The 54616-nt window shown below is 47.0% G+C and carries 72 protein-coding genes and 1 other annotated feature (1 of these 73 cut by a window edge); of the genes, 68 read left to right on the top strand and 4 right to left on the bottom strand.

Translation table 11 applies throughout. The annotated features are described in order from the left end of the window. The 24 genes from ispD to tuf form a co-directional block, all read left to right on the top strand. Positions 1–368: the 3' portion of a 2-C-methyl-D-erythritol 4-phosphate cytidylyltransferase gene (ispD, locus tag AC3Y23_RS27700; RefSeq protein ID WP_379205234.1), read on the top strand. It extends 331 nt beyond the left edge of the window; 368 of the gene's 699 nt are visible here — the last part of the coding sequence; its start codon lies beyond the left edge, outside the window; its stop codon occupies positions 366–368. Beyond that, a complete protein-coding gene (gene ispF / locus AC3Y23_RS27695; RefSeq protein ID WP_379205231.1) occupies positions 365–853 on the top strand; it encodes a 2-C-methyl-D-erythritol 2,4-cyclodiphosphate synthase in 489 nt (162 codons plus the stop codon). Before ispD ends, ispF begins: the two co-directional genes overlap by 4 nt. A gap of 51 nt (positions 854–904) precedes the next feature. Then, a complete protein-coding gene (gene gltX / locus AC3Y23_RS27690; protein WP_379205259.1) occupies positions 905–2368 on the top strand; it encodes a glutamate--tRNA ligase in 1464 nt (487 codons plus the stop codon). A gap of 600 nt (positions 2369–2968) precedes the next feature. After that, on the top strand, positions 2969–3664 hold the full coding sequence (gene cysE / locus AC3Y23_RS27685) for a serine O-acetyltransferase (RefSeq protein ID WP_066367735.1): 696 nt from the start codon (positions 2969–2971) through the stop codon (positions 3662–3664). Positions 3665–3717: 53 nt separating this feature from the next. After that, the gene (cysS, locus tag AC3Y23_RS27680) at positions 3718–5124 is read left to right on the top strand and encodes a cysteine--tRNA ligase (protein WP_379205228.1); all 1407 of its coding nucleotides are present in this window, start codon (positions 3718–3720) and stop codon (positions 5122–5124) included. Continuing rightward, positions 5121–5558: a Mini-ribonuclease 3 gene (locus tag AC3Y23_RS27675; protein ID WP_379205226.1), complete on the top strand. Its 438-nt coding sequence runs from the start codon at positions 5121–5123 to the stop codon at positions 5556–5558. Before cysS ends, AC3Y23_RS27675 begins: the two co-directional genes overlap by 4 nt. 37 nt (positions 5559–5595) lie before the next feature. Continuing rightward, positions 5596–6357: a 23S rRNA (guanosine(2251)-2'-O)-methyltransferase RlmB gene (gene rlmB, locus AC3Y23_RS27670; protein ID WP_379205224.1), complete on the top strand. Its 762-nt coding sequence runs from the start codon at positions 5596–5598 to the stop codon at positions 6355–6357. 3 nt (positions 6358–6360) lie between these two features. Beyond that, on the top strand, positions 6361–6882 hold the full coding sequence (locus AC3Y23_RS27665) for an NYN domain-containing protein (protein WP_379205222.1): 522 nt from the start codon (positions 6361–6363) through the stop codon (positions 6880–6882). A 166-nt stretch (positions 6883–7048) separates the two neighbouring features. Further along, positions 7049–7693 carry an RNA polymerase sporulation sigma factor SigH gene (sigH, locus tag AC3Y23_RS27660; protein ID WP_066367714.1) on the top strand — a complete coding sequence of 215 codons (645 nt, stop codon included), beginning with the start codon at positions 7049–7051 and terminating at the stop codon, positions 7691–7693. A 400-nt stretch (positions 7694–8093) separates the two neighbouring features. Then, positions 8094–8243: a 50S ribosomal protein L33 gene (gene rpmG, locus AC3Y23_RS27655; RefSeq protein ID WP_076099620.1), complete on the top strand. Its 150-nt coding sequence runs from the start codon at positions 8094–8096 to the stop codon at positions 8241–8243. Between the two features lie 21 nt (positions 8244–8264). Beyond that, the gene (gene secE / locus AC3Y23_RS27650) at positions 8265–8456 is read left to right on the top strand and encodes a preprotein translocase subunit SecE (protein WP_379205219.1); all 192 of its coding nucleotides are present in this window, start codon (positions 8265–8267) and stop codon (positions 8454–8456) included. Between the two features lie 21 nt (positions 8457–8477). Next, a complete protein-coding gene (gene nusG, locus AC3Y23_RS27645) occupies positions 8478–9011 on the top strand; it encodes a transcription termination/antitermination protein NusG (RefSeq protein ID WP_379205217.1) in 534 nt (177 codons plus the stop codon). 75 nt (positions 9012–9086) lie between these two features. After that, the gene (rplK, locus tag AC3Y23_RS27640) at positions 9087–9512 is read left to right on the top strand and encodes a 50S ribosomal protein L11 (protein WP_379205215.1); all 426 of its coding nucleotides are present in this window, start codon (positions 9087–9089) and stop codon (positions 9510–9512) included. Positions 9513–9592: 80 nt separating this feature from the next. Beyond that, positions 9593–10285 (top strand): 50S ribosomal protein L1, encoded by a 693-nt coding sequence (gene rplA / locus AC3Y23_RS27635; protein WP_175370355.1) that lies wholly within the window; start codon positions 9593–9595, stop codon positions 10283–10285. 68 nt (positions 10286–10353) lie between these two features. Further along, positions 10354–10506, top strand: a sequence feature (ribosomal protein L10 leader region). A gap of 63 nt (positions 10507–10569) precedes the next feature. After that, a complete protein-coding gene (gene rplJ, locus AC3Y23_RS27630; protein WP_379205212.1) occupies positions 10570–11073 on the top strand; it encodes a 50S ribosomal protein L10 in 504 nt (167 codons plus the stop codon). Between the two features lie 66 nt (positions 11074–11139). Beyond that, the gene (rplL, locus tag AC3Y23_RS27625) at positions 11140–11499 is read left to right on the top strand and encodes a 50S ribosomal protein L7/L12 (protein WP_379205210.1); all 360 of its coding nucleotides are present in this window, start codon (positions 11140–11142) and stop codon (positions 11497–11499) included. Between the two features lie 143 nt (positions 11500–11642). Further along, a complete protein-coding gene (locus AC3Y23_RS27620) occupies positions 11643–12239 on the top strand; it encodes a class I SAM-dependent methyltransferase (protein ID WP_379205207.1) in 597 nt (198 codons plus the stop codon). Positions 12240–12661: 422 nt separating this feature from the next. Beyond that, on the top strand, positions 12662–16207 hold the full coding sequence (gene rpoB, locus AC3Y23_RS27615; protein ID WP_379205205.1) for a DNA-directed RNA polymerase subunit beta: 3546 nt from the start codon (positions 12662–12664) through the stop codon (positions 16205–16207). Positions 16208–16321: 114 nt separating this feature from the next. Then, positions 16322–19933, top strand: coding sequence for a DNA-directed RNA polymerase subunit beta' (rpoC, locus tag AC3Y23_RS27610; RefSeq protein WP_379205203.1), 3612 nt, complete (start codon positions 16322–16324; stop codon positions 19931–19933). Between the two features lie 181 nt (positions 19934–20114). Continuing rightward, the gene (locus AC3Y23_RS27605) at positions 20115–20366 is read left to right on the top strand and encodes a ribosomal L7Ae/L30e/S12e/Gadd45 family protein (protein WP_066367675.1); all 252 of its coding nucleotides are present in this window, start codon (positions 20115–20117) and stop codon (positions 20364–20366) included. Positions 20367–20502: 136 nt separating this feature from the next. Then, complete coding sequence (rpsL, locus tag AC3Y23_RS27600; RefSeq protein WP_066367672.1) at positions 20503–20922, top strand: 30S ribosomal protein S12; 420 nt, start codon at positions 20503–20505, stop codon at positions 20920–20922. 42 nt (positions 20923–20964) lie between these two features. Next, positions 20965–21435, top strand: coding sequence for a 30S ribosomal protein S7 (gene rpsG / locus AC3Y23_RS27595; protein WP_019908219.1), 471 nt, complete (start codon positions 20965–20967; stop codon positions 21433–21435). A gap of 47 nt (positions 21436–21482) precedes the next feature. After that, entirely contained in the window at positions 21483–23561 is a 2079-nt protein-coding gene (fusA, locus tag AC3Y23_RS27590; RefSeq protein WP_379205199.1) for an elongation factor G, read from the top strand. Positions 23562–23663: 102 nt separating this feature from the next. Next, positions 23664–24854: an elongation factor Tu gene (tuf, locus tag AC3Y23_RS27585; RefSeq protein ID WP_379205197.1), complete on the top strand. Its 1191-nt coding sequence runs from the start codon at positions 23664–23666 to the stop codon at positions 24852–24854. Positions 24855–25022: 168 nt separating this feature from the next. Here tuf and AC3Y23_RS27580 read toward each other — a convergent pair whose 3' ends face one another. Both AC3Y23_RS27580 and AC3Y23_RS27575 read right to left on the bottom strand, forming a co-directional pair. Next, positions 25023–25196 (bottom strand): cupin domain-containing protein, encoded by a 174-nt coding sequence (locus tag AC3Y23_RS27580; protein ID WP_379205195.1) that lies wholly within the window; start codon positions 25194–25196, stop codon positions 25023–25025. A gap of 200 nt (positions 25197–25396) precedes the next feature. Then, complete coding sequence (locus tag AC3Y23_RS27575) at positions 25397–25699, bottom strand: V4R domain-containing protein (protein WP_379205192.1); 303 nt, start codon at positions 25697–25699, stop codon at positions 25397–25399. A 30-nt stretch (positions 25700–25729) separates the two neighbouring features. On the opposite strand from AC3Y23_RS27575, the gene AC3Y23_RS27570 reads away from it, so the two are divergent. The 40 genes from AC3Y23_RS27570 (at position 25730) to AC3Y23_RS27375 (ending at position 49801) form a co-directional block, all read left to right on the top strand. Beyond that, the gene (locus AC3Y23_RS27570; protein WP_379205256.1) at positions 25730–26599 is read left to right on the top strand and encodes a Crp/Fnr family transcriptional regulator; all 870 of its coding nucleotides are present in this window, start codon (positions 25730–25732) and stop codon (positions 26597–26599) included. 277 nt (positions 26600–26876) lie between these two features. Then, on the top strand, positions 26877–28226 hold the full coding sequence (locus AC3Y23_RS27565; protein ID WP_379205190.1) for a protoglobin domain-containing protein: 1350 nt from the start codon (positions 26877–26879) through the stop codon (positions 28224–28226). A gap of 245 nt (positions 28227–28471) precedes the next feature. Next, on the top strand, positions 28472–28780 hold the full coding sequence (gene rpsJ, locus AC3Y23_RS27560; protein WP_017692074.1) for a 30S ribosomal protein S10: 309 nt from the start codon (positions 28472–28474) through the stop codon (positions 28778–28780). Between the two features lie 41 nt (positions 28781–28821). Further along, complete coding sequence (gene rplC / locus AC3Y23_RS27555; RefSeq protein ID WP_066367635.1) at positions 28822–29445, top strand: 50S ribosomal protein L3; 624 nt, start codon at positions 28822–28824, stop codon at positions 29443–29445. A gap of 25 nt (positions 29446–29470) precedes the next feature. Then, a complete protein-coding gene (gene rplD / locus AC3Y23_RS27550; protein ID WP_379205187.1) occupies positions 29471–30094 on the top strand; it encodes a 50S ribosomal protein L4 in 624 nt (207 codons plus the stop codon). After that, positions 30094–30387 carry a 50S ribosomal protein L23 gene (rplW, locus tag AC3Y23_RS27545; RefSeq protein WP_019908225.1) on the top strand — a complete coding sequence of 98 codons (294 nt, stop codon included), beginning with the start codon at positions 30094–30096 and terminating at the stop codon, positions 30385–30387. The genes rplD and rplW overlap by 1 nt, the downstream gene beginning before the upstream one ends. A 27-nt stretch (positions 30388–30414) precedes the next feature. Then, positions 30415–31245 (top strand): 50S ribosomal protein L2, encoded by an 831-nt coding sequence (gene rplB, locus AC3Y23_RS27540; RefSeq protein WP_066367631.1) that lies wholly within the window; start codon positions 30415–30417, stop codon positions 31243–31245. 76 nt (positions 31246–31321) lie between these two features. Beyond that, positions 31322–31600 (top strand): 30S ribosomal protein S19, encoded by a 279-nt coding sequence (gene rpsS / locus AC3Y23_RS27535; RefSeq protein ID WP_019908227.1) that lies wholly within the window; start codon positions 31322–31324, stop codon positions 31598–31600. Positions 31601–31631: 31 nt separating this feature from the next. Then, a complete protein-coding gene (gene rplV, locus AC3Y23_RS27530) occupies positions 31632–31964 on the top strand; it encodes a 50S ribosomal protein L22 (RefSeq protein WP_019908228.1) in 333 nt (110 codons plus the stop codon). A gap of 14 nt (positions 31965–31978) precedes the next feature. Continuing rightward, positions 31979–32644 (top strand): 30S ribosomal protein S3, encoded by a 666-nt coding sequence (rpsC, locus tag AC3Y23_RS27525; protein ID WP_175370343.1) that lies wholly within the window; start codon positions 31979–31981, stop codon positions 32642–32644. A 2-nt stretch (positions 32645–32646) separates the two neighbouring features. Beyond that, complete coding sequence (rplP, locus tag AC3Y23_RS27520; protein ID WP_379205183.1) at positions 32647–33081, top strand: 50S ribosomal protein L16; 435 nt, start codon at positions 32647–32649, stop codon at positions 33079–33081. Further along, positions 33071–33268 (top strand): 50S ribosomal protein L29, encoded by a 198-nt coding sequence (rpmC, locus tag AC3Y23_RS27515; protein WP_066367623.1) that lies wholly within the window; start codon positions 33071–33073, stop codon positions 33266–33268. The genes rplP and rpmC overlap by 11 nt, the downstream gene beginning before the upstream one ends. Before the next feature lie 43 nt (positions 33269–33311). Next, on the top strand, positions 33312–33578 hold the full coding sequence (gene rpsQ, locus AC3Y23_RS27510) for a 30S ribosomal protein S17 (RefSeq protein WP_066367620.1): 267 nt from the start codon (positions 33312–33314) through the stop codon (positions 33576–33578). 38 nt (positions 33579–33616) lie between these two features. After that, positions 33617–33985, top strand: a complete 369-nt coding sequence (rplN, locus tag AC3Y23_RS27505; RefSeq protein WP_066367616.1) for a 50S ribosomal protein L14 — start codon at positions 33617–33619, stop codon at positions 33983–33985. A 48-nt stretch (positions 33986–34033) separates the two neighbouring features. After that, positions 34034–34387, top strand: a complete 354-nt coding sequence (gene rplX / locus AC3Y23_RS27500; RefSeq protein WP_379205180.1) for a 50S ribosomal protein L24 — start codon at positions 34034–34036, stop codon at positions 34385–34387. A gap of 29 nt (positions 34388–34416) precedes the next feature. Next, positions 34417–34959: a 50S ribosomal protein L5 gene (rplE, locus tag AC3Y23_RS27495; RefSeq protein WP_379205178.1), complete on the top strand. Its 543-nt coding sequence runs from the start codon at positions 34417–34419 to the stop codon at positions 34957–34959. A 48-nt stretch (positions 34960–35007) separates the two neighbouring features. Then, the gene (locus AC3Y23_RS27490) at positions 35008–35193 is read left to right on the top strand and encodes a type Z 30S ribosomal protein S14 (protein ID WP_036589425.1); all 186 of its coding nucleotides are present in this window, start codon (positions 35008–35010) and stop codon (positions 35191–35193) included. Between the two features lie 32 nt (positions 35194–35225). After that, a complete protein-coding gene (rpsH, locus tag AC3Y23_RS27485; RefSeq protein ID WP_039877390.1) occupies positions 35226–35624 on the top strand; it encodes a 30S ribosomal protein S8 in 399 nt (132 codons plus the stop codon). Between the two features lie 30 nt (positions 35625–35654). After that, positions 35655–36197, top strand: coding sequence for a 50S ribosomal protein L6 (gene rplF, locus AC3Y23_RS27480; protein WP_379205175.1), 543 nt, complete (start codon positions 35655–35657; stop codon positions 36195–36197). Positions 36198–36280: 83 nt separating this feature from the next. Further along, on the top strand, positions 36281–36649 hold the full coding sequence (gene rplR, locus AC3Y23_RS27475; protein WP_379205173.1) for a 50S ribosomal protein L18: 369 nt from the start codon (positions 36281–36283) through the stop codon (positions 36647–36649). 27 nt (positions 36650–36676) lie between these two features. Continuing rightward, positions 36677–37174 (top strand): 30S ribosomal protein S5, encoded by a 498-nt coding sequence (gene rpsE, locus AC3Y23_RS27470; protein ID WP_066367590.1) that lies wholly within the window; start codon positions 36677–36679, stop codon positions 37172–37174. A gap of 14 nt (positions 37175–37188) precedes the next feature. After that, entirely contained in the window at positions 37189–37374 is a 186-nt protein-coding gene (rpmD, locus tag AC3Y23_RS27465; protein WP_175370341.1) for a 50S ribosomal protein L30, read from the top strand. A 41-nt stretch (positions 37375–37415) separates the two neighbouring features. Next, complete coding sequence (gene rplO / locus AC3Y23_RS27460; RefSeq protein WP_066367583.1) at positions 37416–37856, top strand: 50S ribosomal protein L15; 441 nt, start codon at positions 37416–37418, stop codon at positions 37854–37856. After that, on the top strand, positions 37856–39154 hold the full coding sequence (secY, locus tag AC3Y23_RS27455; RefSeq protein ID WP_379205169.1) for a preprotein translocase subunit SecY: 1299 nt from the start codon (positions 37856–37858) through the stop codon (positions 39152–39154). Before rplO ends, secY begins: the two co-directional genes overlap by 1 nt. Positions 39155–39250: 96 nt before the next feature. Beyond that, entirely contained in the window at positions 39251–39895 is a 645-nt protein-coding gene (locus AC3Y23_RS27450; protein ID WP_379205167.1) for an adenylate kinase, read from the top strand. 4 nt (positions 39896–39899) lie between these two features. Next, positions 39900–40652, top strand: coding sequence for a type I methionyl aminopeptidase (map, locus tag AC3Y23_RS27445; RefSeq protein WP_379205165.1), 753 nt, complete (start codon positions 39900–39902; stop codon positions 40650–40652). Between the two features lie 11 nt (positions 40653–40663). Next, a complete protein-coding gene (locus AC3Y23_RS27440; RefSeq protein WP_379205163.1) occupies positions 40664–40972 on the top strand; it encodes a hypothetical protein in 309 nt (102 codons plus the stop codon). Positions 40973–40974: 2 nt separating this feature from the next. Further along, positions 40975–41190 carry a translation initiation factor IF-1 gene (gene infA / locus AC3Y23_RS27435; RefSeq protein ID WP_006212898.1) on the top strand — a complete coding sequence of 72 codons (216 nt, stop codon included), beginning with the start codon at positions 40975–40977 and terminating at the stop codon, positions 41188–41190. 93 nt (positions 41191–41283) lie between these two features. Further along, positions 41284–41397: a 50S ribosomal protein L36 gene (gene rpmJ / locus AC3Y23_RS27430; protein WP_003322638.1), complete on the top strand. Its 114-nt coding sequence runs from the start codon at positions 41284–41286 to the stop codon at positions 41395–41397. A gap of 19 nt (positions 41398–41416) precedes the next feature. Next, positions 41417–41785 carry a 30S ribosomal protein S13 gene (gene rpsM, locus AC3Y23_RS27425; protein WP_379205160.1) on the top strand — a complete coding sequence of 123 codons (369 nt, stop codon included), beginning with the start codon at positions 41417–41419 and terminating at the stop codon, positions 41783–41785. A gap of 19 nt (positions 41786–41804) precedes the next feature. Further along, positions 41805–42200, top strand: a complete 396-nt coding sequence (gene rpsK / locus AC3Y23_RS27420; RefSeq protein WP_066367554.1) for a 30S ribosomal protein S11 — start codon at positions 41805–41807, stop codon at positions 42198–42200. Positions 42201–42330: 130 nt separating this feature from the next. Beyond that, positions 42331–43275, top strand: coding sequence for a DNA-directed RNA polymerase subunit alpha (locus AC3Y23_RS27415; protein WP_066367546.1), 945 nt, complete (start codon positions 42331–42333; stop codon positions 43273–43275). A 33-nt stretch (positions 43276–43308) separates the two neighbouring features. Beyond that, positions 43309–43674 (top strand): 50S ribosomal protein L17, encoded by a 366-nt coding sequence (rplQ, locus tag AC3Y23_RS27410; protein ID WP_066367544.1) that lies wholly within the window; start codon positions 43309–43311, stop codon positions 43672–43674. A gap of 184 nt (positions 43675–43858) precedes the next feature. Beyond that, complete coding sequence (gene truA / locus AC3Y23_RS27405; RefSeq protein ID WP_379205156.1) at positions 43859–44650, top strand: tRNA pseudouridine(38-40) synthase TruA; 792 nt, start codon at positions 43859–43861, stop codon at positions 44648–44650. Between the two features lie 193 nt (positions 44651–44843). Beyond that, on the top strand, positions 44844–45281 hold the full coding sequence (gene rplM / locus AC3Y23_RS27400; protein WP_066367540.1) for a 50S ribosomal protein L13: 438 nt from the start codon (positions 44844–44846) through the stop codon (positions 45279–45281). A gap of 20 nt (positions 45282–45301) precedes the next feature. After that, entirely contained in the window at positions 45302–45694 is a 393-nt protein-coding gene (gene rpsI / locus AC3Y23_RS27395) for a 30S ribosomal protein S9 (RefSeq protein WP_175370335.1), read from the top strand. A 180-nt stretch (positions 45695–45874) separates the two neighbouring features. Then, positions 45875–46567 (top strand): phosphoadenylyl-sulfate reductase, encoded by a 693-nt coding sequence (locus AC3Y23_RS27390; protein ID WP_379205153.1) that lies wholly within the window; start codon positions 45875–45877, stop codon positions 46565–46567. 38 nt (positions 46568–46605) lie between these two features. Next, the gene (sat, locus tag AC3Y23_RS27385; protein WP_379205151.1) at positions 46606–47778 is read left to right on the top strand and encodes a sulfate adenylyltransferase; all 1173 of its coding nucleotides are present in this window, start codon (positions 46606–46608) and stop codon (positions 47776–47778) included. A 75-nt stretch (positions 47779–47853) separates the two neighbouring features. After that, positions 47854–48627 carry an N-acetylmuramoyl-L-alanine amidase CwlD gene (gene cwlD / locus AC3Y23_RS27380; RefSeq protein ID WP_379205149.1) on the top strand — a complete coding sequence of 258 codons (774 nt, stop codon included), beginning with the start codon at positions 47854–47856 and terminating at the stop codon, positions 48625–48627. Positions 48628–48688: 61 nt separating this feature from the next. After that, positions 48689–49801, top strand: coding sequence for an Mrp/NBP35 family ATP-binding protein (locus tag AC3Y23_RS27375; RefSeq protein WP_379205147.1), 1113 nt, complete (start codon positions 48689–48691; stop codon positions 49799–49801). 75 nt (positions 49802–49876) lie between these two features. Here AC3Y23_RS27375 and gerD read toward each other — a convergent pair whose 3' ends face one another. After that, positions 49877–50566 carry a spore germination lipoprotein GerD gene (gene gerD / locus AC3Y23_RS27370; RefSeq protein ID WP_379205145.1) on the bottom strand — a complete coding sequence of 230 codons (690 nt, stop codon included), beginning with the start codon at positions 50564–50566 and terminating at the stop codon, positions 49877–49879. A gap of 129 nt (positions 50567–50695) precedes the next feature. On the opposite strand from gerD, the gene AC3Y23_RS27365 reads away from it, so the two are divergent. Then, positions 50696–51286, top strand: coding sequence for a KinB-signaling pathway activation protein (locus tag AC3Y23_RS27365; RefSeq protein ID WP_379205253.1), 591 nt, complete (start codon positions 50696–50698; stop codon positions 51284–51286). Between the two features lie 168 nt (positions 51287–51454). Further along, positions 51455–52258, top strand: a complete 804-nt coding sequence (locus AC3Y23_RS27360; protein ID WP_379205143.1) for a PPK2 family polyphosphate kinase — start codon at positions 51455–51457, stop codon at positions 52256–52258. A gap of 59 nt (positions 52259–52317) precedes the next feature. On the opposite strand, the gene pdaB is transcribed toward AC3Y23_RS27360, so the two are convergent. Then, a complete protein-coding gene (pdaB, locus tag AC3Y23_RS27355; protein ID WP_379205140.1) occupies positions 52318–53124 on the bottom strand; it encodes a polysaccharide deacetylase family sporulation protein PdaB in 807 nt (268 codons plus the stop codon). Between the two features lie 110 nt (positions 53125–53234). Here pdaB and AC3Y23_RS27350 point away from each other — a divergent pair, with 110 nt between their 5' ends. Together AC3Y23_RS27350 and AC3Y23_RS27345 are read left to right on the top strand one after the other, a co-directional pair. Further along, complete coding sequence (locus AC3Y23_RS27350) at positions 53235–53846, top strand: stage II sporulation protein M (protein ID WP_379205138.1); 612 nt, start codon at positions 53235–53237, stop codon at positions 53844–53846. A 172-nt stretch (positions 53847–54018) separates the two neighbouring features. Then, positions 54019–54249, top strand: a complete 231-nt coding sequence (locus tag AC3Y23_RS27345) for a hypothetical protein (protein WP_066367494.1) — start codon at positions 54019–54021, stop codon at positions 54247–54249. The last annotated feature ends 367 nt before the right edge of the window (positions 54250–54616 follow it).

Genomic DNA, 54616 nt, shown 5'->3' with positions numbered 1-54616 from the left:
TGCATCCTCGCGAGATTGAGGCCTGTTACCAGCAAGCACTTCAGAGCGGAGCCGCTGTGCTGGCTGTTCCGGTCAAGGATACGATCAAGCAGGTGGACAGCGGAGGGACCGTGGTGTCTACGCCGGATCGGCGAAGTCTGTGGGCGATTCAGACCCCGCAGACTTTTCGTCTGTCTGATTTGCTGATGGCCTATGAAACGGCGGAGCAGGATGGGTTTCTCGGTACGGATGATTCCAGTCTGGCCGAACGCGCCGGTATTGCCGTGTCTGTAGTAGAGGGTAGCTACAGGAATATTAAGATTACCACGCCTGAAGATCTTGATTTTGCGGAATTCACAGAAAGAACCAGGGGAGAGGGAGACAAATGATTGCTGTAGGACAAGGGTTTGACGTGCATCAGTTGGTGGAAGGAAGGCCATGCATTATCGGTGGAGTAACCATTCCATATGAAAAGGGGCTGCTGGGTCACTCTGATGCCGACGTGCTGCTGCACGCGGTCAGCGACGCTATCTTGGGCGCACTGGGACTTGGAGATATCGGCCGCCATTTTCCGGATACCGATCCGGCTTTCAAAGACGCTGATAGCTTGAAACTGTTGGAGCAGGTGTGGGCGCTTGCACGGGAGCGGGGATACAAGCTTGGGAACATCGATTCCACTATTATTGCCCAAAAACCGAAGATGGCACCGTATATTCCACAAATGACGGAAATTATCGCGCGTGTACTGGGTGCAGAGAGCACTCAGGTCAACGTTAAAGCAACCACCACGGAGCAGCTCGGCTTTGCCGGACGCGGTGAGGGGATAGCAGCGCAATCTATTGTCTGTCTGCTTAAAGATGTGATATCATCATGAGATGGCTGAACCAGGAATTTTATTTTTAACAACATGAGCGGAGGGATTGAAATGGCGGATGAAATCCGGGTGCGTTACGCACCGAGCCCTACGGGACATTTACATATCGGAAACGCCAGAACGGCGTTATTTAATTATTTGTACGCCCGCAACAAGGGTGGGAAATTCATTATCCGGATCGAAGATACGGACGTAAAGCGCAATATCGCCGGTGGCGAAGAAAGCCAGCTGAAATACTTGAAGTGGCTCGGTATTGAGTGGGATGAAAGTATTGATGTAGGCGGCGAATACGGCCCTTACCGCCAGACGGAGCGGCTGGATCTGTACCGTGTTCACTGGCAGGACTTGCTGGACCGTGGATTGGCTTATCACTGCTATTGCACGGAAGAGGAGCTGGAGGCAGAACGCGAAGAGCAGACAGCTCGAGGCGAGACTCCGCGCTATTCCGGCAAGCATCGTGATCTGACCGAGGAGCAACGCCTTGCGTTTGAAGCCGAGGGACGTGTAGCCAGCATCCGCTTCCGGGTGCCGGAAGACCGGACGTACACTTTTGATGATATCGTTAAAGGCAGTATTTCTTTCAATACGAAGGAAATGGGCGACTTTGTTATTGTGAAAAAAGATGGGATTCCAACTTACAACTTCGCGGTTACCGTGGACGACTATCTGATGAAAATCTCGCATGTGCTGCGCGGGGAAGACCATATCTCCAACACGCCGCGCCAGCTGATGATTTATGAAGCACTGGGCTGGGAAGCGCCGCTATTCGGACATATGACGCTGATTGTGGGCGAGAACCACAAGAAGCTCAGCAAGCGTGATGAATCGGTTATCCAGTTCATTGAGCAGTATGATAAGCTCGGATATCTGCCGGAAGCGCTGTTCAATTTTATTTCTCTCCTCGGCTGGTCGCCGGAAGGGGAAGAGGAAATCTACAGCAAGGATGAACTCATCCGCATCTTTACGTCGGACAGATTGTCCAAGAGCCCTGCTGTGTTCGATACAAACAAGTTGGCCCACTTGAACAACCATTATATTAAAAATGCTGATCCGAAGCGGATTGCCGCGCTGGCTATTCCTCATCTGCAGCAAGCGGGAAGACTTCCTGCTGAACTTAACGAAGAAGAGCAAGCCTGGGCGGAAAGCCTTGTTGCCCTCTATCAGGAGCAACTGGTGTCCGCTTCCGATATCGTAGGCCTGTCAGAGCTGTTCTTCCGTAGCCACCTGGAGCTGGAAAGTGAAGCCGTGCAGGTACTGGCGGAAGATACAGTCCCTGTAGTGCTATCTGCATTCCTGGCAAAGGTCGAAAACACCTCCGAATTTAATGCAGCTCATATCGCTGCCTTAATCAAGGAAGTGCAGAAGGAGACCGGGCATAAGGGCAAAGCGCTATTCATGCCGATTCGTGTCGCATTGACTGGACAAACTCATGGCCGTGATCTCAATGCTACCATTGCCCTGCTGGGTCAAAATCGGGTTATTGAACGCTTGAAATCGCAGATTAAAGGCGCCTAAGCGTTGCTGGGTGATTGCGGACTGCCCCTTGTCAGTCCTTCATCTTTTCGCTAAGATAGAAGAATACTATTAATAGCTATGATCAGGAAAAGTACGTGCAATAAGGCAATTGCCAGAGAGAATAACCGCGAAGAGTTCAATCTTTTCAGGCTGAGAGTTATTCATTTGTCTGCCACGGAACATGCGCCTGTGAGCTGCACGGCTGAGCGTCCTTTTGCAAGGGTCCGTTAGGCTGCGCCGGTACGTCCCCGTTATGGACGTCAAGGGGGACGAAGAACCGCTGCTATTGATATTCACGGCAGCCTGGAATCCGTCCAAGCAGAGTGGAACCGCGTTTTAACGTCTCTGCAGCGTTATGCTGCAGGGACGTTTTTTATTTGATTTTTCCATTAGGGTGTACAAATGATTGTTCGTGTACGGACAGTCAAATCAGTGAATGCGGCATATGCTGGAGCAGAGAGTTAGTGAAGGAATTGGAACATTTGCCGGATAGGTCTTATAGAAGCTTTTTATAGAGAGACCGGGTGTTGTTCCAGAAGACATTATCTTCCGCGCAGACCTGTAAGCAGGAGGCAAGGAAGTCAAGAGAAGGGGAGCGCGATGTTTAAGCATATCAAGTCGGACATTCGGGCCGTTTTTGACAATGATCCCGCAGCCCGAAGCTGGTTTGAGGTTGTCTTCACCTATGCAGGTCTGCACGCTATTTGGGGTCATCGGCTCGCTCATTATTTTTTCAAGCGTCATTTTTATACACTCGCGCGCATCGTGTCGCAATTCAGCAGATTTATGACCGGCGTGGAAATTCACCCTGGGGCTGTCATCGGCAACAGGTTGTTTATTGACCATGGCATGGGCATTGTCATCGGGGAGACCTGCGAGATTGGTGATGATGTCATCATCTATCAAGGGGTCACGCTGGGGGGAACAGGTAAGGAAAAGGGCAAACGCCATCCTACAATAGGTAATAATGTAGTCATTGGTTCCGGTGCGAAGGTATTAGGATCCTTCCGAATCGGCGACAATTCCAATATAGGCTCCAATGCGGTCGTCCTGCGCGAAGTGCCGAACAATAGCACAGTTGTAGGGAATCCGGGCCGTGTGGTCAAACGCAACGGGGAACGGGTATCTGATCGGCTCGATCATACGAAGATGCCAGACCCGCTTGTCGATTCACTTCGCTTCTTGCAGAAGGAGATTGAAGAAATACGGGAGCAGCTGGGCGGTACAGAAGACAAACAGAAGGCCGAGCAGCGGCGTCTCGAAAGCCAGCAGTACATTGGCGATTATGAAATTTAAGTTTACCGGTATTCAAAAGGGGATCCGGCGATAACAGAAGGGATTGGAATGAGATGGCTTTGCAAATTTACAACACTATGACGCGCAGCAAGGAACAGTTTGTGCCTCAGGAACCGGGCAAGATAAAAATGTACGTATGCGGTCCTACCGTATACGGGTATATGCACATCGGCAATGCCCGGCCGGTTATCGTATTCGACACGGTTCGCAATTATCTGGAGCAGCTCGGCAACGATGTTCAGTATGTTACGAACTTCACAGATGTCGATGACAAGATGATCCGCAAGGCGGAAGATATGAACATTACGGTGGCTGAAGTGGCGGAGATGTTCATAGCCGCTTATTACGAGGATCTTAAGGGACTGGATGTCAAGCCGGCCACACTGAATCCACGTGTAACGGATAGTATGGGGATTATCATCGGATTCATTAAGGATCTTGAAGATAAGGGCTTTGCGTATGAAAGTGGCGGGGACGTGTTCTACCGGACGGCCAAGTTCAAAGATTACGGTAAGCTGTCGCGTCAGAACCTGGAGGAACTGCAGTTTGGGATTCGGGTGGAAGTGGACGCCCGCAAGGAGAAACCCGAGGATTTTGTACTCTGGAAAGCGGCGAAGCCAGGAGAAGTATCTTGGGAGAGCCCATGGGGAGCGGGTCGTCCAGGCTGGCACATTGAGTGCTCGGCTATGGCACGCGAGTTCCTTGGTGACACTATGGATATCCACGGTGGTGGACAGGATTTGCAGTTCCCGCACCATGAATGCGAATGCGCACAGACTGAGGCCCTGACTGACAAGCCGTTGTCTAACTACTGGATGCATAATGGTTTCGTCAATATCGGAGACGAGAAAATGTCGAAATCACTCGGAAACGGCCTGCTGGTAAAGGATATCCGTGAGCGCTTCAAGGCGGGAGCGATCCGTTACTTCATGCTTTCCACACACTATCGCAATCCGCTAAATTTCACGATGGATGCGCTGGCCTCAGCGGAGAAAAGTGTGGAGCGGATTTCGGTTGCGGTAAGCAATGTGAAGCATCGTTTGGAACTAGCTGGAACTGTGAACGGCGCTACGGCTAGCAAGGAAATCAACGACAAGTTGGACGGTATTCTGGCGGTGTTCCATGCTAAAATGCAGGATGACTTCAATACGCCGGATGCCATTACGGCTGTATTCGATTGGGTGAGCTTGGCGAACCTGACCTTGGCGGATAATAACGCTGCTGCTGCCGATCTGGCTGCGCTGCTGAAGGCCTTTGATGAGATGAATACAGTATTGATCCTGACGTCTGAAGTGGAAGAAGAAGTAGCGGGCGAGGAAGTGGAGCGGCTGATTGCTGAACGGGCAGAGGCGCGCAAGAACAAGAATTGGGCTCGTTCCGATGAAATCCGCGATGAACTGAGCGCTATGGGAATCCTCCTTGAAGACACTCCGCAGGGAATGCGGTGGCGGCGTAAATGAGTGATGAAGAAACATTGAACATAGAAGGATGGTTTCCGTATGATCCATCCAAGCCGGTGCGGCTCCTCTCACCTATCGTACTAGCGTACGTAGGTGATGCTATTTATGAGGTTGCCGTCCGGCAATACCTTGTATCCCTGCCGAATCTGCGGCCGAATCATTTGCATCGTACGGCAACGGGACTGGTGTCGGCCAAGGCGCAGTGTGCCATTCTTGCACATCTGGAGCCGGTGTTGACTGAAGAAGAGCAGGATATTGCCCGCCAAGGACGGAATGCAAAGTCGGGATCGATCCCGAAAAATGCGAATGTGTTGGAATACCGCCATGCTACGGCTTTTGAATGTTTGATCGGGTATTTATACTATACGGGACAGCAGGCAAGATTACAGGAAATTGTGCACATCGGCATAGAGTTTATGCAGAACCGGCCATGATCTAGTAAGGAATGACCACAAACAGGAGGCAATAAAAATGGAAGAATTGAAAACAGAAGAAGAAATATTGGCCGGAAAGCATTCTGTGCTGGAGGCGCTGCGTGCAGGACGTACTCTGAATAAAATATGGATTGCCGAAACTGCGCAAAAGCATCTGACCGCGCCAATCGTGGCTGAAGCCCGCAAAGCGGGGATTGTGATTCAGCATGTGGACAAGCGTAAGCTGGACCAATTAGCTCCAGGTGTGCAGCACCAGGGTGTAGTAGCACAAGCGGCGCCGTTTGCGTATGTAGAGGTTGATGACTTGCTGGCCGCGGCTGCGGCTAAAGGTGAAGCTCCTTTTCTCATTTTGCTAGACGAGATCGAAGATCCTCATAACCTCGGTTCCATTCTGCGTACTGCGGATTGCACCGGCGTTCATGGTGTGATTGTACCGAAGCGCCGCTCTGCGCAAATTACGGCGACGGTGTCCAAAACTTCGGCTGGTGCGGTGGAATATGTTCCGGTAGCGCGCGTGACTAATCTTGGACAAACTATCGATCGCTTGAAAGAACAGGGAATATGGGTTGTGGGTACCGACGTCGATACCGATCAGGATCTGTATGCTTCGGATATTTTCACAGGACCGGTAGCTGTAGTAATCGGTAATGAGAACAAGGGAATGGGTCGTCTGATTCGGGAAAAATGCGATGTGCTGCTCAAGCTGCCAATGTCCGGGAAAATCAATTCCCTTAACGCTTCCGTTGCTGCGGGCGTAGTGATGTACGAAGTGCTGCGCCGCCGCCGTCAGCAGGGATAGCCTATGGCCGACTGGCGCGATGTGCTGCTTGTAGACGGATATAACATGATTGGCGGCTGGCCGGAGCTTGCGGCATTGTCGATGAAGGGGATGCAGGAAGCGCGCGATCGACTTCTGGATCTGCTCGCGGATTATCAGGCATATTCGGGCCGCCGGGTTATCGCCGTTTTTGATGCTTACCGGGTTCCGGGACTGGGGCGTTCGTTCGTGCAGGGCAAGGTACAGGTCTACTTCACGAAGGAAAAAGAAACAGCTGATGAATGCATAGAGCGGTTGGTCGGTGAATTCAGTCACCGTCGCCGGCAGATCTATGTAGCCACCAGCGACTTTGTGGAACAGCATGTTATTTTTGCACAAGGAGCACTTCGGGTTTCGGCAAGGGAATTACGGCTTGAAGTGGAAGAGAATCAGAAGGAAGTCAAGAAAGCCATAGAACCGGGGAGCACAGGTTCAACCCGTCATTCCCTGGAGGATAAATTGCCACCCGATGTACGCAGCAGGCTGGAAAATTGGCGGCGGCAATGAAATAATACGGAAATTGACCCGGATATGTCATTGTAAACCCATATTATGCTATTCATGATTGATTTTGGGGAAACTTCGGTTGACGTTTTTAGGTAACATAATATATACTGTTCGTATATTTCGCGAAGTAACGATGTGTCTTGCGTTGCAGCCGGGGGGATTCTTGGTGAGTGTCGACCTCAAGGAAATAATGCTGTCTGAGTATGATTTCATAAGCGATGAAGATATTGTCGAGGCTTTCCGTGGTGGCGACAGTGGCGCATTGGAGCATTTGATTAACAAATACCGTAATTTTGTACGTGCCAAAGCGCGTTCCTACTTTTTGATCGGGGCTGACCGCGAAGATATTGTCCAGGAAGGCATGATCGGTCTGTACAAGGCCATTCGTGATTTCAAGGGAGACAAGCTTTCTTCTTTCAAGGCTTTTGCAGAGCTGTGCATCACTAGACAGATTATTACTGCGATCAAGACGGCAACTCGTCAGAAGCATATTCCGCTCAATTCTTACGTATCTTTGGACAAGCCCATTTATGATGAAGACTCCGACCGGACACTGATGGATGTGATCTGTGGGTCTCAGGTGCTTGATCCCGAAGAGCTGATTATTAATCAGGAGGAATTCATCGGGCTGGAAGACAAGATGGCGGAGATCCTTAGTGATCTGGAGCGTAAAGTGCTGATGCTCTATCTGGATGGCCGCTCCTATCAGGAAATTGCCGAGGACTTGAAGCGACATGTGAAGTCGATCGATAATGCTTTACAGCGAGTGAAGCGTAAATTGGAAAGATATCTGGAAGTGCGTGACAATTGATGATATAATGGACAGGAGAGACTCGGGTAAACGAGTCTTTTTTTAGTGGGATTTTAATTTCCGGTTGATTATTTTGTTATAGTTACCGGAACGGAAGATTCTTAACTTTTGCAGCAAAATGCTAGAATGCCGTGCAGACAGGTTTATTCGCAGTCGGAATGCTCCATAATGATAAGGATGACAGCGATAACCAGTGGAAAAGACAAGACCAAAGGCAGGGTACAACACGTGACGATAACACCCGGAAATACCCAGTGCAGAAGGGCAATTCTTTCGTTGACACAGGCCTTGACATTATGCTAAAGTGTTTTAGGTAGGCCTAAATTCGCGGCATTTTTTAGGATCAATTTTGCGTCTTCTAATTTTACCGTTAGAAGGACGTCTTCGGGAGGTGCACATCATGCGGGTAATTATCACTTTGGCTTGTACAAGTTGCAAACAAAGAAACTATGCGACAACCAAAAACAAGCGAAATCACCCCGACCGCATGGAGATGAAGAAATTTTGCAAGTATTGTAACTCGCAAACTCCTCATCGCGAAACCAGATAGTCTTTGGGAGGTGTAGTCGGCGTGAAACGTAGTTTCAAGTCTATGTTTTCCTTTTTCACTGAAAGCTGGAGTGAACTCAAAAAAGTTCGCTGGCCTAGTCGTAAGGAATTGAAGAACTATACATTGATCGTTGTTGGTACAATTATAGTTGTCGCTATTTACTTCTGGGTTCTGGACATCGGTATTTCCGCTGTGATTGAAGCGATTATTTAGAGAGGTTCCAGGTGGCTTGGTATGGAAAAAAGATGGTATGTCGTTCATACCTATTCTGGGTATGAGAATAAGGTCAAAGCCAATTTGGAAAAGCGCGTTGAGTCCATGGGCATGGAAGACAAAATATTCCGTGTTCTTGTTCCTATGGAAGAAGAACTGGTAAACAAGGATGGCAAGAAAAAAACTGTCATGCGTAAAGTTTACCCTGGTTATGTTTTGGTGGAAATGATTCAGACTGATGATTCCTGGTATGTTGTTCGCAATACACCGGGCGTTACTGGATTTGTTGGTTCGACAGGCTCGGGTTCCAAACCTACACCGCTGCTTCCAGAAGAGGTAGAACAAATTCTGAAGCATATGGGTATGGTTGAACCTAAAGCGAAGATTGATTTCGAAATCAAGGAATCCGTACGTATTATGGTTGGTCCATTTGCGAATTTTGTGGGCTCCGTGGAAGAAATTTTGGCTGACAAGAGTAAAGTTAAGGTACACGTTAACATGTTTGGACGGGAAACCCCGCTGGAGTTGGATTTCACTCAAGTGGAGAAAATATAACAAAACGCAAGGGTTTCTTGTGGGAGAGCGCTAAATGCGTTCGAAGACCACTATTGACGCAAGGAGGTGTCACTCATGGCTAAAAAAGTTATTAAAATGGTGAAACTGCAAATTCCTGCAGGGAAAGCGAACCCAGCCCCACCAGTAGGTCCGGCGCTTGGTCAAGCGGGTGTCAACATCATGGCATTCTGTAAGGAATTCAACGCTCGTACTGCTGACCAGGCTGGCCTGATCATCCCGGTTGAAATTTCAGTATTTGAAGACCGTTCCTTTACATTCATCACCAAAACTCCTCCGGCTGCCGTTCTGCTTCGCATCGCTGCTAAAGTAGAAAAAGGATCCGGTGAACCAAACAAGAAAAAAGTTGCTAAGCTGGGCCGCGCAGCGGTTCGTGAAATTGCTGAGCAAAAAATGCCCGACCTTAACGCTGCTTCCGTAGAAGCTGCTATGCGTATGGTTGAAGGTACTGCCCGCAGTATGGGTATCACAATCGAAGACTAATAAGTATTCGATGCATTGGTCAATTATGACCGCAATACGTGGGAGGAAATTCCGCTATTACCACAAAGGAGGAACATTTCATGGCTAAACACGGTAAGAAATACCAAGAAGCTGCTAAGCTGATTAACAGCGAAGCGACTTACGAGCCTTCAGAAGCTGTAGAGCTTGTGAAAAAGGCTGCGACTGCAAAATTCGACGAAACCGTTGAAGCAGCAGTTCGTCTGGGCGTAGACCCTCGTAAACAAGACCAAGCTGTTCGTGGTGTTGTTGTCCTGCCTCACGGCACAGGTAAAACACAACGCGTGCTTGTATTTGCAAAAGGTGAAAAAGCGAAGGAAGCGGAAGCTGCTGGTGCTGATTTTGTAGGCGATCAAGATATGATCAACAAAATCCAACAAGGCTGGTTTGAATTCGATGTCTGCGTAGCTACACCTGACATGATGAGTGAAGTCGGTAAACTGGGACGTCTGCTCGGTGGTAAAGGCCTTATGCCTAACCCTAAAGCAGGTACAGTTACATTCGATGTTACTAAGGCTGTGCAAGAAATCAAAGCCGGTAAAATCGAATACCGTCTCGATAAAGCTGGTCAAATTCACGCGCCTATCGGCAAAGTGTCCTTTGACGAAGCAAAATTGAATGACAACCTTAAAGCTCTGATCGACGCTTTGAACCGTGCGAAACCGGCTGCTGCTAAAGGTGTATACCTTAAAGGTATCTCGATTTCTTCCACTATGGGACCAAGCGCTCGTGTAAACACTACTGCATTCAGATAATTAGGGATTGACTCTTGCAGTCATCTTTGATAATCTATAACAGTTGTGACGAACTAAGGTATCATTCTTGAACTTGAATATGCTTACCGTAGACAGTAGGTGCCCTAAGGCTTAATTTCCTACCGAGGTGTTGTGATAGAAACAAGAGGTTGCCCGGCTTGCCGTGTAGCTATCGTTTTATCAAGCCTTCGTGATTCTGCGGAGGCTTTTCTAATGCCTGCGTAGGAACGGCGCGGATTCCTCGGATGGAACGCCGTCACATAAATTTTCAGGAGGTGTATACATTGGCAAATGCAAAAGTAATTCAAGCTAAACAAGATGCAGTAGATGTGATTACTGCTAAGTTTAAAGGTAGCGTAACTACTGTTGTTGCGGACTACCGCGGTTTGAACGTTTCCCAAGTGACTGAACTGCGTAAGCAGCTTCGTGAAGCTGGCGTTGACTTTCAAGTCCTGAAGAACACATTGCTTCGCCGTGCAACTGCAGCGGCTGAATTGACTGAGTTGGACGAAGTTCTGACTGGTCCTACAGCGATCGCATTCAGTGAAACTGATGCAGTAGCTCCGGCTAAGATCTTGAACGAGTTCGCCAAGAAAAACGACGCTTTGAAATTGAAAGGCGGCGTAGTAGAAGGCCGTGTCATCGACGCGGACCAAATTAAGGCACTGGCAGAGCTTCCTTCCCGCGAAGGTTTGCTGTCCATGCTGCTTAGCGTGCTTCAAGCTCCTGTGCGTAACTTCGCACTTGCAGTTAAAGCTGTTGCTGAGAAAGAAGAACAAAGCGCGTAAGCCTTTGCTCTTTGCAGTGTAATTCATTAACACAAACAAATTTAAATATAAAATGGAGGTTCAATCATGAGTAAAGAAGCAATCTTGGAAGCAATTAAAGGCATGAGCGTATTGGAACTGAACGACCTGGTTAAAGCAATTGAAGAAGAATTCGGCGTAACTGCAGCAGCTCCAGTTGTTGTAGGTGGCGCAGCAGCAGCTGTTGTTGAAGAGCAAAGCGAATTCGACGTAATCCTGACTAGCGCTGGTGCTTCCAAAATCAACGTTATCAAGATCGTTCGTGAAATCACTGGCCTTGGCTTGAAAGAAGCTAAAGACCTCGTAGACAACGCACCAAAACCAATCAAAGAAAAAGTAAGCAAAGAAGACGCAGAAGCTACCAAAGCAAAATTGGAAGAAGCTGGCGCAGTAGTAGAAGTAAAATAGTTTTAAAGCAACAGGTACAGCGTTCGGAAGCGAAGTCATTCCTTCCGGCTTACAAAAGACCCCTTGAACATGTTCAAGGGGTTTGCTGTATGAAAAGGGAATGCTTGTACATTCAATGGGTTTAAGGAAAAGGGAGGAGCTACATGTCGCAGCATTATTATTCGCAGCAGCCCGAAGTGCGTCATAACAGACGCACGATTAATACCGTTCTCAGAGGGAAGAATCTCAGCTTTACGAGCGATGCCGGTGTTTTCTCAAAAGGCGATATTGATTATGGTAGCCGTGTACTGATAGAAATGATGGAGATCCCGGATGGTTCGGCTGTGCTTGATGTCGGCTGTGGGTATGGACCTATTGGAATCAGCGCAGCTCATCTTGTCCCTGGGGGACATGTAACGATGGTTGATATCAATAGCCGTGCGGTTGAACTGGCGCGCGAGAATGCACAGCAGAACGGGATAAGGAATGTTACGGTAATGGAAAGCGACGTGCTCAGCGTATTGAAGGACCAGAAATTCGATGTGATCCTTACCAATCCCCCGATTCGGGCGGGAAAAGCAGTCGTTCATCAAATTTTTGAAGAAGCTTATGAGCACCTGGAAGTAGGCGGAAGCCTGTGGGTAGTCATTCAGAAGAAACAAGGTGCACCGTCGGCAGTGACCAAGCTGGAGAGTTTATTCTCGGAAGTTGAAGAAGTGGGGAAAGACAAGGGCTACCGAATTCTGCGGGCTCAAAAATAAAAGGCATTTGGTCGTTGACATGAGATACTGATAGTGGTATTATTATAAAATGTCAGTATTAAGATAGGCTCCATGTCTTTAGTTTGCTGAAATGTCAAGTGATATATTGTCGGCGGCAAGCGCATGCCGTACGGCATGTTTTTGCGGAAGTGTGCTTCATGTCTGTGGTGGTATTACGAAGCCGAGAGCGTGAGGACAAATGCATAAACTGTTGCTTGCTGACGTATAATATGTACGTTTTGGGCAAATCTACTGGATAAGGAGTATTTTCGCCGTAAATAAATGCGCTCTTTTTTCGAAGATTTTCGATAAGGGCCTTTCTTTATTTAGGGCTGAATCCTGCTGTTATGGTTCCATTATACGGTTCCAAACAAGGGTTCGCAATCAATTTTTAAGTGAGTAGACATGAGGGGTGAGTAAAGTTGGCAGGACATCTTGTTCAGTATGGTCGACGCACTCGGCGAAGCTATGCGAGAATTAACGAAGTTCTCGAGGTTCCGAATCTGATCGAGATCCAACAAAAATCGTATGATTGGTTTTTGGAAGAGGGATTACGGGAAATGTTTCAGGACATCTCGCCGATCCAGGATTTCACAGGCAATTTGGTACTCGAGTTCATTGATTACAGCCTGGGTGAACCGAAATATACGGTTGATGACGCTAAAGAGCGGGACGTAACATATGCGGCTCCTCTTCGGGTAAAGGTGCGTCTCATCAATAAGGAAACCGGTGAGGTCAAAGAGCAGGAAGTGTTCATGGGGGATTTCCCGCTGATGACGGAGACCGGCACGTTTATTATCAATGGTGCGGAACGGGTTATTGTCAGCCAGTTGGTTCGCTCTCCAAGCGTCTATTTCAGCACAAAAGTAGATAAGAACGCCAAGAAAACCTACACCGCTACAGTAATTCCTAACCGCGGCGCATGGCTAGAGCTTGAAACCGACGCGAAGGACATCATGTATGTTCGGATTGACCGGACCCGTAAAATTCCGGTTACCGTGCTTCTGCGTGCACTAGGTTTCGGCAGTGATGCTGAGATTTTGGAATTGCTTGGTAATGATGAATATATTCGCAATACGCTGGATAAAGACAATACGGATTCTACGGAAAAAGCGCTTATCGAAATTTATGAGCGTCTTCGTCCGGGCGAGCCGCCAACTCTTGATAATGCTAAGAGCTTGCTGGTTGCACGTTTCTTTGATCCAAAACGTTATGACCTAGCTAACGTAGGTCGTTACAAAATCAACAAAAAGCTGCACATTAAGAACCGTCTGTTCAATCAGCGTCTGGCTCAGCCTTTGGTAGATGAAGCCACTGGCGAAATCCTGGCTGAAGCAGGACAAATGGTAGACCGTCGTTTGCTTGATGAGCTGATTCCGCATTTTGAGAAAGATGTTGCTCACAAGAACTACCGCGTAACTGGCGGAGTGCTTGACAGTGAAGATATTCCGCTTCAGACGATCGACGTTTATTCGCCGATTGAAGATGGACGGGTGATCAAGCTGATTGCCAATGGCAATATCGATAAAGCGGTCAAGCATATTACTCCGGCTGATATTATTTCCTCAATCAGCTATTTTATTAATTTGCTGCACGGTATCGGCAACACGGATGATATCGACCACTTGGGTAACCGTCGTCTGCGTTCTGTCGGCGAACTCTTGCAGAATCAGTTCCGTATCGGCTTGTCCCGTATGGAACGCGTAGTACGTGAGAGAATGTCCATTCAGGATGCCAATGCGATTACACCACAGGCGCTTATCAACATTCGTCCGGTTATCGCATCGATTAAAGAGTTCTTCGGTAGCTCTCAGTTGTCCCAGTTTATGGACCAGACTAACCCGCTTGCAGAGTTGACACACAAACGTCGTCTCTCCGCACTCGGACCCGGAGGTCTTACGCGGGAACGCGCGGGCTTTGAAGTTCGCGACGTCCATCACAGTCACTATGGCCGGATGTGTCCAATTGAAACGCCGGAAGGTCCGAACATCGGTTTGATCAACTCCTTGTCCACCTTCGCTCGCATCAACGAATACGGATTTATTGAAGCTCCGTACCGTTGGGTTGATCCGAAGACAGGTAAGGTCACTGAGCAAATTGATTACCTGACTGCGGATGAAGAGGACAACTACGTTGTCGCACAGGCCAACGTTCTTTTGGAAGAAGACGGTTCTTTCAAAGAAGACATGGTTATCGTTCGTTACAACAAAGATTCGGATAACATTACATCCATGCCGAGTAATCGCGTCGATTACATGGACGTATCGCCTAAACAGGTTGTATCGGTCGCTACGGCGCTCATTCCGTTCCTGGAGAACGATGACTCCAACCGCGCACTGATGGGATCCAACATGCAACGTCAGGCAGTTCCATTGCTTATTCCTAAGGCTCCACTAGTGGGTACAGGAATGGAGCATAAATCTGCTAAAGATTCCGGCGTATGTATCGTTTCCAAATATGACGGTGTTATCGAGCGTTCCTCTGCCAACGAAATTTGGCTGCGTCGTGTCGAGACTGTCGAAGGCAAAGAAGTTAAAGGCGATATCGTTAAATATAAATTACACAAATTCATGCGTTCGAACCAAGGTACCTGTATTAACCAACGCCCACTCGCTAAGAGAGGCGACGTAGTTAAGAAAGGTGATATCCTGGCAGACGGACCTTCCACAGAAATGGGCGAATTGGCTCTTGGTCGTAACGTAGTCGTTGCGTTCATGACTTGGGAAGGTTACAACTACGAGGATGCGATCTTGCTGAGTGAGAAATTGGTTAAAGAGGATGTATACACTTCGATCCATATCGAAGAATACGAATCTGAAGCCCGTGACACGAAGCTCGGACCTGAGGAAATTACTCGTGATATTCCTAACGTTGGGGAAGAAGCTTTGCGCAATCTTGACGAGCGCGGCATCATCCGCATCGGTGCGGAAATCAGCGCTGGCGATATTCTTGTAGGTAAAGTAACGCCTAAGGGTGTAACGGAACTTACGGCTGAAGAACGCCTGCTACATGCCATCTTCGGTGAGAAGGCGCGTGAAGTACGTGATACAAGCTTGCGTGTTCCTCACGGTAGTGATGGTATTATCGTTGACGTTAAAGTATTTACACGCGAGAACGGCGATGAGCTGCCACCGGGTGTGAATCAATTGGTTCGTGTGTACATCGCTCAGAAGCGTAAGATTTCTGAAGGTGACAAGATGGCCGGACGTCACGGTAACAAGGGTGTCGTTGCCCGTATCCTGCCAGAAGAAGACATGCCGTTCCTGCCGGACGGTACACCAGTACAGGTTGTCCTCAACCCGCTGGGTGTCCCTTCCCGTATGAATATTGGACAGGTGCTTGAAGTGCATATCGGTATGGCTGCTTTGCGTCTGGGTATTCATATCGCAACGCCGGTATTCGACGGTGCACGTGAGAACGACGTATTCGACACGATGGAAGAAGCAGGCATGCAGCGCAACGGTAAGACCGTGCTATACGACGGCCGGACAGGTGAACGCTTCGAGCGTGAGGTTACCGTTGGCGTCATGCACATGATCAAGCTGGCGCACATGGTTGATGATAAGATTCATGCTCGTTCTACTGGACCATACTCTCTCGTTACGCAACAGCCGCTGGGTGGTAAAGCTCAGTTCGGTGGTCAGCGCTTCGGGGAGATGGAAGTGTGGGCGCTTGAAGCTTACGGTGCTGCTTATACCTTGCAAGAAATTCTGACTGTGAAATCCGATGACGTGGTTGGTCGTGTGAAAACGTACGAATCCATCGTCAAAGGCGAGAACGTACCTGAACCGGGCGTTCCTGAGTCGTTCAAAGTATTGATCAAGGAACTGCAGTCACTGGGTATGGATGTTAAAATCCTGAGCGGTGATGAGCAGGAGATCGAGATGAAAGAACTGGATGATGAGGACGATACGTCAGGCGACAAGCTCAGCCTCAACTTGGAAGGCTCAGAAGTCGGAGTAGATTAATAGATCCCGAAACGTTGGAATTCCATTACAAAAGGACCGCGCCCTCTTTTGATTGTCATGATCAAGGGAGGGCCAGCGGCACTAAATCAGGATTAGGTTAAGGAGGGTTGCTCCTTGTTGGACGTTAACAATTTTGAATTTATGAAAATCGGACTCGCATCTCCGGAGAAAATTCGTTCTTGGTCCCGCGGAGAAGTTAAAAAACCGGAAACCATTAACTATCGTACATTGAAACCGGAAAAAGAGGGTCTTTTTTGCGAGCGTATCTTTGGACCCCAAAAAGACTGGGAATGTCATTGCGGTAAGTACAAACGCGTCCGTTATAAGGGTGTTGTCTGTGACCGTTGTGGCGTAGAAGTTACACGTGCGAAAGTTCGTCGCGAACGTATGGGGCATATCGAATTAGCAGCTCCTGTATCGCATATCTGGTACTTCAAAGGTATTCCTAGCCGGATGGGGCTGGCACTGGATATGTCGCCAAGATCCCTGGAAGAGATTATCTATTTCGCTTCCTATGTTGTAACTGACCCAGGTGAAACTCCGCTTGAGAAGAAGCAATTGCTGTCTGAAAAAGAATACCGCAGCTACCGTGAGAAATACGGCTACGGATTCCAAGCCGGTATGGGTGCTGAAGCTGTCAAAAAGCTTCTTCAAGATATCGACATCGACAAGGAATTGGAATTCCTTAAAGAAGAGCTGCGTACGGCTCAAGGCCAACGCCGCAACCGGGCTATCAAACGCCTGGAAGTTATCGAGGCTTTCCGCAACTCCGGCAACAAACCTGATTGGATGATCATGGATGTGCTCCCGGTTATTCCACCGGAGCTTCGCCCAATGGTTCAATTGGATGGTGGCCGTTTTGCTACGTCTGACTTGAATGATTTGTACCGTCGTGTAATCAACCGGAACAACCGTCTGAAGAGACTGCTTGATCTTGGTGCCCCTGATATTATCGTGCAAAACGAAAAACGGATGCTTCAGGAAGCAGTTGACGCCCTGATCGACAATGGTCGTCGTGGCCGTCCAGTAACCGGTCCTGGTAACCGTCCGCTCAAATCCCTCAGCCACATGCTGAAAGGTAAACAAGGACGTTTCCGTCAGAACTTGCTCGGTAAACGGGTTGACTACTCCGGACGTTCCGTTATCGTCGTAGGTCCGTACCTCAAGATGTACCAATGCGGCCTGCCTAAGAAAATGGCGCTGGAACTGTTCAAGCCATTTGTAATGAAAGAATTGGTTAATAAAGGGCTTGCCCACAACATAAAGAGCGCAAAACGTAAAGTTGAGCGCGTTAGTCCTGAAGTATGGGATGTGCTTGAAGAAGTAATCAGAGAGCACCCGGTTCTGCTTAACCGTGCCCCTACGCTTCACCGTCTCGGTATCCAGGCGTTTGAACCGATTCTGGTAGAAGGTCATGCTATCCGTCTTCACCCGCTCGTATGTACGGCTTACAACGCCGACTTCGACGGTGACCAAATGGCGGTACACGTACCTCTGTCAGCAGAAGCTCAAGCTGAAGCTCGCATTCTTATGCTGGCATCTGGTAACATTCTTAACCCTAAAGACGGTAAACCAGTTGTTACACCTTCCCAGGATATGGTCCTTGGTACGTACTACCTGACCATGGACAACAAGGAAGAAAAGGGCAGCGGTATGATTCTGCGCACCGTAAACGAAGCTGTTTCGGCTTACCAACGCGGAACTGCAGGTCTGCATGCTCGTGTTGCTATTCCAGTTAAGGCGCTTAACAAAACATCCTTTACTGAAGAGCAACAAAATGCGTTGATGATCACAACTGTCGGAAAGATTATCTTTAATGAAATCTATCCGAGCAGCTTCCCTTATATTAACGAAGCAACCAAAACAAACCTGCTTCATGGTACGCCTGATAAGTACTTCATCTATGAAAAAGGTGCCGATATCCACGAGCGCATCATGAATGCTTCAGATGCTGGTGCTGTAGGTAAGGAATATCTTGGGCTTATCATCGCTCGTTGTTTTGAGACTTATCATACGACCAAAACATCTGTGATTTTGGATAAAATCAAGCAACTGGGCTTCACTTACTCCACTCGTTCCGGTGTAACGGTTGCCGTATCAGACGTTGTTGTACCTGAAGAAAAAGCACAAATTCTGAAGGATTCCGACGCGAAGGTTGATGTAGTTGCTAACCAATATCGCCGTGGTTTGATCACCAATGACGAACGGTATGACCGTGTCATTGAGATTTGGTCGAAAACCAAAGACGAGCTTACGAATATCCTCTTGAAATCAATGGACCGTTACAACTCCATTATGCTCATGGTTGATTCGAAGGCACGGGGTAACAAATCGCAGATCACCCAGCTTGGTGGTATGCGCGGACTGATGGCAACACCATCCGGACGAATTTTCGAACTCCCAATCAAAGCGAACTTCCGTGAAGGTCTTACCGTCTTGGAGTACTTTATCTCCACGCACGGAGCGCGTAAAGGTCTGGCCGATACAGCGTTGCGTACAGCGGACTCCGGTTACTTGACTCGTCGTCTCGTTGACGTAGCACAGGATGTTATCGTTCGCGAAGAAGATTGCGGTACGGATAAAGGGTTCACTGTTAGCCGTATTCAGGATGGTAAAGAAGTTATCGAGGATCTGTATGACCGTATTGAAGGTCGTTACTGCTTCGAGACCGTTCGTCATCCGGAAACTAAGGAAATTATTGTACACCGCAATGACCTGATCGATTCTGACAAAGCGGAAGCAATCGTCAATGCTGGTGTAACCAAACTGCAAATTCGTTCCGTACTTAGCTGCCGTGCCCGTCACGGTGTCTGCAAGAAGTGCTACGGACGTAACCTGGCAACAGGCAAGCACGTGGAAATCGGTGAAGCAGTTGGTATCATCGCTGCCCAATCCATCGGGGAACCAGGAACACAGCTTACCATGCGTACGTTCCATACCGGGGGCGTTGCGGGAGACGATATCACACAAGGTTTGCCGCGTATCCAGGAGTTGTTTGAAGCCCGTAACCCTAAAGGTCAGGCGACAATCAGTGAGATTGATGGCGTAATCAAGGAAATCCGTGAAACCAAAGACCGTCGTGAAATCGAAGTTCAAGGTGAAGCTGAATCCAAAACTTACTCCATTACTTACGGATCACGGCTGCGCGTTAGTGAAGGCCAGGAAATTGAAGCTGGCGATGAGCTGACCGACGGTTCGATTGACCCTAAAGAAATGCTGCGTATCAAAGGTATCCGTGGGGTACAGAACTACATTCTGCAAGAAGTACAGCGTGTATATCGTAACCAAGGCGTAGAAATCAATGATAAGCACATTGAAGTTATGATCAAACAAATGTTGCGCAAAATCCGCATCATCGATGCCGGGGATACCAATCTCCTGCCAGGTGCGTTTGCAGACATTCATGAATACGAAGCAGCGAACAAAGAAGCTATCCTGTCGGGTAATGAGCCTGCAGTTGCCAAGCCGGTACTGCTCGGTATTACCAAGGCTTCCCTTGAGACGGACTCCTTCCTGTCTGCCGCGTCTTTCCAAGAGACAACACGCGTGCTTACAGATGCAGCCATCAAAGGAAAAGTGGATAAACTTCTCGGCCTGAAAGAAAATGTTATCATCGGTAAGCTGATTCCTGCCGGTACAGGTATGAATCGTTACCGCAACGTTAAACTTTCTGATCCGAATGCAGAAGAAGAACTGGAATCTTTAGAGACAGTTCCTGCTGAGTAATAGAACAACCATTGTCAGTGTATTCGCGTCATTTCTACATGGTTAGACGTGACGCGATTGCCTGATATGGATTTTATAAATTTATTGCTGTTTTTCTTGACAGGGCCTTCTGATAATGCTAATATGTCTAAGGTGCGTGAGTAGTCTTGTTATTCTTGTTCATTGGAGGTAATGATTTTTCATGACTGAAGATAGAGGATTACAGGATGCTCAGGTCAAGATCGGTACCAAGCAAACCGTCAAAGCGGTGGAGATGGGCCAAGCCGCAGAAGTATATGTGGCAGAGGACGGAGATCAACGGCTTACTTCCAGGATTGTTATGCTTTGTAACAAACAAGGTGTCAAGGTCACTTATGTAGATACGATGCTGAATTTGGGCAAGGCCTGCGGAATAGAAGTGGGCGCTGCGATGGCAGCCGTCTTAAAACAATAGCAAGCATCTAGAAATGTTTTTGTACCGGGGTGTACTTCGGCAGCAAGGACTTTTCATTTGTCTTTTTATGAACCACCTGGGTCTGTGGACTTAAGTTCGTAAGAAGGTTATCAATTCAGGAAGGGGGTGGCACAACATGCCAACAATTAATCAATTGGTTCGTAAAGGCCGTCAAGCCAAAATCGACAAATCCAAATCTCCTGCTCTTCAAAAAGGGTATAACGCCCTGAAGCGTGAGACTACAAATTTGAGCGCCCCGCAAAAACGCGGTGTGTGCACTCGTGTAGGCACAATGACTCCACGTAAACCAAACTCCGCACTTCGTAAGTATGCCCGTGTTCGTTTGACGAACCGTCTTGAGGTGACTGCTTACATCCCAGGTATCGGACACAACCTTCAAGAGCACAGCGTTGTATTGCTGCGCGGAGGTAAAGTTAAAGACCTTGCGGGAGTTCGTTATCACATCGTTCGTGGTGCACTGGATACAGCTGGCGTAGCTAACCGTATGCAAGCTCGCTCCAAGTATGGTGCAAAACGTCCTAAAGTGAAGAAATAAGATTAAAACTAAGTAAGAACCATTTAAGAAAGGGGGATATCCATGCCACGCAAAGGTCCAGTTACTAAGAGAGACGTACTGCCAGATCCATTGTATAATAGCAAGTTGGTTACTCGTTTGATCAACCGCATTATGCTGGATGGTAAAAGAGGTGTCGCTCAAAGCATTCTGTACAATTCGTTCAAGCTGATTCAAGAACGTACGGGTAAAGAGCCGATGGAAGTTTTCGAAGCTGCCATCAAGAATATCATGCCGGTATTGGAAGTTAAGGCTCGTCGTGTCGGCGGTGCGAACTACCAAGTACCTATCGAGGTTAAGCCTGAAAGACGTACTGCTTTGGGATTACGTTGGCTCGTGAACTATTCACGTAACCGCGGTGAGAAGACTATGGAAGAGCGTTTGGCGGCTGAGATCATCGACGCTTCCAACAACACTGGTGCTTCCGTTAAGAAACGTGAAGACACGCACAAAATGGCTGAAGCGAACAAAGCGTTTGCTCACTACCGTTGGTAGGATTCTAGTCATTAAAATAACTTCTATTTTGAAAGGAGCTCCATTCAATGGCAAGAGAGTTCTCCTTAAAAAATACACGTAATATCGGGATCATGGCGCATATTGATGCTGGTAAGACGACTACTACTGAGCGGATTCTTTTCTACACAGGCCGTACGCACAAAATCGGTGAAGTTCACGAGGGTGCAGCTACAATGGACTGGATGGAACAAGAACAAGAGCGCGGAATCACGATTACGTCCGCTGCTACAACTGCTGCGTGGAAAGGTCACCGCATCAATATCATTGATACCCCAGGGCACGTTGACTTCACTGTTGAAGTTGAACGTTCCCTGCGTGTATTGGATGGGGCAGTAGGCGTATTTAGTGCGAAAGAGGGCGTTGAACCTCAGTCTGAAACCGTATGGAGACAGGCTGACCGTTATAACGTTCCACGTATCGCATATGTTAACAAAATGGACATTATCGGTGCGGATTTCCTTAACGTAATCGAAACTATGCGCGATCGTCTTCAAGCCAATGCAGTTGCTATTCAACTGCCAATTGGTGCAGAAAGTGATTTCGCGGGTATTATCGACCTAGTTGAGCAAAAAGCACACATCTTTAAAGATGATCTTGGCCAAAACATCGAAGTAACGGATATTCCGGAAGAATATTTGGCCCAAGTTGAGGAACTGCGTACCGAGTTGATCGAGAAAGTTGCTGAACTTGATGAAGATCTGACTATGAAGTATCTGGAAGGCGAAGAACTTACAATTCCGGAAATCAAAGCTGCAATTCGCAAAGGCGTAGTTGAAGTTAAGATCTTCCCAGTAATTTGTGGATCTTCCTACCGTAACAAAGGTATTCAGCTGATGCTGGATGCTGTTGTTGATTACTTGCCATCTCCTGTGGACGTACCTGCGATTCAAGGTCACCTTGAAGACGGTACAGAAACTGTTCGTCATTCTTCGGATGAAGAGCCGTTTGCTGCATTGGCATTTAAAATCATGACAGACCCTTATGTTGGTAAACTTACGTTCTTCCGCGTATACTCCGGTATTCTGGAGTCCGGTTCTTACGTAGTTAACGCTACTAAGAACAAACGCGAGCGTATCGGCCGTATCCTGCAGATGCATGCGAACAGCCGCCAAGAAATCTCCGTAGTATACTCCGGTGATATCGCGGCAGCCGTTGGTTTGAAAGATACAGGTACAGGTGATACACTATGTGATGAGAAACATCCGGTTATTCTGGAGTCCATGAACTTCCCTGATCCGGTTATCGAAATCGCAGTTGAACCAAAAACCAAAGCTGACCAAGACAAATTGGGTGTTGCTCTCGGTAAGTTGACAGAAGAGGATCCTACTCTTCGCGCTCACACTGACGAAGAAACAGGCCAAACAATCCTGGCAGGTATGGGTGAGCTTCACCTGGATATTATCATCGACCGTATGCGCCGCGAATTTAAGGTAGAAACCAACGTGGGTAAACCACAGGTTGCTTACCGTGAAACATTCAAAGCTCCAGCACGCGTTGAAGGTAAATTCGTTCGTCAATCCGGAGGTCGCGGTCAGTACGGTCACGTGTGGGTTGAGTTTGAACCTCTCGAGCCGGGTACTGGCAGCCAATTCGAAAGCAAGATCGTCGGTGGTTCTGTACCAAGAGAATACATCGCCCCTGCACTTGCTGGTATTGAAGAGCAAATGAAAAACGGCGTACTTGCAGGCTTCCCGCTTGTAGACGTTAAGGCAACCATCGTAGATGGTTCTTACCATGATGTTGACTCCAACGAAATGGCATTTAAAATTGCTGGTTCGATGGCGCTTAAAGCAGCAAAAGATAAGTGTAAACCTATCTTGCTTGAGCCAATCATGAAAGTGGAAGTAACTGTTCCTGAGGAATACATGGGCGACGTAATGGGTATGTTGAACTCCCGCCGTGGACGGATCGAAGGTATGGATTCCCGTGGTGGTGCTCAAATTATTCGTGCGAAGGTACCTCTTTCCGAAATGTTCGGATACTCCACAACCCTGCGTTCCGGTACACAAGGACGCGGCGTATTCTCAATGGAGCTTTCTCACTATGAAGAAGTTCCTAAGAACATCGCTGAAGAAATCGTGTCCAAGAACAAAGGCGGAGAGTAAGACAACGTTTTGACTTGCCGTTCCGATTAACAGTCATCTTTGAATCTACTAGACGGACGGCTCTAAAATACAAGGAAACCATATTAAGGAGGAACTGTTCAAATGGCAAAGGCAAAGTTTGAACGTACTAAACCACACGTTAACATTGGTACTATCGGTCACGTCGACCATGGTAAAACAACTCTGACTGCTGCAATCACAACTGTATTGTCCAAAACTTACGGTGGTGCTGCTGTAGCATTCGACCAAATCGATAAAGCTCCAGAAGAGCGCGAGCGCGGTATCACTATCTCCACAGCTCACGTTGAATATGAAACTCCTGCTCGTCACTACGCACACGTAGACTGCCCTGGTCACGCCGACTATGTTAAAAACATGATCACTGGCGCAGCGCAAATGGACGGAGCGATCCTGGTTGTATCCGCAGCTGACGGCCCAATGCCACAAACTCGCGAACACATCCTGTTGTCCCGCCAAGTAGGTGTTCCTTACATCGTTGTCTTCTTGAACAAGTGTGATATGGTTGAAGACGAAGAGTTGTTGGAACTGGTTGAAATGGAAGTTCGCGACTTGCTGAGCGAGTATGACTTCCCAGGCGACGACACTCCAATCACTCGTGGATCCGCTCGTGAAGCTCTGCAAAACCCAGACGGCGAGTGGGCTCAAAAGATCGTTGAAATGTTCAACATCATCGATGAGTACATTCCACTTCCAGAGCGTCAAACTGACAAGCCTTTCTTGATGCCTGTCGAGGACGTATTCTCCATCACTGGCCGCGGTACTGTGGCAACTGGTCGCGTAGAACGCGGAACCATTAAAGTGGGCGAAGAAATCGAAATCGTTGGTATTCACGAAGAAACTAAGAAATCCGTAGTTACGGGCGTTGAAATGTTCCGTAAATTGCTGGATTCCGCTCAAGCGGGCGACAACATCGGAGCTTTGCTTCGTGGTGTAGACCGTAACAACATCGAGCGCGGTCAAGTATTGGCTAAACCAGCTTCCGTTAAGCCACACACTGAATTCAGTGCTCAAATCTACGTTCTGACTAAAGAAGAAGGTGGCCGTCACAAGCCTTTCTTCACTGGTTACCGTCCACAGTTCTACTTCCGTACAACTGACGTAACTGGTATCATCAACCTGCCAGAAGGTACTGAAATGGTTATGCCTGGTGATAACATCACTGTAACGGTTGCCCTGATCTCCCCAATCGCGATTGAAGAAGGTACTAAGTTCTCCATTCGTGAAGGTGGACGTACAGTTGGCGCCGGCGCTGTAGCAACCATCACTAAATAATTTGGCTCTATCCATTAGGATAGTTGCTTAATAAGGACAGAGGGTCTTCTCTTGAAGATCCTCTGTTTTTTTGTACATTCATAGATACATAGATGTATACATAAACACATAAAAAACTCTGCACCACTAAATGCGGCAACAGAGCTTTTTTAAGGAGAACAAATTCATCTAAACGTTACGGGTGTAGGCTGCATCTGGGATTTTGCATAATACGACATATAGACTTGCCGGGATTTCCCCACTGTTATGAAAAGCAAATGCTTCCTCTCCACCGATGTGGATAACCTCTCCCTTATTGCTCTCCTTATCTACTCCGTCCACAGTAATTTGTGCCCTTGCCATCAAGCATCAGAATGTAGACATCAGTTCCTGGATGTGTATGTGTGGGTAGTTGCTGACCGGGCAGGAAATTTAGTACGAATACGACGCTTTCGCCTTCTTGAAAGAGAACTCTTTTTGTAAAACGGCTTTCTTTGTATTGGATAGCTTCGGATAAAATCAATTTCTGCATGAAAATCTACCTTTCCTTATAGGTTGTTTAGTTAAAGTCTGATCTCATACTCACAGTGCTTGTGACCAGGGGCATCGCACTTGATCTCTCTTACCGGTATTATTCGACCCATAATTTTGGATATTGCCCCTTCTAGAATTGCGCCTTCTAGATCACAGATCATTTTTTCCTCCTGTACAGGCAGCCCTTTGCAAAAGCAGTCATCCTTTCCCCCCATAGGAAGACCTTGGTTCAGTCCGATCAGGCGTATCGTGCGAAAAAGCTCTAGTGGAACCATATTGCCTAGCTGAGCCCGGTCCATTCTCTTCATATCCTCAAAGCTGTATTGCAGCATGAGCATTTCCTCCTGATAATCTTTTTCTATATGCCTATTGTGACAGTCTTAAAGAGTTACGTCCTTGATATAGATCAATTATTCAAAATTACGGTGATGGTAATCACAAGGATGAAGGTAGCGCTTTGCTATGGTAAGAGTATCACTATAAAGAAGGGAGATAACATGTCCTGTTCTAGTTGTTGTTTATCTTCCTGTGTTCAGCGTGTGCCGGTATTTAAAGGTCTAACGGATGCAGAAGTAGCACTTATAGAGGGGATTATTGAGTCGAAGCGCTATAGCAAGGGGGATCTGGTATGCGTTGAAGGTGAACCATCGGATTCTTTATTTGTATTGCATTCGGGCATGATTAAACTTACACAGAGCAGTCGGGATGGAAAGGAGCATATTTTGCGGTTTCTGTTCCCAGGGGATTATTGTGGTCAGTTCTCCATGCTGAAGAACACAGAGAGTTATGTTAATGCTGAGATGCTGGAAGAGGGTACAGTATGCTGCTTGCACAGAGAGCAGTTCCTCCCTTTATTGGCGGGTAATGCGACGCTTGCGTATAACTTCCTACTGTCGATGAGTGAGCAGCTCCATTATGCAGAGGAGTGGGCTGGTGCGATGCATATGCTAGAGGTGGAACAGCGGCTGGCCAAAATTCTCATCTACTTCTATTCAAAGGATGCAGCAGTTCGGGCATATGGAGAGCATTCGAGAGAGATCCTTTTGCCAGCACCCAAAAAAGAAATCGCAGCAATGATCGGAACAACTGCAGAAACGCTAAGCCGAAAGCTCAACCAATTTGTTAAGTGGAAATGGATTGCGGTGCGTAAACGAGTGATCAATATTTTAGACTTGGATGCCCTAATAGGTATGAGCGAGATCCGTACGAGTAGAAAAATATTGTGTACCTAAGATTTACCTTACCAATGGTGACCTTTATTTAAGGAGTTTTAGCAAGATACCTTCTGGTATCAATGTGAGACTTCTTTTTAATATTCAAGAGAGCAAGTAAGAAATAAGACATTAAAATACAAAATGCGACATGAAAAAAGATAGATACAGCTTTTATCTGATTTATTTCAACAAATTCCTACAAAAAACAACTTAAAATTCTTTACACTTAACAGATGGATAGGATAATATGAGAATATATTCATTGTAAAAAGATAGGGATTTGGGGAGTGTTATTATGGGGAAATGTCCGTTTTCTTTTATGCACACTTTAGCTTTACGAAGGAACACTGTGAAACCTCCCGATATAGATTCCTCTCATGAGGCTACTTCCTTAACGTTAGTTAATGGGGTCTTTCATAGTCTTGACGGGCATGAGGAGCTTAATGAGCAGATGAAAATGATTGATCTTACGAAAGAAGATTTATCTCAGCTACGTAAGATCAAGCCGATTCTCGAACGCAATATTGATTACATCATTGATCAGTTTTACAACTCGGTGTTGGGCGTGCGCAAGTTAGAAGCCATCATTCAGGAGCACAGTAGTATTGAGCGACTGAAAAAAACGCTGCACGATCACATCATCGAGATCTTCGACGGCAATGTTAATGAAGAATATATTGCCAAACGCCTCCACATTGCAAACATCCATAAGAGAGTTGGGCTTGAGCCCAAATGGTACTTATCCGCTTTTCAAAACCTCCAAAATGTATTTATCACTGTTATCCACAATGAAGCAACCAATGATCAGGAACGAGTGGCCTTTGTCCAGACTGTGACTAAGCTGTTGAATCTGGAACAGCAACTAGTGCTGGAAGCCTACGAGAAAGAGAATATCCGCGAGAAAGAAGTGCAGTATGAGACCGTAAAAAATGAATTGAAGCAGAAAATAGCAGAATTCAGTGGTGAACTGGTAGATCTCAGCATGGATACCAACGCCGCTGTGGAGCAGCTGGTGGCCAGCAGTAATGAAGTTAATGATACTTTCAAGCGTACGGCTGCTTCCGCTCAGGAGTCTCAAGAGATGGCGCAGGATGGACGAGCACATTTGAGTGACCTCTCGGAACGAATTAACTATATCTTTGAGCGGACCCAAGCGATGGAACGATCGGTGAATGAACTGTCCAGTTCCGCTAAGCAGATCCAGAAGATTGTGGTTGCTGTCCAGGAGATTGCCGATCAAACCAAGATCCTTTCTCTAAATGCTACTATAGAGGCAGCCAGGGCTGGTGAGCATGGAAGAGGGTTCGCTGTAGTCGCACACGAAGTCAGCAGGCTTGCGGAGGATACCAAGACCACAGTAGTATTGATTGGGGAGCTCACGAGCAAGTCAGGCCTGCTCAGTCAACAGGTAGTGGAGGAGATCCGTAAGGTCCAGGAACTCACTAAAAGTGGTAAGCAGAAATCCACGGAGACGAGTCAACTTTTCGCTGAGATTGTGGAAGCCATGCAGCGTAGTACTCAGGAGATTGTTACGGTAGAAGAGGAAATACGAACTTTGATCGAGACGATTGAAGGAATCGGATCCACAACAGCCCAGACTGCGTCCTCGGCAGTGTTTTTCAAATCAGCTACGGAAAATCTTTAACTTATATATAGAAGAAAGACGATTTAGGACCAAAATTAACGCTGCATGAAAAATTTATGCGCGTTTTTTTATTTTCGCTTGCAAAGTATCCGCCTATTCTATATAATAATAAATGTTGTTCTGAGACGTTGCGATGATGTGAGAGGTTACTGACACACCCGGCCCCTTTGCCATGGGGACGAACGTCGGAAAATTTTCACGGAGTATGTCCGATACCAAATTGGGCGATAGAAGGAGGGACTAAAATGGCAAAGCAAAAAATTCGTATTCGCTTGAAAGCTTACGACCACAGAATTCTTGATCAATCCGCAGAGAAGATCGTTGAAACAGCAAAACGTTCCGGTGCTGGTGTATCCGGGCCGATCCCGCTGCCAACTGAGAAGCAAATCATTACTATTCTCCGTGCGGTGCACAAGTACAAGGATTCCCGTGAACAGTTTGAACAACGGACTCACAAACGTTTGATCGATATTGTGAACCCAACACCACAAACTGTGGACGCCTTGATGCGCTTGGATCTGCCGTCCGGTGTAGATATCGAAATCAAATTGTAATACTAACATTAGGAACTTAGGAAAAGAAAAGAGGTGTCAACATGAAAGGTATCTTGGGAAAAAAACTCGGTATGACTCAAGTGTTTACTGCAGAAGGTAACGTAATTCCTGTTACTGTTATCGAAGCTGGACCTTGTGTGGTACTGCAAAAGAAAGACCTGAATATCGACGGATATGAAGCAGTGCAGTTGGGCTTTTCCGACAAGAAGGAAAGTCGCTCTAACAAGCCTGAACAAGGTCACGCCAAAAAGGCAAATGCAACACCTAAGCGCTACGTTCGCGAAATTCGCGGTGTTGATCTCGGGGCACTCGAGGTTGGACAAGAGCTTAAGGCTGACATTTTCGCAGAAGGCGAATTTGTTGACGTAACCGGTACAACCAAGGGTAAAGGTTTCCAAGGTGTTATCAAGCGTTGGGGACAAAGCCGCGGACCAATGGCTCACGGTTCCCGTTACCACAGAAGACCAGGTTCCATGGGTTCGATCCAAGCTAACCGTGTTCCTAAGGGCAAACGCCTTCCAGGTCACATGGGCCACACAACTGTGACGGTTCAAAAGCTTGAAATCATCCGTGTGGATGTAGAACGTAACGTATTGCTGGTTAAAGGCGCGATTCCGGGCCCTAAAAACAGCTTTGTGAAAGTGAAACAAACCGTTAAGAAATAATTCCTAAAGAAAGGAGGAACATGAAATGCCAAAAGTAACACTTTTTAATATCAGTGGTAGCGAAGTTGGCGAAGTTGAACTGAGTGAAACAGTATTCGGTATTGAGCCGAACGTGCATGTGCTGCATGAAGCTGTATTGCTGCAAAGAGCTTCCCTTCGTCGTGGTACACACAAAGTTAAAGGACGTTCTGAAGTGCGTGGCGGCGGACGTAAGCCTTGGAAACAAAAAGGTACAGGTCGTGCTCGTCAAGGCTCCATTCGTTCCCCACAATGGAAAGGCGGCGGCGTAGTCTTCGGACCAACTCCTCGTAGCTATTCCTGGAAACTGCCTAAGAAAGTTCGCCGTTTGGCTATCAAATCCGCGTTGTCTTCGAAAGTTCTCGATAAAGACATTATCGTATTGGATAGCTTGACATTGAATGCTCCGAAAACGAAAGAATTCGCAGCTATTCTGAACAATCTGAAAGTAGATCGCAAAGCGTTGATCGTAGCTGACAGCTACAACGATAACGTAGCTCTTTCCGCTCGTAACATCCCTGGGGTGAAATTCGTAGCGGCTGATGGCATCAATGTTCTTGACGTACTTTCGTACGACAAACTGATCATCACCAAGGAAGCAGTTCTGAAGGTAGAGGAGGTGTTCGCGTAATGAAAGATCCTCGTGATATTATCAAACGTCCGGTGATTACGGAGCGCACTTCCGAATACATGAGCGAATTGAAATACGCTTTTGAAGTGGATATTCGTGCTAACAAGACCGAAATCAAAAAAGCCGTTGAGGCTATTTTCAAAGTTAAAGTAGTTAGTGTGAACACAATGCGTGTACCTGGCAAACTGAAACGTTATGGCAAATACTCCGGATATACTCCAGAGTGGAAAAAAGCCATCGTTAAGCTGAGCCCGGACAGCAAGCCGCTTGAATTCTTTGAAGCGGTAGAATAATACTCTTAAAGTAAGGAGGGAAATATAGTGCCAATCAAAAAGTACAAACCGACCTCTCCGGCCAGACGCGCAATGTCCGTGTCTACGTTTGAAGAAATCACAACAAACCAGCCAGAGAAATCGTTGCTTGCGCCACTGAGCAAAAAAGCGGGCCGCAACAACCAAGGTAAAATTACGGTTCGTCACCACGGCGGCGGACACAAACGTAAATACCGTATTATCGACTTCAAACGTACGAAAGACGGCATACCTGGTAGCGTTGCTACAATCGAGTATGACCCGAACCGTACATCCAATATTGCTTTGATCCACTATGCTGATGGAGAGAAACGCTACATCATCGCTCCTAAAGGCCTTAAAGTTGGGGATAAGATTGAGTCTGGCCCTAAAGCCGATATCAAAATTGGTAACACCCTTCCACTGGAAAACATTCCGGTTGGTACAGTTATCCACAACATTGAGTTGAAGCCAGGTAAAGGCGGACAATTGGTTCGTGCTGCTGGTACAGAAGCTCAATTGCTGGGTAAAGAAGAAAAATACGTATCCGTTCGCTTGAACTCCGGTGAAGTTCGTAAGATCCTGAGCGTTTGCCGCGCAACCATCGGTTCCGTAGGTAACGAAGATCACGAATTGATCAAAATCGGTAAAGCTGGACGCAGTCGCTGGCTTGGCCAACGTCCTGAAGTTCGCGGGGTAGTAATGAACCCTAACGATCACCCACACGGTGGTGGTGAAGGCCGCGCTCCAATCGGACGTAAATCGCCTATGTCTCCTTGGGGTAAACCAACCCTTGGTTACAAAACGCGTAAGAAAAACAAGGCATCTGATAAATATATCGTTCGCCGCCGCACGAAATAAGACGCTTCTGGCAGTAAGTTAAGCGCGAAGCGTCGATTCGCGGTTTGAAGATTTGTCATGAAGGGAGGATTCATACATGGGTCGCAGTTTGAAAAAGGGACCATTTATCGATGGTTACCTGCTGAAAAAAGTTGAGGAACTGAACGCGGCAGACAAGAAAGTCGTTGTTAAAACTTGGTCCCGTCGCTCCACTATTTTCCCTCAGTTTATCGGACATACGTTTGGTGTATATGACGGCCGTAAACACGTGCCAGTATACGTAACGGAAGATATGGTAGGTCACAAATTGGGCGAGTTCGCGCCAACACGTACTTACAAAGGCCACGCGGGTGACGATAAGAAAACAAGAAGATAATTAAGTTCTTCGTTCGAGAGGAGGGAAAACAATGGAAGCAAAAGCACATGCTAGATCGGTGCGCATTTCTGCTCGTAAAGCGAAATTGGTTGTTGACTTGATTCGCGGTAAGCAAGTTGGAGAAGCGATTGCAATTCTTCGCCACACTCCGAAGTCGGCTTCTCCAGTGGTTGAGAAGTTGCTTAACTCAGCAATTGCGAATGCTGAGCACAACTATTCTATGGACGTGAACAGCTTGTTCGTTAGCGAAGTTTTCGTTAACCAGGGTCCTACTATGAAACGTTTCCGTCCACGCGCCATGGGCCGCGCTAGCCGGATCAATAAACGCACAAGCCACATTACTTTGGTGGTATCTGAGAAATAAGGGAGGGATAACGTGTGGGTCAAAAGGTAAATCCAGTCGGACTCCGGGTCGGAATTATTCGTGACTGGGAATCTAAATGGTATGCAGGCAAAGATTTCGGTACTCTTTTAATGGAAGACGTCAAAATCCGTGAATACCTTAAAGGCAAATTGAAAGATTCCGCTGTTTCCCGCATCGAGATCGAAAGAGCGGCAAACCGTGTGAACGTAACAATTCATACTGCTAAGCCAGGTATGGTTATCGGTAAGGGTGGCGCAGAAGTAGAAATTCTTCGTAGCGCAGTTACTGCTATTGCCGGCGGTAAGAAAGTACACATCAACATCAATGAAATCAAACACCCTGAATTGGATGCAATTCTGGTTGCTGAAAGCATTGCACAACAATTGGAGCGTCGCGTATCGTTCCGTCGTGCTTTGAAACAAGCGATTCAAAGAACTATGCGTTCCGGTGCAAAAGGGATTAAAACACAAGTTGGCGGACGTCTTGGCGGCGCTGAGATTGCCCGTTCAGAAGGTTATAGCGAAGGAACAGTTCCACTTCATACGCTTCGTGCCGATATCGATTACGGAACGGCTGAAGCACATACAACTTACGGCCGTATCGGCGTAAAAGTATGGATCTACCGTGGAGAAGTTCTTCCCCCAGCTAAGAAACAAGCTGCTCAGGAAGGAGGCAACTAATCATGTTGGTACCAAAACGCGTTAAACACCGCAAGCAACAACGCGGTCACATGAAAGGTATGGCAAAAGGCGGCACCACGCTGAACTTCGGCGAATTCGGTCTGCAAGCTCTGGAGCCATCTTGGATCACTAACCGTCAAATCGAAGCTGCACGTATCGCGATGACACGTTACATCAAACGTGGTGGTAAAGTGTGGATTAAGATTTTCCCGGATAAGCCAATTACTCAAAAGCCTCTTGAGGTTCGTATGGGTAGTGGTAAAGGTAACGTTGAGAAATGGGTAGCCGTAGTTAAACCGGGCAAGATTATGTTCGAACTCGGAGGCGTGTCGGAAGAAATCGCTCGTGAAGCGATGCGTCTTGCCGCTCACAAGCTGCCTGTTAAGACTAAGTTTGTGAAACGTGAAGAAGTGGGTGGTGAAGCAAATGAAAGCTAATGAACTTCGCAACTTAACCACTGCCGAGATTGAACAAAAGATCGCCGGATTCAAGGAAGAGCTTTTCAATCTCCGTTTTCAATTGGCAACTGGCCAACTGGACAACCCGACTCGGATTCGTGATGTGCGTAAGGAAATAGCTCGTGCTAAAACCATTATCCATCAAAGAGTACTTGGGATTAGTTAAGTGATGGCGGATTTTATATCCGTATTCAGGAAGGAGGCTAACTATGAGCGAAGAGCGTAATGCACGTAAAGTGCTGGTTGGTAAAGTAGTCAGCGACAAAATGGATAAAACCATCGTAATTGCTGTTGAAACCTATAAGAAGCACAACTTGTATCACAAACGCATCAAGTCCACGAAGAAATTCAAGGCACATGATGAAGAGAATGTAGCTAAAATTGGTGATGTCGTTAAAGTCATGGAAACTCGTCCATTGTCGAAAGACAAACGTTGGAGACTGGTTGAAGTGGTAGAAAAAGCGATTATTATCTAAGATAATGGGCAAAGCCTTTCCGGAAGGAGGAAAATATAATGATTCAACCATTTACACGTTTGCATGTGGCTGACAACTCTGGTGCGAAGGAACTGATGTGTATCCGCGTACTGGGTGGTACTGGACGCCGTACAGCAGCAATTGGCGATCTGATCGTTTGCTCGGTAAAACAAGCAACACCAGGCGGCGTTGTCAAAAAGGGTGATGTAGTTAGAGCGGTTGTTGTTCGCACTAAGCGTTCTGTACGTCGTAAAGACGGTTCTTACATCTCTTTTGACGAAAATGCAGCTGTTGTTGTTAAAGACGACAGAAGCCCACGCGGAACGCGTATCTTCGGACCAGTTGCTCGCGAACTTCGCGATAAAGACTACATGAAGATCGTTTCCTTGGCACCGGAAGTTATCTAATACACACGGTTTTAATAAACCGAAGGTTAGTCATAGGAGGTGTAATAAATGCCTAGAGTGAAAAAAGTTCTGGAATCCCATAACAATAAACTGCACGTGAAAAAAGACGACGTGGTGATTGTGATCAGCGGGAAAGACAAAGGTAAAAAAGGTCGTGTCATCGCTGCTTACCCTCGCCAAAACCGAGTCCTGGTAGAAGGCGTGAACTTGGTGAAAAAACACCAAAAGCCGAACCAGTTGAATCCACAAGGTGGAATCATCGAGCAGGAAGCTTCGATCCATGTGTCCAACGTAATGCACATTGATCCGAAGAGTGGTAAAGTAACCCGCATCGGTTACAAAGTATTGGATAACGGTAAGAAGGTACGGGTTGCTAAGAGATCCGGAGAAATTATCGACTAATCAGCCCTAAGGAAAGGAGGAAAATCTTCATGGCAGCAAGAATGAAAGAACGTTTTCTGAACGAAATTACTCCTGCTTTGATGCAGAAGTTTAACTATTCGACTGTTATGCAAGTACCTAAGATCGAGAAGGTTGTCATCAACATGGGTGTGGGTGACGCTGTTCAAAACTCGAAAGTACTTGATGCAGCAGTTAACGATATGCAATTGATCGCTGGTCAAAAGCCAGTAATCACTAAAGCTAAAAAGTCCATCGCCGGTTTCAAACTGCGCGAGAACATGCCGATCGGGGTTAAAGTAACACTGCGCGGAGATCGCATGTACTACTTCCTGGACAAATTGTTCAACGTAACGCTTCCACGCGTACGTGACTTCCGTGGTATTTCCAACAAGGCTTTTGACGGCCGTGGTAACTACACACTGGGTCTTAAAGAACAATTGATCTTCCCAGAAATCGAGTATGACAAAGTGGATAAAGTCCGCGGTATGGACATCGTTATCGTAACGACGGCAAAGACGGACGAGGAATCCCGTGAGTTGCTTACGCAACTGGGAGCGCCTTTCGTAAAATAAGGTCGGTTCATCCATTTCTCCGAAACTGTTTAGGAGGTGTCAGGCTAAGTGGCAAAAACTTCGATGAAAGTTAAACAACAACGCGAACCTAAGTTCAAAGTACGTGCTTATACACGTTGCGAGCGTTGTGGTCGTCCACATTCGGTACTGCAAAAGTTCAAAATTTGCAGAATTTGTTTCCGTGAATTAGCTTATAAAGGCCAGATCCCTGGCGTGAAAAAAGCAAGTTGGTAAGAAGTTTATAAACGGGAAGGAGGTTTACACACATGACTATGTCTGATCCTATTGCAGATATGCTTACTCGTATTCGTAACGCTAACATTGTGCGTCACGAGACAGTAGAAATGCCTGCTTCTACAATGAAAAAACAAATCGCGGACATCTTGAAGCGTGAAGGCTTCATTCGTGATGCTGAATTCGTTGAGGATAGCAAACAAGGGATTATCCGTATCTTCTTGAAATACGGCCCTAACCAAGAGCGCGTTATTTCTGGACTGAAAAGAATCAGTAAGCCAGGCCTTCGCGTTTACACGAAGAGCAATGAAGTTCCTCGTGTACTCGGCGGCCTTGGAATCGCGATTATCTCCACATCCAAGGGAGTTATGACCGACAAAGAAGCTCGTCAATCTAAATCGGGCGGAGAAGTTGTCTGCTACGTTTGGTAATAAACGTCACAAGATAAGGAGGTGCAACACATGTCTCGTATTGGTCGCAAACCAATCGCAGTACCTAGCGGTGTAGATGTCACTTTGGACAACGCCGTTATTACAGTAAAAGGTCCAAAAGGCACTTTGACTCGTGAGCTTCATAAAGACATGAAGATTACAGTTGAAAATAACGAAATCACTGTTGTTCGCCCGTCGGATAACAAATTGCATCGTTCACTTCACGGCACAACCCGCTCCGTTGTCAGCAACATGGTGAGTGGTGTGACTGAAGGTTTTTCGAAATCTCTGGAACTGGTTGGGGTCGGATATCGTGCAAGCAAATCCGGAGATAAAATCGTTCTGAACGTTGGTTACTCCCACCCGGTTGAAATTACACCGGAAGCGGGTATCGAGTTCGAAGTTCCTGCGAACACGAAGATCATCGTTAAAGGTATCGACAAAGAACGCGTAGGCGCTTATGCTGCCAAAATCCGTTCCGTACGTGAACCTGAACCGTATAAAGGTAAAGGTATCAAATATGAAGGCGAGCGTATCATCCGCAAGGAAGGTAAAGCCGGTAAGAAGAAATAATCGGCCCAATCTTAATTGTAAGATACCCCGTGCATCTTAAAGTGAAGCTGTTTACGGCAAACTGAAGGGAGTGAAAGGGAAGCATGATTACAAAAGAGGACAAAAACAAGGCTCGTCTCAAGAGACACCTGCGTGTTCGTAAGAAAATTCAGGGTACTACTGAGCGTCCACGTTTGAATGTGTTCCGTTCTTCGAAACACATCTACGCTCAATTGATCGATGATGTTACAGGCGTTACTATCGTATCTGCCTCTACACTTGATAAAGAACTGAGCGGTAGCATCGGTAATGGCGGTAGCGTTGAAGCTGCAAGCAAAGTAGGCCAATTGGTCGCTGAGCGCGCTAAAGCAAAAGGTCATACAGTGGTTGTATTTGACCGCGGTGGATACTTGTACCATGGACGGATTCAAGCATTGGCAGATGCAGCTCGCGAAGCTGGTCTTGAATTCTAGAATAATTCTTAAAAGGAGGTTAACGACTTGCGTGTAGATCCGAACAGTTTAGAGCTGACAGAAAGAGTTGTACACATTAACCGGGTTGCTAAAGTTGTAAAAGGCGGACGCCGTTTCAGCTTTAGTGCATTGGTTGTTGTGGGCGATGGCAACGGCTACGTCGGAGCGGGTATCGGTAAAGCCGGCGAAGTTCCGGAAGCCATCCGCAAAGGTATTGAAGATGCCAAGAAAAACCTGATTCACATTCCAATCGTAGGAACTTCGATTCCTCACTTGGTTACTGGTCACTTCGGCGCAGGACGCGTGTTGCTGAAACCAGCATCCGAAGGTACGGGCGTTATCGCTGGCGGACCAGTTCGTGCGGTATTGGAATTGGCAGGCGTTGGCGACATCTTGACAAAATCTTTGGGTTCTTCGAACTCCATGAATATGGTCAATGCAACTTTGGAGGGTCTTTCCCGTCTGAAGCGCATTGAAGAGGTCGCGAAACTTCGCGGCAAATCTGTCGAAGAACTGCGCGGTTAAGGAGGGGAACGTCAATGGCAAAATTGCAGATTACCCTCGTACGCAGCGTAATTGGACGTCCTGAAACACAACGTGTTACAGTTAAGACGCTCGGCCTGCGTAAACTCAATTCGACAGTGGTTCACAATGACAATCCCGCAATTCGCGGAATGATCAACAAAGTGAGCCATTTGGTATCTGTTACTGAAATCGAAGGCTAAATCCTTCGTAATAAATTAACAACAATAAGGAGGTGCAAACGATGAAGTTACATGAACTTGCTCCTGCTCCAGGGTCCCGTAAAGAACGCAACCGCGTTGGTCGCGGTCCTAGTAGCGGTAACGGTAAAACTTCCGGTCGCGGTCATAAGGGTCAAAACTCCCGTTCCGGCGGTGGTGTTCGCCCGGGCTTCGAGGGTGGTCAAAACCCACTCTACCGTCGTCTGCCTAAACGTGGTTTCATCAATCCTACCCGTAAAGAGTACGCGATTGTGAACCTGGAAGATCTGAACAACTTCGCAGAAGGAACAGAAGTAACTCCTGCGTTGTTGCTGGAAACTGGCGTTGTCAAGAACTCCAAGAGCGGTATTAAAATCCTCGGCAACGGCGAACTATCCGTTAAATTGACTGTACAAGCAAATAAGTTCTCTCAATCTGCGGTAGAGAAAATCCAGGCTGCCGGCGGTAAAACCGAGGTGATCTAATGTTCAAGACGCTTAAGAATATATGGCATGTTGAAGATTTGCGCAAAAAGATCCTTTTTACCCTGTTCGTTTTGATCATCTACCGCATTGGTTCGTATGTGCCGGTTCCTGGAGTTAATAAGGATATCTTGCAATCGGCTAATCAGACCGGTGAAGCATTGATGAGTCTTTTGAACACCTTCTCCGGAGGAGCGCTCAAGAACTTCTCAATATTTGCGATTAGTATCTACCCGTACATCACAGCATCCATCATCGTGCAGTTATTGTCGATGGATGTTGTTCCTAAGTTTGCTGAATGGGCTAAACAAGGGGAGCACGGGAAAAAGCAATTGGCCCAAATTACGCGGTACGGTACTGTAGTATTGGCGCTAATTCAAGGCTTTGCCACTTCTATAGGTTTTAACCGAATCTATAGTGCACAGATGATGCCTAACGCTACCTTTGCCGATTACTTACTGGTTGCCATTATCCTGACGGCAGGTACTTCCTTCTTGATGTGGCTAGGTGAACAAATCACCGAAAAGGGTATCGGAAACGGGATTTCGATCCTGATTTTTGCGGGAATCGTCGCAGGCGTTCCGGGACATATAGCAGCTACGGCTCAGTCCAGCTTTATTCAGCCGGATCAGACGTTCCTGAATATTCTTAAAGTCGTGATTGTTGTGATCGTGCTTGTGGCTATTGTTGCAGGAGTAATCTTTGTACAACAAGGTATACGGAAAATTCCTGTACAATATGCCAAACGCGTAGTCGGCAACAAGATGTATGGTGGACAGAACACGCATATTCCGCTGAAGATTAACGCAGCGGGCGTTATCCCTGTCATTTTCGCTGTGTCCTTACTGCAATTCCCAGTTGTTATCTCCAACTTCTGGTCAACACATGAGTGGGCAAAATGGGTTGCTGGCAACCTGAAGTTTAATGAGCCCCTCGGCATGGTTCTGTATATTGTGATGATCATCGGATTTACGTTCTTCTATACGTTCGTTCAGATGAACCCACAGCAGATGGCTGACAACATGAAGAAGAATGGTGGATACATTCCGGGAATTCGTCCTGGTAAAGCAACGGAGAAATACTTGACCAAGGTAATGTCCCGTCTGACGATGTCAGGCGCGCTGTTCCTGGCTGTAATATCCGTACTTCCTGTATTCTTCGGGAAGATTTCCGGGTTGCCTGACTCGGTTCAGATTGGTGGTACATCGATTCTGATCGTGATCGGGGTAGCATTGGATACAATGAAACAGATTGAGAGCCATTTGATTAAACGCCATTACAAAGGCTTCATCAATAAATAGGCGATAGGTTCCGGTGAGGCTTAAGAAACGAAGACTTCCCGGCACCTATTGTGCTGTTTCTTGCTTGGTGGCGAATCTTGGAGGGAGAGAGAAATCGTGAACTTTTTATTCATGGGCCCTCCTGGGGCAGGCAAGGGAACACAAGCAGCTGTAGTCGTGAAAGAACTTGGTATTCCTCATATCTCAACTGGAGACGCCTTCCGCTTGGCAATCAAGCAGGAAACTCCAGTGGGACTTCAGGCCAAGTCCTATATCGATCAAGGTTTGCTTGTACCAGATGATGTGACCATTGGAATCGTGGAAGAACGGCTGCAGCAGTCCGATTGCGAAAAAGGTTTTTTATTGGACGGTTTTCCAAGAACCCTTTCGCAAGCGGAAGCGCTGGATGGAATCCTGAGTCGTTTGAACACTTCCTTGGATCATGTGATCAACTTGAATGTTGACCGCGGCCTGCTTATGGCACGTCTTACGGGACGTAGAATCTGCAGCGTGTGCGGAGCATCCTATCATCTGATCTTCAATCCGCCAAAGCAAGAAGGCATTTGCGACATTGATGGCGGTGAGCTGTATCAACGTCCAGATGACAATGAAGAGAGCGTAGGAAAGCGTCTTGATGAGTACGACAACAAGACAGCGCCTTTGCTCGCGTTTTATGAGAATAAAGGTCTTTTGCGTCAGGTGAACGGGGAAAACGAAATCGATGTCGTTTCTTCCGAAATAGTGTCTTTACTGCGAGGTTAGTGTAATGATCATATGTAAGTCCGAACAGGAACTTGCCTTTATGAGGGAAGCTGGTCGAATTGTTGCCGAGAGTCACCGTTTGATATCACAGGCTATTGAGCCAGGGATCACAACCGGAGAGCTCGACAGAATTGCAGATCAATACATTCGCAGTCAAGGTGCTGTGCCGTCTTTCAAAGGTTACAACGGTTTTCCTGCCAGCATTTGCGCTTCAGTCAATGAACAATTGGTGCATGGATTTCCGGGTAAACGCAAGCTGATCGAAGGCGATATTATTTCGCTGGATATCGGCGCAGAGTACCGCGGTTATCACGGTGATTCCGCCTGGACCTACGGGGTGGGCAGCATTTCCGAAGAGGCTCAGCGTTTGCTGGACGTTACGGAGGGCTCCCTGTACGCAGGACTGGCGTTAGTTAAGCCGGATGTGCGCTTGTTTACAATCTCCCACGCCATACAGAAATACATTGAAGAAGCCGGGTTTTCGGTGGTACGCGAGTATGTTGGTCATGGCATTGGGGCAGAACTGCATGAAGAACCGCAAATTCCGAATTATGGCATAGCGGACCGCGGACCAAGGCTTAAACCTGGCATGGTGCTGGCGATTGAGCCGATGGTAAACGTGGGTGAACGGTATGTCAAAACGCTGGAAGATAACTGGACGGTCGTTACGGTAGACGGTTCATTGTGTGCTCATTTTGAACATACAGTAGCAGTTACTCCGGACGGCATGGAAATTTTCACAAAACTGAATGCGTAGGTGATCTTCATTTGAGTACTGGGAGCAGCCCGCAGGTTGGTCAATTGGTGAGAATTCTCAAAGGCAAGGATGCCGGAGAGGCTGCCATTGTTATCGCAGTTGTTGACAGCAGATTTGTATACATTGCCGATGGGGACAAACGGAAGTTTGACGTGCCGAAGAAGAAGAATATTCTTCATCTGGAGCTCATACCTTTCATCAGCAGTGAGGTTGTGGACAGTTTGAAAGAGACCGGAAGGGTGACCAATGGAAAGCTGCGTTTTGCAGTGACGAAGTATGGTGATCCGGAAGGAATAAGCGCGAAAGAGAAAGGAGACTAACTGTGGCTAAGGAAGATGTCATTGAGGTGGAAGGTACGGTCATTGAACCGTTGCCGAATGCAACATTTAAGGTTGAGCTGGAAAACGGTCACCAAATTCTTGCCCATGTATCCGGGAAATTGCGGATGCACTTTATCCGTATACTGACCGGAGACAAAGTCGTCGTGCAGTTATCGCCTTATGATTTGACTAAAGGTCGTATAACTTACCGTAAATAGATGGGAACTACGAAATAAGTTTTGCTCCGCAAAACTAAGCGTATGCTTTCGAACCCAGTTTTACTTATGTAAAACTTTTAGGAGGTAATTAGCATGAAGGTAAGACCTTCTGTAAAGCCCATTTGCGAGAAATGCAAAGTCATCCGCCGCAAAGGGACTGTTATGGTAATTTGCGAAAATCCGAAACACAAACAAAAACAAGGTTAAGAAGGGGGTGTAGCGTAAAATGGCTCGTATAGCTGGAGTGGATTTGCCACGTGACAAACGCGTTGAGATCGCCTTGACTTATATTTTCGGAATCGGTAAAACGACTTCCCAGAAAATTCTTAATGAAACAGGCATTAGCGCTAATACACGTGTCCGTGATTTGACGGAAGATGAAGTCAGCAAACTGCGTGAAACGATCGACAAGACAGTTAAGGTTGAAGGTGACCTTCGTCGTGAAATTTCCTTAAATATTAAGCGTCTGTCCGAGATCGGTTGTTACCGCGGTGTTCGTCACCGTCGTGGATTGCCTGTTCGCGGTCAACGTACCAAAACGAATGCCCGTACCCGGAAAGGCCCGCGTCGTACGGTAGCAAACAAAAAGAAATAATAAGGGGGGATAAGAGACAATGGCTAAACCGAAAAAAGTCGTACGTACCAAACGTCGCGACCGTAAAAATATCGAGAGTGGCGTGGCACACATTCGTTCCACGTTCAACAACACCATCGTTACCATCACGGATCCTCACGGTAATGCAATTTCCTGGGCTAGCTCCGGCGGCCAAGGATTTAGAGGTTCCCGTAAATCGACTCCATATGCAGCGCAAATGGCAGCCGAGACAGCAGCGAAAGCCGCTATGGAACACGGCATGAAATCCGTTGAAGTTATGGTTAAAGGACCGGGCGCGGGCCGCGAAGCAGCCATCCGTTCCCTTCAAGCCGCTGGTCTTGAAGTTAACCTCATTAAAGACGTTACTCCAGTTCCTCACAATGGATGCCGTCCGCCAAAACGTCGCCGCGTATAGTGAAATCAGTATCGTGATTGTGGTATAATTCTGACGCATCTGCTAATAATAGGTGTTTAGGCATACTACATGATGCACCTGATGGGTGACAGTTTCATATAGGAGCGACGTTTGAAGGAGGGGTACACTCGTGATAGAAATCGAAAAGCCGAAGATTGAGACCGTAGAAGCCAATGAAGAAGGAACCTATGGGAAATTCGTAGTTGAACCGCTGGAACGTGGATATGGCACGACTCTGGGGAACTCGCTTCGCCGGATCCTGCTGTCCTCCCTGCCGGGAGCCGCAGTAACTTCGGTCCAAATTGACGGTGTTCTGCATGAGTTCTCCACCATTCCTGGCGTAATGGAAGATGTGACGGAAATCATTTTGAACCTGAAAGCTCTCTCCCTGAAGATTCATTCCGATGAGGAGAAAGTGTTCGAGATTGATGCTGAAGGGGAAGGCGTCGTGACCGCAGGTGATATCCGTGCGGACAGCGACGTTGAGATCCTGAACCCGGATCTTCATATTGCAACGCTGGGACCTGGTGCGAGACTTCACATGCGAATTTTTGCAGGCCGTGGCCGTGGCTATGTCCAAGCGGATCGGAACAAACGCGAAGACCAGCCAATCGGTGTTATCCCGGTTGACTCCATCTACACCCCTATCTCACGTGTTAACTATGTCATTGACAACACTCGTGTTGGGCAAGTAACCAACTATGACAAATTGACGCTTGAGATCTGGACAGATGGTAGTATTAGACCGGAAGAGGCTGTAAGCCTCGGAGCCAAAATTTTGAACGAGCACCTCGTATTGTTCGTAGGACTTACGGATGAAGCGAAAGACGCCGAAATTATGGTCGAAAAAGAAGAAGACAAAAAAGAAAAAGTGCTTGAGATGACAATCGAAGAGCTTGATCTTTCTGTCCGTTCCTACAACTGCCTCAAACGTGCCGGTATCAACACCGTGCAGGAGCTTACCACGAAAACGGAAGAAGATATGATGAAGGTGCGTAACCTTGGTCGTAAATCTTTGGAAGAAGTTCAGGAGAAGCTTGAGGAACTCGGTTTGGGTCTCCGTACAGAAGAATAGCGATCAGATTGCTATAGTAAAGGAGGGAATGAAATGGCATACCAAAAATTGGGCCGTGATTCCAGCGCGCGTAAAGCTTTGTTTCGCGACTTGGTAACGGATCTGTTCTTGTATGAGCGTATCCAAACAACGGAAGCCAAGGCGAAGGAAGTTCGTTCCATCGCTGAGAAACTAATCACTAAAGCGAAAAAGGGCGATCTTCATGCTCGCCGTCAAGTAGCTGCATTTGTACGTCGCGAGACTGTCGATGGCGAACAAGATGCAATCCAAAAATTGTTCTCTGATATTGCTCCTCGTTACACAGAGCGTCCAGGTGGATACACTCGTATCATGAAACTGGGACCTCGCCGTGGCGATGCTGCGCCTATGGTTTACCTTGAGCTGGTAGACCGCGCGTAGTAACGGAGGTATTGATTTCCGGTAACCCCAGAAATCATTTTCCTCGGAAAATGGTTGATGGAAAGATCAGTGTTATTGTGCAGCAGGGGCTTATAGGCCCTGCCGTGCAACTAACCGCGGGAATCGCCTTGTTAGAGTAGAAGGAGCTCCCGCAGGGGCTCTTTTTTTTGTAAAGGAGAATGGAATGCGTAATCTATTGATGAAGGTCAATTATGACGGAACGACTTATGATGGCTTTCAGACCCAGCCACAGGGCAATACGATTCAAGACCGGCTGGAAGAGGCTATACTCAACTTGACGGGCGAAAACCTCAAGATACACGCTTCAGGACGCACGGATGCTGGAGTACATGCTTACGGCCAGCCGTTCAATTTCATCACCTCCTCGCAAATTCCGGTGGAACGCTGGTGTCTGGCCCTGAATGCGAGATTGCCGCAAGATATAGTGGTTACGGAAGCGAGAGAAGTCTCGCTGTCGTTCCATTCCCGGAGAAGCGCAAAGCGCAAGACCTACCGGTATACGATTAACGCGAATCAGTTCCCGGATCCTTTTCAGAGACGCTGGCAGCTGCATCATCCGGGTATTCTGGATGTATCGGCCATGCAGCAGGGATTGGCCCATCTTCTGGGTACGCATGACTTTACTTCCTTTGCTTCAAGGCATTCGACGAAGACTTCACATGTTCGAACGATCTATGAAGCGCATATGGAGGTAGACAGAAGTATGTGCAGGCCGAATCCCCGGGATCAGGGAGTTATTCATGTTTTTATTACCGGAAGTGGGTTCTTGCAGCATATGGTCCGCATAATTATGGGGACGCTGCTTAATGTGGGTGAAGGGAAGTACTCTGCGGATAAAGTAGCACATATTCTGGCAGCCTGCGATCGTGGTGCAGCAGGCCCTACGGCTGTGGCTAAAGGGCTGATGCTGTGGAGTGTAGAATATGAAGAGGCCGATTATAAAAAAGCAGATTGAAGCTTAAGTTTCACTTGCACTTGTGATGCTTATACTGTAAAATAAAAGTTGTGTTTTCTTGATGGCTATCCCACAGCCCCGATCAAGATTACACCAACAAACTGCTTTACACTAACATTCACAATTGTAATTCAATGAGAAACAAGATATACGAAACAGAAGATTTTCGTACGAGAACAAGGAGGAAACATTCATGCGTACCACCTATATGGCGAAGCCAAACGAAGTTGAACGCAATTGGCACATCATTGATGCCGAAGGCAAAACACTTGGTCGTTTGGCAAGCGAAGCCGCTGCTTTGATCCGCGGCAAACACAAACCGCAATTCACTCCACACGTTGATACAGGAGATTTCGTAGTTGTTATCAACGCTGAGAAAATTGAATTGACTGGTAAGAAATTGGAGAACAAAAAGTACTATCGTCACTCGATGCACCCGGGCGGATTGAAAGTTACTACTGCTGGTGAATTGCTTAAGACTAAACCTGAGCGTGTTCTTGAATCTGCTGTTCACGGTATGATTCCTAAGACTCGTCAAGGCAATCAAATGAAGTTGAGATTGAAAGTCTATGCAGGCGCTGAGCATCCACATGCAGCACAAAAACCTGAAGTTTACGAACTTCGCGGATAAGAATAAGGGAGGACAGTTTCATGGCACAAGTACAATACTATGGGACAGGTCGTCGTAAACATTCGGTAGCACGTGTTCGCCTTGTACCGGGTGAAGGACGCATTGTCATTAACAAACGCGATATCAACGAATATTTCGGTTTGGAAACACTCAAACTGATCGTAAAACAACCTTTGAACCTGACTGAAACCCTGAACAGCTACGATGTAATCGTACTGGCTCATGGTGGCGGTATCTCTGGTCAAGCTGGCGCAATCCGTCACGGGATTTCCCGTGCATTGCTGAAAGCTGATCCTGAGTTCCGTCCATCGCTGAAGAAAGCCGGCTTCCTGACTCGTGACCCACGTATGAAGGAACGTAAGAAATACGGCCTTAAAGCAGCTCGTCGTGCTCCTCAGTTCTCGAAACGTTAATTTTTATACAAGAAGACCCTTTTCCTATGGAGATGGGTCTTCTTTTTATATTAGTATTCTCTTATCGATTTGTTTATTTCATCCAAATTTATTGACATCTTCAGGGAAAGTTATATACTATTCCATATAAAAATAGTTGGGATTAATCAAGTTTTTCTATAAGGATGGGGGATATGTTTAATGAACCTGCTTGAAAAAGAAGATTTGATCAAGATCAAAGCTGAAGAACTGGAGAATGCTTCTCCTGAAGAAATCATCCGCTGGGCGGTCGAGACGTTTCCGAATATAACGTTTGCCTGCAGCTTTGGTGCTGAAGATGTCGTGCTGGTGGATATGCTTCAAAAAGTTAGCCCTTCTACAGATATTTTTTACCTCGATACTGACTTCCACTTCCAAGAAACCTATGAGACCCGAGATTTGATTTCCGAAAAATATGGCCTGGAGTTTGTCCGTGTAGCTCCGCAAATCACTCCGCAGGAGCAAGCACTTCAGTACGGTGAAGCGCTATGGAGTACAGATCCCAATCAATGCTGTGCTATCCGTAAAGTTGAGCCGCTTACGCGAATTTTGTCTCAATATGAGGCATGGATAACCGGAATCAGACGCGATCAAGCGCCTACCCGTGCCAATGCCAAAAAAGTCGAATATGATTATAAATTTGGTCTTGTTAAATTTAATCCAATTGCTAACTGGACAAGTGAAGATGTCTGGAACTACATCCGTGAGAACAATGTGGTCTATAACCCACTGCATGACCGTAATTACCCGAGCATCGGTTGTGAGTATTGCACAAGACAGGTTATGCCTGGTGAAGACCCGCGTGCGGGACGTTGGTCAGGTTCTGAAAAAACCGAATGCGGATTGCATAAATAAGGCATACTGCCGCGACAACACAGAAGGGGAGAGTATCAATGACTTCAATACTTCCGCATGGCGGAACATTGGTTAGGCGTGTAGTAGAAGGGGCAGAGCGGGAACAACTGCTGCAAGCCTCTGTTCATAACAAATCCATTGCCATTAACACATGGACAATTTCTGATCTGGATCTTATCGCTGTAGGAGCATTTTCTCCGCTCACGGGATTTCTGAACGAACAGGACTATCAATCTGTTGTGCATAATATGCGTCTGGCTGACGGTACAGTGTGGAGTATACCAGTTACCTTGGCCTTAGACGAAAAAGTAGCGGCAACCCTTAGTATTGGCGAACAGGTAACACTGGTTGGGGAAGAGGACGGTGTAACCTACGGTTTGCTGAACGTTGAAAGTATATATAATGTGGATCAGAACGTGGAAGCACAGAATATTTTCAAGACTACAGACCCTGAGCATCCAGGATTTAGCAAATTAATGTCACGTTCCGCTACCTATGTTGGAGGCCCGATTACAGTATTGAACCGTCCGCAGCCAACGAAGTTCGGAGAATTCTACTTTGACCCCTCGGAGACTCGTAAAATATTTGCGGATAAGGGCTGGAGAACGGTTGTAGGCTTTCAGACACGCAATCCGGTGCACCGCGCCCATGAGTATATTCAGAAGTGCGCTATGGAGGTTGTAGACGCACTGTTCCTGAACCCGTTGGTTGGAGAGACCAAGTCGGATGATGTTCCGGCCAATGTACGGATGAAAAGCTACCTGGTTCTTTTAGAGAATTATTATCCAGAAGATCGAACTTTTCTAGGTGTATTTCCGGCAGCCATGCGTTACGCAGGACCACGGGAAGCGATTTTCCATGCCATAGTACGTAAAAACTACGGCTGCACTCATTTCATTGTTGGACGTGATCATGCGGGAGTGGGCGACTACTATGGAACTTATGAAGCACAGGAAATCTTTGCGAACTTTACCGCTGATGAACTTGGTATAACGCCATTATTCTTTGAACATAGTTTTTTCTGCAAAAAATGTGGCAATATGGCTTCGAGCAAGACTTGCCCGCATCCAGGAGAAGATCATTTGACCTTGTCTGGTACAAAGGTACGAGGGTTGCTGCGTGAGGGTACTTGTCCGCCACCTGAATTCACCCGCCCGGAGGTCGCTCAGGTGTTAATTGAAGGGATGTCACCGGAGGCCTCGGTTCGATAATGCAAAGCCAGTAATAATTGACCCTCTTGTCCCATATAGATGAGTAGAATCTATCGGGACGAGGGGGTCTTTGTTATGTCTGGCCGAAAGAACAGTAAAGTCTCGGTCTGGATCTCATGGAGCAGTATCAGAAAAGGTATGCTCGGCATAGCCTTATTGGCATTGATGATTGGAATCATTGCTTATGATATGCCCACAGCTAAAACAACGAATTATTGGAGCTTACCGTTGTCGGGCAAAGTCATCGCTATAGATGCTGGCCATGGAGGACCGGATGGCGGTGCTGTTAGCCGGGAAGGGCTGATTGAGAAGGATATCAATCTGGCGGTATCTCTTTATCTACGGGATTATCTGCAGCAAGCCGGTGCCATTGTGGTGATGACCCGTGAGGGCGATTACGACTTGGCTCAGAATGATACTAAGGGCTATGCGAAGCGCAAGACAGAGGACCTAAAGCGACGGGTCAGAACGATTGAGGAGAAGCGGGTGGATCTGTTTGTCAGTGTTCATATGAACAGCATTCCCTCCAATCGCTGGAGCGGAGCACAAACCTTTTACTATCCAAATAACAAAGATAACAAGCCATTGGCCGATTTCGTACAGGCTGAGCTAAGAAATACACTGGAGAACACGGATCGTGTGGCCAAGACGGTTAACACGGTGTATCTGCTGAAGGCGCTGAAGATACCGTCCGTGCTTGTGGAAGTCGGTTTTCTGTCGCATCCTCAGGAGTCTCTGCTGCTTGGGGATGATGTATATCAGCGTAAAGTAGCTACCAGTATATACCGGGGAATCCTCCGATACGAGTCGGAGCAGCCGGGTAAGGACTACTCTTCTGCAGAAAGGTAATGCTATAATAAGACAAAAACACCGGAGCATTCCTGTCCGGAGTGAAACTGAGGTGCTTTCCATGCTGACCAGGGAACAAATTCAGGAACTTTTGCAGAACATTAAAGACCCGGAAACCGGAAAAAGCCTTATCGAGCTGCAATTAATTCGTGACATAATGATTAAAGAAGACCGAGTCTCACTTTCCATTGTCTGTCTGGATTCAGAAGAGCAAAAACGCATGGAGTTGGAACAGCAGGTGCGGGATTTGTTGGAGAATGGCGGTGCGGGGAATGTGCATATCCGGCTTAGGGATGCCACAGACTATGAGCGCTCGCTCCATAGGAGTGGCCGTTCCGAGGAAGCTGAAGCGGAGCATGACGTTAAGCTTAAAAAAGGCCATGCGGCCGGTCTTGATGATCATGAGCTAATCAGTCCGGAATCAGGTGTGAAGTTTATTGCTGTAGCCAGTGGTAAAGGCGGTGTAGGGAAATCGACCGTTACAGTCAACTTGGCGGTAGCCCTGGCCCGTAAAGGTAAGAAGGTAGGCCTGATCGACGCTGATATCTACGGCTTCAGTGTTCCAGATATGATGGGCATTGAGGAAGGGCCGGTGGTCGAAGAAGGGACTATCATTCCTGTGGAACGTTTTGGTGTAAAAGTGATGTCCATGGGCTTCTTCATCCGTGAGAACAGTCCTGTCATTTGGCGTGGACCGATGCTTGGCAAGATGCTGCGTCAATTCGTCAGTGATGTAGGCTGGGGAGAATTAGATTATATGTTGTTGGATCTTCCCCCTGGAACAGGTGATGTGGCCCTGGACGTGCATCAGATGCTCCCACAGAGCAAAGAGATCATCGTGACCACTCCGCATGCCACAGCGGCCTTTGTAGCCGCCAGAGCGGGCGCTATGGCTTTGCAGACCGATCATGAGGTGATCGGGGTAATTGAGAATATGTCCTATTACGAATGCTCAGCCTGTGGAGAGAAGGAATACATCTTCGGACGCGGAGGCGGTGCCAGACTGGCGGAGACTTTACATACTGAGCTTTTGGCTCAGATTCCACTCGGGGCACCAGATAATCATATCTCGGAGCCGGATTTCTCTCCTTCAGTATATAAAGCAGAGACAACGGCAGCCTTGTTATTTGCTGAAGTAGCGGACAAGCTGATCGCTAAGTATGAGGAAGAGTAAAGCAATTTCACATAAAAAAGAAGAAGAGGCCATTTCTCCGTTTCGCGGGGGAAAGGCCTCTTTTTTGTATATTATTTAGGATCCGGAATCTTCGCCTCCGCCTCCACCGCTATCTTGTTTTCCACCTTCGCCGCCTTGCCCTCCGCCCTCTTTCTTCTGAGCCTTCGGCTGAAGCTCTTCTTGAACCACGGTCTTCAAAAGATTGAGTACTTCCATGCGGAACAGAGGATTCTGCATCGCATCCTGCATAATGGTCATCGTTTGCTTGCGGTAGTCTGGGGTTTTGGTGAGATCCAGATACATCTTCGTCATTTCTGGAGACTTCATAATTTCCCCAACCGATTTCTGGTACGAAGGGTCCTTGATCAGCTGTTGATGGAGTTCTTTACTTTGTGTATTAATAGCCTTGGCGAACTCACCCGCAAACTTCGGGTCTTTCATGATCTTCTCGAGTTCCTTTTTATACTCCGGCGCTGTCAGGGTATCCTTGACTGCCGTACGAATTTGTTCCGTGGTCTGAAGCGGCATCATTTTCATACTCATTCCGCTCCCACCACCTTCACCACCTCCGGAGCTGGGACTCGAAAGCGCCTCCTCGACTGCCTTTTTCCCATCATCACTTTTTAATATATCAACAACCATGGTCTTCATTTCCTTGTAACTGCCTTGTCCTGAGGAAGAACTGCTTTGCTCGCTTCCGCAGGCCGTCAAGGTCAGAACCAAGCTCAATGTGAAACAGGTGAAGCCCATCGTCCTCCATTTCATTGGCACTGCCCTCCTTTGTAGGATTTTGATATGTAGTATGCCGCTTGAGAATACATTTAATGTCACAGAGCAATGGTTTTTTGACGGTAACCTTGGTAAAATAAATCTGACATGAGGGGGGTGAACTGGCTGAGCATTAAAAAGTGGTTTTATTTATTTTGGACAACGCTGCTTATAGGGGCGGCCGGGGCTGTTATTGCCGGTCTTGCACTACAGGCAGTGAATGGCAAGATTGATTTTAAAAGCACCGCAGATTTTCTGCTGTACCCGCTTATTTTATTGGGGTATGGAATGCTAGTCAGCGTTTATTCCCAGCTTGGTTTTTTCGCTTATCTGATTCTGAATTACATGGGTATCGGTGTATTTCCACGAAAAGCCTGGCAGTACATACAACTGGTGTTGGCCGTGCTCGCCTTGCTGGAACTCGTTTTCTTGCGCTCTGTCGTGGGTGGGGAACGAGACGTAACGTCAGATCTGTTCTTGGGGATTCTGATTCTGTTATCCGCTATTGTTGTGACTTATTTTAAGGTAAGAAGCACGAACTTCTCTGCCTGGATTCCGACTTTTTTCTTTATGACAGCGATTACTATCGTAGAAACCATCGGCGTGCTTCGTATTGGCGTTGACAGTGCCACCGTATTTATTATTGTTCCTTTGATCGCCTGCAATGCCTTCCAAATCCTGATGCTTCACCGTGTTTTGAAGCTCAAGGCTGCCTGAAGGAGAATGTGCTGAACCCCTCGTTTCCTTATCCTGCAAGGAGGCGGGGATTTTTATTTTATGTGGGAAGAACGGTTAAAAACAGAAGCTAGAGGGTAATCTCAGAAAGACGCTGTTATTGCGGATTCATCTTAATGGGGAGGGGAATATATGGGCATTAAGCGCTATATGATAAAAGACACAAATGAAATCTCGCTGAGCAAACTGGATCCGGGTGAAAAGGGGTCGTTCAAATCGAAGGAAGAGGCAAGTGCGGAGACGGAGCGGCTGAAAGAGCGGCTTGCGGAACTTCAGGACATTCTTTTTGCTCAGAAAAAACACTCATTGCTCGTGATCCTGCAAGGCATGGATTCCAGCGGGAAGGACGGAACAGTTAAGCATATTTTCTCGGGACTCAATCCCCAAGGTTTCACGGTCACCAGCTTTAAGAAGCCTACGCTGGATGAAGCGGCGCATGATTTCTTGTGGAGAGTGCATCAAAAGACGCCACCCAAGGGCTATATTTCTGCCTTTAATCGCTCCCATTATGAGGATGTGCTGGTTCCACGTGTACACGGTGGTCTGACCAAAGAAGAATTAAAGAACCGTTTCCGCTATATCCGCCAGTTTGAGGAAATGCTTGTTGAAGAAGGAACGACAATCATCAAGCTCTTTTTGCATATTTCCAAGGAGAAGCAAATGGAGAAAATTCAGGAGCGTCTCCATGATCCCAAGAAACACTGGAAATTTGATGTCAGTGATTTGCAGGAGCGGGAGTATTGGGATGATTACCAGAAGGCGTACGAAGATGTTTTCCGGGAGAGCAGTATAGCAAAAGCACCATGGTATTGGATTCCGGCCAATCACCGGTGGTACCGCAATTATTTGGCTCTATCCATTGTAGTAAAGACGCTGGAGGGTCTTGATCTGAGTTATCCGAAACTGGACACCCCCACACCCGACATCTCGGAGCTCATTTCGCCACGTCATTAAGATTTGAGGATTAGGCCTATTGTGCAGTCAGCGGTACCACAGGGAAGGCAATTCAGGTATTACATGCCAGCTGCATCCTCCAGCCGGTCGTTCAGCCAAGCAGAATCCCGGACTTCCTTGCCTTCAGTGCTGCCTTGGCTCAGAAGCTCGGATACGGTAACGAATTCATAACCTTGGGCGCGCAGCTCATCAATAATTCTGGGGAGGGCCTCGTGTGTCTGTTTACAGGAGTCGCTGGCATGCAGAAGCACGATATCTCCCGGATGAGCTTTTTTCGTCACACGGTTAACGATATTGTCTACGCCGATATTTTTCCAATCCAGAGAATCAGTGTCCCATTGAATCACTTTGTAACCGAGATCGGTGGCCACCTGCAGCACTCTTTTGTCAAAGTCGCCATTAGGCATACGAATCAGATTCGGTTCCTTCCCAGTCAACTCGGTCAATACGGTGTGAGCGGTGCTGATTTGCGTACGAATTTCCTCGTTGCTCAGTGTGCTGTAATTGACGTGCTTGTGCCCGTGACTGCCAATCTCATAGCCCGCATCTTTGATGCTTGTCACAATATCGGGGTGAGTTTTGCTCCATGGCGAGGATAGGAAGAAAGTTGCCTTATCCACTTTTTTGTCTTCCAGCACCTTCAGAATAGGTCCAGGCCTTTTCTCTCCCCAGCTAATATCAAACGTCAGGGCAATCAGCTTCTTCTCCGTCGGTATACTGTAGATCGCGGCAGGGGGGGCGGCTTGAGAAAACACCGTAATATTACCCCTCTCGACATACACTACACCGGCAGCAAGCAGCGCAGCAGCGAAGATATAAAAGAACCTTTTGATCTTCTTGCCGCTAAATACATAAAAAGAATTCATAAATGACAGCGCTCCTCTCCCCAGCAAATGCTTGTTTGTTCTAAATGTATGCTCGTACCGTCATGTTATGACCCTCGGTATGGGGAGATCGCTAATATCAGGAGGTATATATGCTATCGTTCTTCACTTTTGCCAAAGATCTTAAATCTATCCGAAAGGCATTGCTGTTCTCATTGCTGCTATTCGCCCTTGGTATAGTGATAGGTTGGATCGGTACAGAAGGTTTGGAAAAGCTGCTTATGCAGCAACTGGAGGGGCTCAGAACAATTAGTGGAACGCTTAAGGAGTCGTCCAATCCCCAATGGAGCTTCTTTGTATTTATATTTTTGAATAACAGTATCAAAGGTGTTGTCATTATCTTTCTCGGAGCGTTGTTTGGCATACTGCCAGCGTTATTCCTCTTAATCAATGGTGCGGTGATCGGCTATATTGTGCACTTGTCTGCACTTCAAGGTCAGGATTTGTTCTCGTTGATTGTAAAAGGATTGCTGCCGCACGGGATTATCGAGATCCCCGCTATTATTATTGCTTGCGCTTTTGGACTGCAGTTTGGAGCTAGGGTGGTTGCCAGTATCTTCAGAAGATCAGGGAGAAGCGGGGCTAGGGGAGAAGATTGGTCTTTCTTTATGAGACAGACATTAACGGCATCCATATGGATCGTTATCCTGCTGTTTGTTGCGGCTATTATTGAGAGTACAATTACATTTTCTCTTTTATCATAAAATATCTGGGAAATGAGCATAACATTAGAGTCATGTATTTAAGGAAAGTGGGTAAATAAAAGGTAAGCAACTTCAACTGTGCCATACCGGCAAATGAACTACTTTTCTATAACCATCAGTTTCTGCATTTGAGAAATTGTAAAATGAAACCCTTGCGAAGGAGGCCAAGCATATGTTGGGGATGTTGTTCAACGAGAAGGAGTGCAAGGAACTGGACTATGTTTTGCGCAAAGAGCTGGATGAGATGCTGTTAGATTTGAGCGATCAACGCTTGGACCAGAATATCAGGCATGCTATCGCCAACCGCTATAAAACGGTATTTCGTATGTATGCGCGTTTTGCTCCCCAGAAGGAGCTGTCCAAGTATGCTTGGGGCGGGAAGTCCTCACAGTTCAAGCATTAAAGAGAAAGGCAATAGTAAGAGTTAAGACAAATGAAAAAAAAGATAAAATAATAGCTTGACGAAAAGGGGGGCGCCATGATAAATTATATCTCGCGCCCCTTTTGGTTATCAAAAAAGGTGAACGCAGGCAAGAAAAACGAAAAAAACTTTTTTCAAAAAAACACTTGCCAAAAAGCACAACAGTATGATATATTATAAAGGTCGCTGCTGAGACATTAAGCGGCTGACAAACAAGAAATTGATCTTTGAAAACTGAACAACGAGTGAGTATCGAATTCACGCAAGTGAGTTCACAAATGAGAATTTAATTCTCGTCAGATGTTTCAAAATGAGCAATCGCTCTTTTCGATAAGTTTTCGGATGGTTA

This window comes from Paenibacillus sp. MAHUQ-45, from assembly GCF_058133325.1.
Note: the sequence above shows the minus strand (reverse complement) of the source record. Positions and strands in the feature narration are given on the sequence as shown.

Excerpts from the sequence above, each read along its gene's own strand:
- ispF (WP_379205231.1), top strand. The coding sequence starts at position 365 with ATGATTGCTGTAGGACAAGGGTTTGACGTGCATCAGTTGGTGGAAGGA.
- gltX (WP_379205259.1), top strand. The coding sequence starts at position 905 with ATGGCGGATGAAATCCGGGTGCGTTACGCACCGAGCCCTACGGGACAT.
- cysE (WP_066367735.1), top strand. The coding sequence starts at position 2,969 with ATGTTTAAGCATATCAAGTCGGACATTCGGGCCGTTTTTGACAATGAT.
- cysS (WP_379205228.1), top strand. The coding sequence starts at position 3,718 with ATGGCTTTGCAAATTTACAACACTATGACGCGCAGCAAGGAACAGTTT.
- AC3Y23_RS27675 (WP_379205226.1), top strand. The coding sequence starts at position 5,121 with ATGAGTGATGAAGAAACATTGAACATAGAAGGATGGTTTCCGTATGAT.
- rlmB (WP_379205224.1), top strand. The coding sequence starts at position 5,596 with ATGGAAGAATTGAAAACAGAAGAAGAAATATTGGCCGGAAAGCATTCT.
- AC3Y23_RS27665 (WP_379205222.1), top strand. The coding sequence starts at position 6,361 with ATGGCCGACTGGCGCGATGTGCTGCTTGTAGACGGATATAACATGATT.
- rpmG (WP_076099620.1), top strand. The coding sequence starts at position 8,094 with ATGCGGGTAATTATCACTTTGGCTTGTACAAGTTGCAAACAAAGAAAC.
- nusG (WP_379205217.1), top strand. The coding sequence starts at position 8,478 with ATGGAAAAAAGATGGTATGTCGTTCATACCTATTCTGGGTATGAGAAT.
- rplK (WP_379205215.1), top strand. The coding sequence starts at position 9,087 with ATGGCTAAAAAAGTTATTAAAATGGTGAAACTGCAAATTCCTGCAGGG.
- rplA (WP_175370355.1), top strand. The coding sequence starts at position 9,593 with ATGGCTAAACACGGTAAGAAATACCAAGAAGCTGCTAAGCTGATTAAC.
- rplL (WP_379205210.1), top strand. The coding sequence starts at position 11,140 with ATGAGTAAAGAAGCAATCTTGGAAGCAATTAAAGGCATGAGCGTATTG.
- AC3Y23_RS27620 (WP_379205207.1), top strand. The coding sequence starts at position 11,643 with ATGTCGCAGCATTATTATTCGCAGCAGCCCGAAGTGCGTCATAACAGA.
- AC3Y23_RS27605 (WP_066367675.1), top strand. The coding sequence starts at position 20,115 with ATGACTGAAGATAGAGGATTACAGGATGCTCAGGTCAAGATCGGTACC.
- rpsL (WP_066367672.1), top strand. The coding sequence starts at position 20,503 with ATGCCAACAATTAATCAATTGGTTCGTAAAGGCCGTCAAGCCAAAATC.
- rpsG (WP_019908219.1), top strand. The coding sequence starts at position 20,965 with ATGCCACGCAAAGGTCCAGTTACTAAGAGAGACGTACTGCCAGATCCA.
- fusA (WP_379205199.1), top strand. The coding sequence starts at position 21,483 with ATGGCAAGAGAGTTCTCCTTAAAAAATACACGTAATATCGGGATCATG.
- tuf (WP_379205197.1), top strand. The coding sequence starts at position 23,664 with ATGGCAAAGGCAAAGTTTGAACGTACTAAACCACACGTTAACATTGGT.
- AC3Y23_RS27580 (WP_379205195.1), bottom strand. The coding sequence starts at position 25,196 with ATGGCAAGGGCACAAATTACTGTGGACGGAGTAGATAAGGAGAGCAAT.
- AC3Y23_RS27575 (WP_379205192.1), bottom strand. The coding sequence starts at position 25,699 with ATGCTGCAATACAGCTTTGAGGATATGAAGAGAATGGACCGGGCTCAG.
- AC3Y23_RS27570 (WP_379205256.1), top strand. The coding sequence starts at position 25,730 with ATGCCTATTGTGACAGTCTTAAAGAGTTACGTCCTTGATATAGATCAA.
- AC3Y23_RS27565 (WP_379205190.1), top strand. The coding sequence starts at position 26,877 with ATGGGGAAATGTCCGTTTTCTTTTATGCACACTTTAGCTTTACGAAGG.
- rpsJ (WP_017692074.1), top strand. The coding sequence starts at position 28,472 with ATGGCAAAGCAAAAAATTCGTATTCGCTTGAAAGCTTACGACCACAGA.
- rplC (WP_066367635.1), top strand. The coding sequence starts at position 28,822 with ATGAAAGGTATCTTGGGAAAAAAACTCGGTATGACTCAAGTGTTTACT.
- rplD (WP_379205187.1), top strand. The coding sequence starts at position 29,471 with ATGCCAAAAGTAACACTTTTTAATATCAGTGGTAGCGAAGTTGGCGAA.
- rplW (WP_019908225.1), top strand. The coding sequence starts at position 30,094 with ATGAAAGATCCTCGTGATATTATCAAACGTCCGGTGATTACGGAGCGC.
- rpsS (WP_019908227.1), top strand. The coding sequence starts at position 31,322 with ATGGGTCGCAGTTTGAAAAAGGGACCATTTATCGATGGTTACCTGCTG.
- rplV (WP_019908228.1), top strand. The coding sequence starts at position 31,632 with ATGGAAGCAAAAGCACATGCTAGATCGGTGCGCATTTCTGCTCGTAAA.
- rplP (WP_379205183.1), top strand. The coding sequence starts at position 32,647 with ATGTTGGTACCAAAACGCGTTAAACACCGCAAGCAACAACGCGGTCAC.
- rpmC (WP_066367623.1), top strand. The coding sequence starts at position 33,071 with ATGAAAGCTAATGAACTTCGCAACTTAACCACTGCCGAGATTGAACAA.
- rpsQ (WP_066367620.1), top strand. The coding sequence starts at position 33,312 with ATGAGCGAAGAGCGTAATGCACGTAAAGTGCTGGTTGGTAAAGTAGTC.
- rplN (WP_066367616.1), top strand. The coding sequence starts at position 33,617 with ATGATTCAACCATTTACACGTTTGCATGTGGCTGACAACTCTGGTGCG.
- rplX (WP_379205180.1), top strand. The coding sequence starts at position 34,034 with ATGCCTAGAGTGAAAAAAGTTCTGGAATCCCATAACAATAAACTGCAC.
- rplE (WP_379205178.1), top strand. The coding sequence starts at position 34,417 with ATGGCAGCAAGAATGAAAGAACGTTTTCTGAACGAAATTACTCCTGCT.
- rpsH (WP_039877390.1), top strand. The coding sequence starts at position 35,226 with ATGACTATGTCTGATCCTATTGCAGATATGCTTACTCGTATTCGTAAC.
- rplF (WP_379205175.1), top strand. The coding sequence starts at position 35,655 with ATGTCTCGTATTGGTCGCAAACCAATCGCAGTACCTAGCGGTGTAGAT.
- rplR (WP_379205173.1), top strand. The coding sequence starts at position 36,281 with ATGATTACAAAAGAGGACAAAAACAAGGCTCGTCTCAAGAGACACCTG.
- rpmD (WP_175370341.1), top strand. The coding sequence starts at position 37,189 with ATGGCAAAATTGCAGATTACCCTCGTACGCAGCGTAATTGGACGTCCT.
- rplO (WP_066367583.1), top strand. The coding sequence starts at position 37,416 with ATGAAGTTACATGAACTTGCTCCTGCTCCAGGGTCCCGTAAAGAACGC.
- secY (WP_379205169.1), top strand. The coding sequence starts at position 37,856 with ATGTTCAAGACGCTTAAGAATATATGGCATGTTGAAGATTTGCGCAAA.
- map (WP_379205165.1), top strand. The coding sequence starts at position 39,900 with ATGATCATATGTAAGTCCGAACAGGAACTTGCCTTTATGAGGGAAGCT.
- rpmJ (WP_003322638.1), top strand. The coding sequence starts at position 41,284 with ATGAAGGTAAGACCTTCTGTAAAGCCCATTTGCGAGAAATGCAAAGTC.
- rpsM (WP_379205160.1), top strand. The coding sequence starts at position 41,417 with ATGGCTCGTATAGCTGGAGTGGATTTGCCACGTGACAAACGCGTTGAG.
- rpsK (WP_066367554.1), top strand. The coding sequence starts at position 41,805 with ATGGCTAAACCGAAAAAAGTCGTACGTACCAAACGTCGCGACCGTAAA.
- rplQ (WP_066367544.1), top strand. The coding sequence starts at position 43,309 with ATGGCATACCAAAAATTGGGCCGTGATTCCAGCGCGCGTAAAGCTTTG.
- truA (WP_379205156.1), top strand. The coding sequence starts at position 43,859 with ATGCGTAATCTATTGATGAAGGTCAATTATGACGGAACGACTTATGAT.
- rplM (WP_066367540.1), top strand. The coding sequence starts at position 44,844 with ATGCGTACCACCTATATGGCGAAGCCAAACGAAGTTGAACGCAATTGG.
- rpsI (WP_175370335.1), top strand. The coding sequence starts at position 45,302 with ATGGCACAAGTACAATACTATGGGACAGGTCGTCGTAAACATTCGGTA.
- AC3Y23_RS27390 (WP_379205153.1), top strand. The coding sequence starts at position 45,875 with ATGAACCTGCTTGAAAAAGAAGATTTGATCAAGATCAAAGCTGAAGAA.
- sat (WP_379205151.1), top strand. The coding sequence starts at position 46,606 with ATGACTTCAATACTTCCGCATGGCGGAACATTGGTTAGGCGTGTAGTA.
- cwlD (WP_379205149.1), top strand. The coding sequence starts at position 47,854 with ATGTCTGGCCGAAAGAACAGTAAAGTCTCGGTCTGGATCTCATGGAGC.
- AC3Y23_RS27375 (WP_379205147.1), top strand. The coding sequence starts at position 48,689 with ATGCTGACCAGGGAACAAATTCAGGAACTTTTGCAGAACATTAAAGAC.
- gerD (WP_379205145.1), bottom strand. The coding sequence starts at position 50,566 with ATGAAATGGAGGACGATGGGCTTCACCTGTTTCACATTGAGCTTGGTT.
- AC3Y23_RS27360 (WP_379205143.1), top strand. The coding sequence starts at position 51,455 with ATGATAAAAGACACAAATGAAATCTCGCTGAGCAAACTGGATCCGGGT.
- pdaB (WP_379205140.1), bottom strand. The coding sequence starts at position 53,124 with ATGAATTCTTTTTATGTATTTAGCGGCAAGAAGATCAAAAGGTTCTTT.
- AC3Y23_RS27350 (WP_379205138.1), top strand. The coding sequence starts at position 53,235 with ATGCTATCGTTCTTCACTTTTGCCAAAGATCTTAAATCTATCCGAAAG.
- AC3Y23_RS27345 (WP_066367494.1), top strand. The coding sequence starts at position 54,019 with ATGTTGGGGATGTTGTTCAACGAGAAGGAGTGCAAGGAACTGGACTAT.